Origin of the sequence: Vibrio sp. TH_r3 (genome assembly GCF_033101115.1) — a bacterium.
Classification (GTDB): domain Bacteria; phylum Pseudomonadota; class Gammaproteobacteria; order Enterobacterales; family Vibrionaceae; genus Vibrio.
In genome coordinates, this window is record NZ_JAWMPW010000006.1 from 115,343 (window position 1) to 173,013 (window position 57,671).

Consider the following 57,671-nt stretch of genomic DNA (forward strand, 5'->3'; position numbering starts at 1 on the left):
TAGCCGCGGTGAATTATTTGGCGAAGGATACCCACAACTTCCAGCACCAAATATGCTAATGATGGATAGGGTCACATTAATGACCGAAGATGGCGGAGAATTTGGCAAAGGTTATGTTGAAGCTGAACTCGATATCTCTCCTGATTTATGGTTTTTTGATTGTCATTTTCCAGGCGACCCTGTTATGCCAGGGTGTTTAGGTCTAGACGCGATGTGGCAACTAGTAGGATTTTTCCTTGGATGGGTTGGCGGCGAAGGTAAAGGTCGCGCGTTAGGTGTCGGAGAAGTAAAGTTTACAGGACAAATATTACCGACTGCTAAAAAAGTAACGTATCAAGTAAATATGAAACGTGTGATTAATCGTAAACTTGTTATGGGTTTGGCAGATGCACGAGTTCTTGTTGATGGAAAAGAAATTTACGTTGCGAAAGATTTAAAAGTAGGACTTTTTAAAGATACATCGACCTTTTAAGATTTTAGGTTGGATGTCTTCGCTTAGCTTTATAAGCAGCTTACGGGCTGTTTATTTTGTCACAAAATATTTAGTTATAGTGCGTTATAGTTTATATATTAGGCCTCTTAATTCGAGGCCTGATATTACTAAATACTGTTCAGATTATTTATAGAGACCTGAATTTTTATCATCTCTTGCTTCTCGCCATCCGCCTAGCCAAAATGACTTAGCATCGGTTTGCTGATACGGGCATTCATCCATCGACTTTCCATTAAGTCCCGCTTTATAACCTTGAGATTGTGCTCTTTCATGGCGATCGCGCTTTTGTCTCTTCATATTGTCGTCCTTTAGCTATTATCAATTTGAACGTGTATGGAGTCAGCAACTCCACAATTAATATTGGTTCAACATTGGCTATTTCTCAAGGGTAAAAAAAAACGGATTCAAAAATTTGAACCCGTTTCATTTATTTGCACAATTTATCGATAACGTCTGAAACTAAACAAAGCTAACAGTGTCAAAGCAAGAAATCCGATACTTCCACCTTGTCTAGAAATCGTACTACTTTCTAACTTACGCTCTTCAATATCATCACTTATCGCTCCAGAAATAGGCACTAATTTAACAGCAATAATCTCTTCATCAGCCGAACCTTCGCCACAATACGCGTTGTGGGCGGTAGAATCATACTCGCCAACAGAACATTTAAGCGCTGTAGCAGATATAACGCCAGCATCATTAATATCAGATGCGTTGATGATACGATACTGATTGTTACTAGAGCTATACTCACCACCGTTGGTCAGATCATCAATCCACCAAGCTTGATTATTAAAAATAGCGCGTCGTTCAGTAACTGAACCAGTCCCTGAATATGGGTATATGAAGGCACGTTTTCTGCGCGCTTTACCATTCACTTCCCGATGAGTTTCAGCATCTATTTGGCCAACAATTTCATTGTAATTATTGATAGCGTTGGCTTCACCACCTGACCCAGTGAAAAATATGCCTCCACTGAAGAAGTTCGCACTAGGGCTACCGTTACTCGCATCCGCAATGAATAGACGATTATTAGCAGAACCCAATTCCGGCTTGTTTCCGTAGCGCTTCGCCTCACCAATAACCAATAAATTATTATTGATATCTTTAGCAACGGAATTACTGTGAATGTACTCACCACCAATTCGAACAGTAGCGTTGGTAATAAAGGTATTTGACCACCCATTTTCTTGAACAGAAAAATTAGATTTAGGATAAAAAACCGCGGCTTGCATTAATAATACATCGTTATATTCATCTGTATTAAAGCCAACAAGAACAGGTTCATCTTTATAGTCTCCTGAATCTGGAACGACCGCAGCTCGCACACTTCCCTGAGCAGAATAGTCGCCTACATTAGCATCATTAGGTGAGTCATGTTGCCACGATGCGACGCTCATACCACCCTCAGGATCCGTCACATCCCATACATAAGGTTTCATGGCAAATGCAAAATTCTGACATTCTTCTAAAAGTTCCGGATCATCAACTAAGCAGTTAGCTAAATCGCCGGAGTAATCTTTATCGCTATCAGAGTAGTTAAATGGGGCAATAGCGGCGGAACCGACTACATATTTAGCACCACCATATTCAAACCAATCGAACGACAGGGTTCTACCCATTTTGGCAACAATTGCAGCACTAGCATCTTGTTTTGGAAGTAACAAAGTATCGTCGTAAAATCCACGTTGGCGATAAACAATAGCAGCATTCGTTCCATTAGAAAAATAGCCACTACTTGTGATACCGATGGCTTTAGAATCATCATCTAACGCAGTTATTACGACATTTTTACTGTCGTTAATTGCGCTAAAACTGGTTGGTGTAACGCTAGAATCAGGCGCACCAACACTGGTCGAATCAATAAATCCAGATGCATTAGATTTATAGGTTCCTAGATCCCAAGCTTCGCGCTCGCGGTACAAGCCTCCTACTTGGTTATCGACATCGCCAAACCACTGATTTTCCGCCCATGCATCACAAGTTGCATAACCTAGTTCGTCTTCACAATAGTTTTCTAGGTCATTTTGATCAAGATAGAAAAACCGATTATCTATCCCAAAAGGCACTTCTTGCTTGTAGGAAAATCCAACATAAGATTCAAAACTATCACCCGCTAAGGTGAAATCAGATCCATCATTACAATCTTCGCTTGAACTAAAACACCCAAGTTCGTCACTACCAACATCACCAGATTCAATCGCTGTACCATAGGCTTCTGTACCGTCTGAAGATACCGGTACGACACGGTATAGTGCAGCGTTCGCCTGTGTTGACCCTAATACCAACAAAGCTAGTGCCGTTAATTTGAATTTATTACTACTCATTTAGTTATCAAGTTCCTGTTGCATAGCCTCTAACTCTTCCCATCTCTCAAAGGCTATTTCCAATTGTTGTTCTTGTGCTGCCAATTTATCTAATATAGGTTGCGTTTGCTCAACAGATTGAGCAAAAAACTCTGGCGTATTGACTTCTTGTTGAAGTTTTTCTATCGCCATTTCAAATTGTTCTAATTTTGCTGGCAGCTCTTCTAGTTCACGTACAAGTTTATACGATAATTTTTTTGTCTTAACGCTTTGCTTGGTTACTTTTGTCGGTGACTTAACAACATTTTGCTTTTTTTCAACGATTGGTGCTCTAGTTTTGAGTGCTTGTAATCGTTGTTGTTGCGCATCATGGTATCCACCAACAAATTCTTCTATTACACCATCGCCTTCAAAAATCCAACTTGTCATTACTGTATTATCAACAAACTGTCTGTCATGACTGACTAAAAGCAATGTACCCTGATAGTTGGCAAGCAAATCCTCTAAAAGTTCCAATGTTTCGATATCTAAATCATTCGTCGGTTCATCAAGAATCAATAGGTTATTAGGTTTAGTGAATAACCTAGCCAATAATAAGCGATTTTTTTCACCGCCAGACAAGGCTTTTACTGGTGTACGTGCTCTCTTAGGTGAGAACAAAAAGTCCTGCAAATAACTAAGCGCATGACGCTCTTTACCACCTATAGTGACTTCTTGTTTGCCATCAGCCAGATTATCAATAACGGTCTTTTCTGGATCTAATGTTTCTCTATATTGATCAAAATACGCAACCTCTAATTTGGTACCACAGCGTAATTTTCCAGACTGAGGTTCGAGTTGGTCGAGCAGCAATTTTAACAGTGTACTTTTACCACAGCCGTTTGGACCAATAAGACCTATTCTGTCACCACGCATAATATTAAAACTAAAATTAGATACGATTGGTTTGTTATCATATTCAAAACTAATATTATCAGCTTCAAAAACGATTTTTCCAGAACGATTAGAAGTATCAATTTGAATATTTGCCTTACCCTGCACTTCTAAGCGATCCGATCGTTCTTGCCTAAGTTTTTTAAGAGCACGAACTCGACCTTCATTACGAGTACGGCGAGCTTTAATACCTTGACGAATCCAAACTTCTTCTTGAGCTAATTTTTTGTCGAATTCAGCATTTTGCATTTCTTCAACTCGCAAAGCCTCTTCTTTATCGACTAAAAACTGCTCGTAGTTGCCAGGAAATGAAGACAATTTACCTCTGTCGAGGTCTACAATTCGAGTCGCCATTGATTTAATGAATGCTCTATCATGCGAAACAAAGATAATTGAACCACGGAAATCTTTTAAAAACCCTTCTAACCATTCAATCGTAGTGACATCTAAATGGTTAGTAGGTTCATCCAGTAACAACACATCCGGATCACATACCAGTGCTTTTGCTAACGCAGCTTTTCTCTGCCAGCCACCTGATAAATCGGTTAGCTTGGTATGTCCGTCTAATTTTAGTGCGGCTAAAACGTTTTTAATTCTATCTTCAAACCGCCATGCTCCAGTATGATCGAGCTCTTCTTGTACTTTTGCCAGCCGGTTAATGTTTTTCTCTGATGGGTCTTCAGCAATAAGATCTAAAAGATCTTGGTAGATCTTGAGTGTTTTACCTACCTCTGCTAAACCACTCGCGACATATTCTAAAACCGTACCTTGTTCATTTCTTGGTGGATCTTGCTCTAAACGAGAGACTACTACGTCCTGTGTTATCTGGTACTTACCGTCATCCATGATAACGTCTCCAGATAGAATTTTCATAAGAGTAGATTTACCTGCCCCGTTTCGTCCAACCAAACAAACTCGTTCATTTTCTTGTAAGGCAAAGTCTGAACCATCTAAAAGTGGAACATCGCCAAATGCTAAGTGACCATTATTTATGGTAAGTAATGCCATTTTGTTCTAACCAATATTTAAGTTGTTCATCATCAAACGGCCAATTTAACTCATTACCAGAACAATTAAGTACTGGAATAGTGACCGCGTAACGTAAAAATAGTTCATCATCGAATGCAATATCAATGATCTGAGGTGTTAATCCTACAACGTTTAGCATTGCTACCACTTGTTCACACAAATGGCAGCCGTCAGTGCTATAGAGTATAAGATTAGGCGTTATTATCATGAGTAATCAGCCAACAATTATGGATTTGTTTATTACGAGCAAAATCCATAGGGAGTGTTTTAGCCGAGATATTAACAGCAGCGAGCCCGGCTTGTTTTAATCCATCTAAATCCATTTTAAAGTGGCGTCTATTATTAGAAAATATGATCGTCCCCCCATTTCTAAGGAGTAATTTCAAATCCTTTAGCAGTGTTAGATGATCTCTTTGCACGTCAAACGTTTGGTCCATACGTTTTGAATTAGAAAACGTTGGCGGATCAATGAAAATAAGATCATAATCCTGACTACACTTGCGTACCCACTGTAAACAATCAGCATGTTCAAATCGGTGCTGTTCGCCAATCTTAACATTCAGCTTTAGGTTTTCTTTCGCCCACTCAAGGTACGTTTTCGACATATCAACCGTCATCGTTGATTTTGCTCCGCCAAAGGCGGCATGAGCCGTTGCCGATCCGGTATAAGCGAACAAGTTAAGAAAATCTTTTCCTTGCGCCATTTCACCAATAATGCGACGTGTAATTTTATGATCGAGGAATAAGCCAGTGTCTAGATAATCATGTAGGTTTACCAGCAATTTTACCCCATATTCTTGTACTTCAAAATTGCGAGACCCTTCGCCTAGTTTTTGATATTGAGACGTGCCTTTTTTCTTTTCGCGAGTTTTAAGTACCACGTTGTTAGCATTGATTCCTGTTACTTGAATAGCCGCGCGAATAACATCCGTTAACCTACGTTTTGCTTTCTCTTCCGGAATATCTTTTGGTGCAGCGTATTCTTGTATAACAAGATTGTCTAAATAAAGGTCAATCGCGACGTTATACTCGGGAAGATCTGCGTCGTAAATTCGATAACAATCGAGTTGTTCTCGTTTCGCCCACTTACCAATTTTCGCCATGTTCTTTTTTAAGCGATTAGAAAAATCAGGAGCGATTGATTCATCAGATGACGCATTTTCCGTACCAATTGATGAAGTGGCTCGACGTTCACTAATTGAGTAATTTTTTTGGTGACACGGTAACGCCCCATTTTGCAGCTTATACTGTTTATCGGCTCTCATCCTCAAACAACTCAATAGTTCGTCTGAACTGGAGAAAATGGACGCTTGGCTACCCGCGAAGTTCGCTTTTAACTGTGCTCCCAAAGACGTATATAAAGCAATTAAGCCAGGTTCTGTTCCCAACCTTTCTCCATATGGAGGATTAGATACAATAACACCCGTGTCGAAACCTTCAGGGCGAGTTAACGCAGCAGCATCAGCGCAAGAAAATTCAATGACATCAGTTAAGCCAGCTCTTTTCGCATTAGCTCTTGCAATAGTTAATACACGCTTATCATTATCGAAACCAAAAAATTTGGTCTCAATATTTCTTAACCCTTTGCGCCCTTGTACATTTGCTTCAGCTTTTAATTGAGCCCATACTTCGGGTTCAAAATCGTTTAGTGCTTCAAAAGACCATGTTTTTCTCAACACACCTGGCGCCATATTGGCCGCCATCATCGCAGCCTCAATCAACAAGGTTCCTGAGCCACATAGAGGATCCAATAACGACACCCCCTTTTTCCATCCACTACGCATAACAATTGCTGCAGCAAGTGTTTCACGTAATGGAGCCTTACCAGCTTCAGTTCTATAACCACGTTGATGTAAACCTAAACCTACTAAATCTATACCTAAAATCGCTTTATCACGATGAAGCCTGACATGAATACGAAGGTCTGGTAGCTCTTTGTTAATTGACGGTCTTGTTAAGTTTTTCTTGGTAAAACTATCAACAATGGCATCCTTAACTTTCATCGCACCATATTGACTGTTTCTAATCTGATTGTTAGTTCCGTTAAAGTCGACGACAAAAGTTTTGTCACTGCTAAAATGAGACGACCAATTCACTGCCGAAGCAGTCAAATAAAGATCCATATCATCTTGGCAGTTAAATTCTGAAAGTACACGTACAAACCTAGAAGCAATTCGGCTCCACAAGCAACAGCGGTAAATTTGTTGGTTAGTTGCTTTAAATTTCACCCCTGCTTGTACAGGTTTAACATCAACTATTCCGAGTGTTTTAAGTTCTTCGGCAAGCAAATTTTCTAAGCCATTTGAAGTAATCGCTAAATATTGGTTCATATCTGTCTTAATCAGCAAAAAAATGGCCTTGATTATACCTGATTAGTAATTCAATTAAGAAATAAAACACCGATAAATCTTAGTTAAATAACTTCGTTGATTAAAAAGCCACCGCTTAATTTTCACTGACGCACAAAAAATGAATTGAAGCGCACCATAAACTAATTTCACTCAAAAAATGAAGTGAGCATTTACTTCTTAAATCATGCTTCCAATTTTTAAGGCTTACAAGCGTAGTGAATACTTATTCAATCAAAAATTGGTATAGACCAAATGGGTTTTTGTCATGAAAATTTATTACATTTAGCTTTAAAATGGGAATTTTTCTGACAATACTGTTCAAAAAAACAACTATTGTCGGGTGGGTAGGAAATAAAAAAATTTTGATTTGGCAGGCATGTCTCAGCAATGAGAGTCAAATTCTATCGAATAGAGATCATAATGAGTATTTATTAGTCATTAAAACTGACGTTGGTATAGATATTTTCATCATAAAAAACAATGCACCAATGTCGTGGAAAATAAGGCAAAAAAAATCGACCACTTAGGGTCGATGTAAATACAACAAGGGAACAGGAACGAACTAGATATTAACCAACTAGTGCGACATTTAATGAGTCAAATAGGTGATTGGCGCAAGCCATACGGTTGTGCATAACCTTTATAGCTTCACCAAATTTAAGCTCTTTACAACCATCTAACGTAAAAGGAGCATCTTCAACAAGTGCACACAAACTGGCGTTGTCACCTACTTCTATCACCATGAAGTAGCCTTCTCCATAACGATTTTTTAAATGAATGATATCGCCTTCACAAGGTACATAGTCAGTCTCTTGCAAGTCGAAAAACCAGCTCTTAGGTAGAACTGGTTTATGAAAACGTTTGGCAGCAACGCAGTTAAGCGTTAATTCAGCTTGTCTAGGCTCAGATAAATCTAATTTGGATGCTTTTTGTTTGAATTCTTGGAATGCAGAAGCATCATCAACAGTAAAGTCTGTATCAGTATAGGCGCAATCTACCAGCAACTTGTTTGGGATATTGACTCTAAACAGCATGTCATTTCCAAGGTCCAACATCAGAGCTTTCTCTTGCTCGTCGTAAAACCAATTCCATGTATCTCTTGGTTTAAGCATCGTTCCGTCTCTATTATTTTGTGTATTCCGTCTCTAGGTTGACTGTAATTTCACCTATTTCAACTAACGAAAATAATTCTACAAGTAGAAAAACAAAAAAAAAGAGGAAATAAAATTCCTCTTTTCCATAAAAACAATGATGTAAACGCTTAAAGTTAGATATTCTTTACAATGTCTTTAACTAAACCCGGCCCATGATAAATAAACCCAGAATAAACTTGAACCAGTTTAGCGCCTGCAAGCAATTTTTCTTTTGCCGCAACAAAAGAGTCAATACCACCAACGCCAATAATCGGAATATTGTCCCCTAACCTAGCATACAATAGACGCACAACCTCAGTACTTCTTTGTTGGACAGGGCGACCACTTAAGCCACCCGCTTCGTTAGCGTGTTTCATCCCTTTTACCAAATTTCTATCAAGCGTCGTATTAGTCGCAATCACTCCATCGATTTGATGGCGAAGTAATGAATCACATATCTGTTCAATCTCTTCGTCATTTAAGTCTGGGGCGATTTTAAGTGCCAGCGGAACATATTTCCCATGCAGTTTTTCAAGTTCAGATTGTTTAGCTTTTAACTCAGCTAACAATTGATCGAGTGCTTCACCATATTGGAGTGTTCTCAACCCCGGTGTATTAGGCGAAGATATATTAACGGCGATATAACCTGCATACTGGTAAGTTTTTTCCATGCAAATTATATAGTCTTCCGTACCTTTCTCGATTGGGGTATCTTTATTCTTTCCAATATTAATTCCTAAAACACCATCGTAAGATGCTTTTTGAACATTGTCGACAAGGTTATCTACCCCATCATTATTGAACCCCATTCGATTGATCAAACCCTCTGCTTCTGTCAATCGAAACAACCTTGGCTTATCATTACCCGGTTGTGGTTTAGGCGTTACAGTTCCTACTTCAATAAAACCAAACCCCATTGCACCAAACGCATCGATACATTCACCGTTTTTGTCTAACCCTGCTGCAAGGCCGACAGGATTTTTGAATGTTAATCCCATACATTCGACCGGTCGTTCTGGTAAATGCTGACGGTAAAATAGATCTAATGGTGTACCTTGAATCCGTTTAAAATTTTCGATGGCGAGATCGTGTGCTTTCTCGGCATCAAGTTGAAAAAAGCCAGTCCTGGCTAGACGGTAGAGCATGTACGCCTCCGATAAAAAAAGCCCCGTATAAACGGGGCTGTATTATTTACTTATTTTTAGAACAATTCAAATTTAATAACATCAGTTCTCGCAATGCGACCGAAAATTTTGCAAATTCATGCACCGAACCGACCTTGAATTCATTGAGAATACTTTCCCAACGCTGTAGTGCTGTCTCGTTACTTGTCATCCATTCCTCTAATGCTGTTAATGGATCCAATGAGTCACCTTCCGCACAATTACAACTCAGCACTAATGCTGTTAGTTGTCGCTGTTGCCAATCCAGATCTTCGCGGAACGCTGCTCTGGCCAAGGCTTGCCAGTTATTATCAACCGCTTGAGTATTAATCTGTTTCAAGAACCAATGTAACGAAAGTCTGTCACCTAAATTGAAGTATAATTTGGCCGCATCTTCAACACTGTAGCCAGTCTCTTTCGCGACAGCAGAGATATCTAAAGCTGAATTTAAACTGGATAAACGCGATACATGTTGAGCTAATTCTGACTCAACCCCCTGCTCAATCCAAGATTGAGCAAGCTGATTATGTTCTTCAACTTCCTCTGTCACTAAGCATTGGTCAAGAACTCGACGAACAGCATTCACATCGCTCTTATAAGTTTCAATCAATTGGCTAACATTAAACTGACCGGGATTATTTCTAATCATCCAGCGCGATAAACGACGTAAGGTTCGTCTTACATGAAAAATAAGTTCATATTGCGCTTCAGCAGTAGCAATGTTATCTAGTTTACCAATTCGTTTTAATATTTCTTCAAAATTAAATATCTCACGCGCCGCAGCATAAGAGTTGGCAATTTTAACAATGTCTGCGCCAGTCTCTTCCTCCAATCGAGTGACAAAATTACACCCCATTTCGTTTACCATTTGGTTGGCTAACGAGGTCGCTATAATCTCACTTTTTAGCGGATGATTGTCGGCATGAGCAATATAGTTACAACGTAACTCTTCTGGGAAATATCTAACTAATGATTGCTTATGGTATTCATCAGATGAAATAGCATCAACAACCAATTGTTCTTTTAGCACCATTTTGCCATAGGCAATCAACACTGAAAGTTCGGGTCTAGTCAATGCTAAACCTTTTTTCTCACGTTCTAATAAAGTTTCATCGTCGGGAATATATTCTAGCGCTCGGTCTAAATAACCGGCTTTTTCTAAAGTATGAATAAAGCGCACTAATTCTTTTACTAACCCTGTGCCTTGATATTCAGTGACAGAAATGGATTCGGATTGACGATACGCATCATCAAGTACAATTTCTCCTACCTCATCTTCCATCTTAACTAGAATTTCGTTGCGTTGTTTGGTAGTCAAATCGCCAAGTGCAACGAGTCCATTGAGAAATATTTTTATATTTACTTCATTATCTGAGCAATCTACACCACCCACATTATCAACGAAATCAGTATTTACCCGACCTCCATTCAATGCATATTCTATCCGGCCACGCTGAGTAAACCCTAAATTACCTCCTTCACCAATAATTTTAGTTTTTAATTCTGAGCCATCAATACGTAGTGCATCATTTGCTCTATCACCAACGTCGGTATGCGTTTCGGTCGATGCTTTAACATAAGTCCCAATGCCACCATTCCATAAAAGATCCACGTCCATTTTTAAAAGCATCTTAATAAGATCATTAGGTGCTAACGATGCTTTACGTGTTCCGAGCATTTTTTGGATTTCAGGGGTTAACTTGATCGACTTAGATCGACGAGAGAAAACACCGCCCCCTTTAGAGATCAATTTAGGATCGTAATCTTCCCAACTTGATCGACCTTTATGAAATAAACGATCTCTTTCTGTCCACGATTTGGCGGCATCTGGATTGGGATCGATAAAAATATGCAAATGGTTAAACGCAGCTTGCAACTTAATATGTTTAGACAATAGCATGCCATTACCAAACACATCCCCTGCCATGTCGCCGATACCTACACAGGTAAAGTCCGTCGTTTGGCAGTTAACCCCCATTTCTCTAAAATGGCGTTTAACCGACTCCCAAGCACCTTTTGCTGTTATTCCCATCGCTTTGTGGTCGTAACCATTTGAGCCACCAGACGCAAATGCATCACCCAACCAGAAATTATATTCATCCGACACTTGGTTGGCTAAATCTGAAAATGTAGCAGTTCCTTTGTCGGCAGCAACAACCAAGTAAGGGTCGTTTTCATCATGGCAAATGACATGAGTTGGATGAACGGTTTCCCCTTCAATAATATTATCGGAAACATCTAACAATGCACGGATAAATTGCATGTAGCAACGCTTACCCTCTGAAAATATCTCATCTCGAGACGACAAGTTGGCTTGCTTTTTACACACAAAGCCACCTTTTGCTCCTACTGGCACAATAACTGTATTTTTAACTTGTTGTGCTTTAACTAAGCCTAAAATTTCAGTACGGAAATCTTCTTGTCTATCTGACCAACGAAGTCCACCACGAGCAACTTTACCTCCGCGTAAGTGAACCCCTTCGATATCTGGAGAATAAACGAAGATTTCGAAAGCTGGTACGGGCTGCGGTATATCAGGAATTTCACTTGGTCTGAGTTTTAATGATAACCATGGTTTAGGTTTTTTATCTTGATCGGTCTGAAAATAGTTTGTTCTTAACGTTGCACAGATCATTTCCATATAACGACGAATGATCCGATCATCATCTAGACTCTCAACTTGATCTAATTGTTCGGTGATATGATTAATCAGATCAGATTGACCTTTATTGGTACCTTTATGTTTAGGATCAAAACGTTTGATAAATAGTTGCACCAAACTTTTTGCCAATTCAGGATGATTAGATAGCGTATCCTCGATATAGTTTTGACTGAACGGAAAACCGACTTGTCGCATGTAACGAGCATAACTTCTAACAATGGTAATTTCTCTGCCCGTTAGACCAGCACCAAGTAATAAACGGTTGAAACCATCACTTTCAAGTTCGCCAGCCCAAATAGAGGCAAAAGCTTGTTGAAATCTCTGTTGTGACTCTCTCAAATCAATTTGAGCTTCACTCTTATGCAACATAGAAAAATCCAAGATCCAGTACACGGTTCCATTGGTTTTTCTAATTTCATACGGCGATTCTCCCACCACACGTAGACCTAAATTTTCTAGCATAGGCATTACGTCAGACAAGTGGATCGGATTATCTCTATGATACAGTTTTAAGTGGACAACTTTTGAATTCATGCCCTCTTCTTGAGGTCGATAAAACAACATGCCTAGTTTGTTACTGTCACTTAAACTTTCCAGCTTTTCAATATCCGCAACCGCAACACCTGGCATCACGTCTGATTTATATGAACTTGGAAATGCATTTTTAAATTCTTTGGCAAACGGCAACCCTCTACTTTCTCCAAGGTTAGCGATAATTGCGTCAGTTAGTCTGTCATCCCAAGTTGAAAAAGCTTCCATTAAGTTATGCTCTATAGTTTTTACGTCTACATTGAAATTATTGTTTTCCACTCGAACGATATAGTGTGTTCTGGCTATTGGACTTTCTGAAAAGTAAGTAGTGAAGTCTACTTCTTGGTCAGAATTCAAATGCTGTTTCAAAATCTTTTGCGTTTGTTTTCTTATTTCAGTGCTGTATCGCTCTTTTGAAACATAAACCATACAACTAAAAAATCGACCAAACGGGTCTTTTCGTACAAATAAACGTACTAGGTCTCTATCTTGCATCTGTACCACGCCCAAGCCAATTTTTAACAATTGATCTTCATCGGCTTGCAATAACTCATCACGTGGATAATTTTCTAATATATTGTGTAATGCTTTATACGAATGCGAACCTGCTCGATAGCCACTTGAATTAAGAATACGTTCAACTTTCTGACCAATAAGTGGAATATTAAATACACTTTGGTTGTAAACGGCCGACGTATATAAACCAGTGAATCGATGCTCACCAATTACTTTGCCTTCTTTATCGAATTTTTTTATGCCAATGTAATCGGTGTAAGCTGGTCGATGAATGCGTGATGGAGCATGGCCTTTTGTTAAAATAAGCAAATACGGTTTGATTGCTTCAACCTGTGCAGATTCTGCGAACTGAGTTAGTTTGACAGTACGGAGACGTTTTTTATTAGCAAAAAGCCCTAACCCTTGTTCTGCAGTAGGTTCTAATTGAAGACCTTCTTTATTTTCAACTAAGTCATATTCTTTATATCCCATAAAGGTAAAGTTATGTTTAGCTAGCCACTTCATAAACTGTAGGCTTTCTTGTAAGCGTTGTTTTTCTAGTGGAATATTATGAGCATTCTGTTCAGATTCTTGGATAACTTGTTGCAACTTATCTGACATAAGTTGCCATTGAGAAACGACCAATCCAGTATCAGTAAGGACAGCAATCAGTTCTTGTTTTAGTTTCTTCATTTCATCTGGATCATTTAAACGATCCACTTCAATATGGAATAACGATTGATATTCACCCTCACCATCGTTGACTGACACCACATCGCCACTTTTATTTCTCTGAATTTGCGTTGGCCCACTAAGCATAAAATGGCAAGTTAAACCTAATCTGGTTAATGCCATTTTTGTAGATTCAACTAAAAATGAACTGTCAGGCACGACAATTTCAACAATGGTGTGAGTGGACTGCCATCCATGGCGGCTAAAACTGGGGTTGAAAACTCGAACTGAAACGTCGCTCCGACTCGTCTCTGAAATATGATGCCACAAGCTTACTATTGCACCGTAAAGGTCAGAATCGTTACGATGAATTAAATCGTCTTGTGAAATATTGTTATATAGATGTTTCGCCAGTTGAGTAACCAAAGGTTTTTGAGCAAGTTCAAGTTTATCTTGAATAAGTTGATACACTTTTTCAAGAAGAACGGGTACAACCGTTTCTCGTGCGGCCATAATGCACTCCAAATTGTATTTTTGTTAAGGGCAAGAAATTGTGAATTCATGGAACAAGATACATGTTTCATTGTAAAATACTTATTGTATTTTGGTTAATGAATTGAGCATATAAGTGTCGATAAACATCAAAATTTGTGAGAGATAGCAGATTTAAGCTACTGAAATTTAACACTTCTACAAAGCTTCTAGTTGGATGAATTTGTTATCAGTATCGGTGGTTAAGCGAAATCGTCCTCTAATCCCTATTTGAGTTAGAAAAGGTCTCATTCTTGCGGCAGGAATTTGTAAATTTAAGCCTTGCTCCGTATAAACCATAACGCTACTTGCACTACCAGAATAATGTTGTAAAAACACGTGATAAGGAATATCTAAGCGAAAGGTATAATGATTCATTTGATTCTGGTCAAATCCTTAATCTTTACTATCAATGTATAAAATATCTAGCCAAGATACTCTGAAAACGATGGTTTACAGAGTACCTTATATAGGCTGATATTGTCTTATTAAGACTCTAATGCTTTAGTTACTTTTTCAAATAAATCTTTAGCCAGATTGTCCATTTTAGATAGCTGTTCTAACTCTGCATGCATTAAGACCTGACGCGCTTGATCGTAATTACGATACTTTAAAAGTGGGTCAATAAGCCGTGATGCTACTTGTGGATTACTACTGTTTAATTCAGTTAAAATTTCACCAATAAACCGATAACCTGAACCATCCTTTGCATGGAAATGAACTGGATTCGCATTGAAAAAAGCGCCTAATAAACTACGAATTCTATTCGGGTTTTTCAAGCTAAAAGCAACATGATTCATTGTTTGTTTTATCATATCCAATGCATTATCTGCCGGATTAGTACCTTGTAATGTAAACCATTTATCCATTACTAAGCCATCATCACTCCATTTATTACTGAAATCAGTCATGAGATTCGCACGGCAGTTAAGTTGTGCCAAATTAGCAGCAGTTAATGCGGCCACTGTATCGGTCATATTATTAGCAGCGAGGTAATGTTTAGAGACAAGCTCATTTCCTTCTGCTAAATAAGCTAAGTAACCTAAGCAAATATTTCTAAGCGCACGTTTAGCAATAGCAGGATGTTCGATTGAATATTCATTTTGATGTAACGTGGCGTATAGTGCATTAAATTCATCTTGCAAACTTTCAGCCAGCAACACCTTAGTTGAATGTAAAACTGAGGCGATTGCATCGACGTCTATCGGTTTGAACCAGCCAGCTACTTCATTCTGACTCGGCAACGACAGCATTTCAGCGATAAATGCAGGATCAAGATCTGAATTTAACAATACCCCTCTAAATGCGTCGATGACCGCTTCTGGAAGTAAAAATGGTTGTCCTTTTTGTTGGTTTTCGACGTTAGCTTTGATGTACTTAGCAAGCAACATCTGTCCTGCATCCCAACGAGCAAAGTCATTCGATGCATGTACCATCAAAAACATTAATTCATCATCGGAATAGCCATAGACCAATTTTACGGGAGCGGAAAACTCTCTAAGTAATGAAATTACTGGCTTTTCTGTAACATTTTCAAATACAAAATTTTGCTTGGCTTGTTTAATGTCTAACACATTACCAATTTGGTTACCGCCACATTGAAGTGGAATAATCTCACCTTGCTGCGAATACAACTCAATATTCAAAGGAATATGTAGTGGCAACTTTTCCGGTTGTTCTTGACTTGAAGGAGTAGATTGAATCACAGTGAGGCTAAAAGTTTGTCGCTCTGGATCAAACTCTGTATCAACATTTATTGTTGGAGTTCCCGATTGACTGTACCAACGTTTAAATTGAGACAAGTCTACCGACGTTGCGTCTTGCATTGATGCAACAAAATCATCACAAGTAGCTGCGGTACCGTCATGGCGTTCAAAGTACAGTTTCATTCCTTTTTGGAAACCTTGTTCGCCTAATAACGTATGCATCATTCGTATAACTTCACTGCCCTTTTCATATACAGTTAAAGTATAAAAATTATTCATTTCAATGACTTTGTCAGGTCTTATTGGATGCGACATTGGGCTAGCATCTTCGGCAAACTGAGGCCCGCGGATAATTCTTACATTGTTAATTCGATTGACTGCTCGGGATCCAAGATCAGATGAAAATTCTTGATCTCTAAACACCGTTAACCCTTCTTTCAAACTCAATTGAAACCAATCTCGACAGGTTACTCTGTTGCCTGTCCAATTATGGAAGTATTCGTGACCAATAACCGCTTCAATACCTAAATAATCGCTATCAGTCGCCGTCTGATCATTGGCTAATACATACTTTGAATTAAAGACATTTAAGCCTTTATTCTCCATTGCACCCATGTTAAAAAAGTCTACCGCCACAATCATATAAATATCTAAATCATATTCTAAACCGAAACGTTTCTCGTCCCACTCCATCGAACGCTTTAAAGAAAGCATGGCATGATTCGCACGGTCAAGATTGCCTTTATCGACATATATTTCAAGCGTCACATCTCGACCAGACTTAGTTGTGTATTTGTCTGATAGAACATCAAAGTCACCTGCTACAAGAGCAAAAAGATAGGCAGGTTTTGGGTGAGGGTCATGCCATTCAACCCAGTGCTTCCCGTTCGCAAGATCACCTTGTGCCACTTTATTACCATTGCTCAATAAAAATGGATACAAAGATTTGTCCGCAATAACTTTGGTCGTGAATACTGCCAATACATCAGGACGATCCATATAATAGGTAATACGACGAAATCCTTCCGCCTCACATTGTGTACAAAAGGCACCATCGGATTTGTACAATCCTTCAAGCGCACTGTTTCCTTCGGGATCAAGTTGTGTTTTAACAGTAAGAACAAATTGGTTCGGTAAATCATTAATGACCAATTTCCCTTCCATTTGTTGATATTGATTCCAATCCACGCCATCAACTTGCAGTTCGAGTAGCGTCAGTTGCTCGCCATCTAAACTAAGCGAATGGCTGTCTCCCATTTGCTTAATGGTGGAAACAGCCGTAACAATGGTTTCATTGTCGGCAAGGTCAAATTCAAGATTAACTTTAGAGATACTGTGGCTAGGTAATTGATAATCTTTACGATATTTTGCTACTGGCTGGGCTTGGTTTTGTGACGACATCATATTTCCTTAACTTTAACTTGCTAGTTTATCTGTTCTAACAAGGTATAAACCAAATCTTATATTTCATTCAATTCCAGTTAACCGAAAAAAACGAGCATTGCGCTCGTTTTTTCGGTGACCAATTGGTTAACTGGTTTTCAGCGTGTTAATCATATCGACCATAATGTCGACGGATTCATCTAGATAGGCATCAGGCGCTTGATAATCTTTGTCTACTTCATCCAAAGATTTATATAGTTCTTTACCCATCGCTTCTTGACGCTGATTAATACGTTCGAGACGTTTTACTTCTCTGTCTTCTATTTGTTGAACGCGTACTTTTTCATTCAAAGACAACATATTATCGTCTTGTTCTGCTTTGTATTTGGCAATATCTTCAGCAATAAAGCCAAATTCTCTATCGGTACTAATTCTAGCTTGGTGTAATTTGTCCAACTGAGCGATTTGATCTTGGCGCTGTTTAATAACATTGTATGCAGCTTTATCTATGCTATCCCATGGAAGCGCATTATCTTCTACACTTTCACCAGTATCTTCAGGATCAATAGCGGTTGGATAAGCGATATCAGGCACTACACCTTTATTCTGAGTACTACCACCATTAATACGATAGAACTTCTGAATAGTATATTGAACATACCCTAATTCTTTATCAAACAGATCATAAATATGATTCAAAGAACGGTGTTGCTGAACCGTACCCTTACCGAAAGTCTGTTCTCCTAAGATGATCGCTCTACCGTAGTCTTGCATAGCTGCAGCAAATATCTCCGATGCAGACGCACTATATCGGTTGATCAATACTGTCATAGGACCATCATAACTTGATACATTGTCAGTATCGCTGTTTACATTGACACGGCCATAGCTATCTCTCACTTGAACCACTGGACCTTTATTAATAAATAGACCAGAAAGCGCCGTCGCTTCAGTTAACGCGCCACCACCATTGTTTCGTAAATCGACGATAATGCCATCAACCGATTGTTGTTCAAGTTGCTTGATTAATTTATCGGTATCTTTAGATAAGCCAACATAAAAACTCGGTACTTCAAGTACACCAATTTTTTTGCCATCTTTTTCTACAACTTCCGATTTAACCGCCCTATCTTCCAAGCGTACTTTATCTCGAACAATAGTGACATTGTAACTTTTACTAGTTTTTCCATCAGGAAGAATATTAAGAGTAACTTTGGTGCCTTTCGGTCCTTTAATTAGCTGCACAACGTCATCTAGGCGCCAACCAATTACATCCACCATTTCTGCATTTTCTTGCCCAACGCCGATAATTCTATCGCCATCATTCAGCTCTTTACTTTTTGAAGCCGGACCACCCGCAACTAAAGAACGAATAACCGTATAATCGTCAGTCATTTGGAGCACTGCACCTATTCCTTCCAACGACAAACTCATTTCAGATTGAAATTGCTCTGCATTGCGTGGCGATAAGTAACTAGTGTGAGGATCAACTTGACGAGCAAAAGCATTCATATAAACCTGAAACGCATCTTCACTCTTAGATTGAGTAAGACGTTTGATTGCATTGTTATAACGCTTTTCAAGCATCTCTTTAATTTCAGGCCATTCTTTGTCTGTTAACTTCAAACTCAGCGCATCATATTTTACTCGCTTACGCCAAAGTTCATTCAGTTCACTGGTATTTTTAGCCCAAGGTGCTTCAGAACGGTCTAATTGAATAGACTCATCAGTATCAAAACTAATTTCTTTATCAAGGAGCGACAAGGCATAAACGTAACGTTCATATCTCCGAACTAGAGATAGGTTATAGACATCAAAAGCAATTTGATTGTCGCCTATTTTTAGCTGGTCATCGAGTAAAATAGACCAATCAGAAAAAGACTCAATATCAGCTTGTGTGAAAATATTACGATTATAATCGAGCATTTCTAAATAGCGTTCAAACATCGCTTTAGAAAAATCATCATCTAAACTGAAATGTTTATAATGAGATCGAGTAAACCGAGAGGTTACTCGTTTACTTGCGGTTTGATGCTGAACTTCAGCCGCAAGAGTTGGAAGTTGATCTTTAGATATTTTTGATTCTAAAGCTTGAGCAGAAGCCGCGATGCTAATGCATGCGGCAACCAAAGTCAGTTTTAAACGGCATTTCATGCGTAGGATAATCTCCTCTATGCGCGCAAGTGCTCCACTTTTACAACCATTTGAAGGCCATTGGTCAGGCGAACACGTACATCATCCTTGTTGATTTCGACTATTGTTGCAGCCATATTTCCTTTACCCATATTTACATTCACGTCTTTTCCAACCGCCATTTCATCGGAGTTTAGAGAACGAGTTTCTGCAATTACGGGCTTGCTTTTTTGTTTCTGCTGTTGTGGTTTAGCAGGTTTAGCACTGCGTTTCTGTGCTGCTGCTTTAGCCTTAGTTTTGCCTTCTTCACGAGCTTTATTAGCTTGCTCTTTACGGCGCTCTTGCACTCGAGCTTTACTCTCTGCAAGTGCTTGTTTTGCATGTTCAACATGCTCTTCTTCTAGCTCACCACAAGCATTACCATCTAAATCAACACGTACTGCTCCTGGTTTTATCCCATGAAGATAACGCCATGAAGACGTGTACTGTCTTAGTGCTGCACGTAACTGAGTTTTACTCACTTTACCGTCGTCTTTCAATCGTTCTGCTAGATCTTGAAAGATACCAATTTTAAGTGGTTTAGCTTCACCTTCTAAAGTAAAGCATTTAGGGAAACATTCAGCAACATAAGCGATAACTTCTTTGCTGTTTTTCAACTTTTCAGTGTTTTCCATGAGGTTTCCTGGTTGGAGCGGCCTTCCCGCGAACTAAATTTGATAAATATTTGGGCTATTATAAAGACATGCTTATGAAAAACCACAGGCAATTAGCTTTTTATACCTCAATAGCCTGCGAATTAAGCACCTTTTCTACTTTATTCATCAAATCAACCAAGCCTTTCTCATCAATTTCGCTGAATCTCGACAATTTAGGGCTATCGATATCTAAAACACCGGCAATTTTGCCTTCAATAGAAAACGGAATAACAATTTCAGAATTCGTCTGCCCATCGCAAGCTATGTGACCAACAAACTCATGCACATCTTGTATTCTTTGTACTTGATTAGTTGCAACCGCAGTACCACACACTCCTCTGCCTAGAGGGATACGGATACAAGCTGGTTTACCTTGAAACGGGCCTAATACCAGCTCGTCACCATCCATTAGATAAAAACCGACCCAATTAACGTCTTTCAACTCTACATTTATTAACGCACTAAGATTCGATAAATTGGCGATTAGGTTCTTCTCTGTTTCGATTAAGGCGATAGCTTGCTTAGTCAAAGATTGGTAATCTTTTAATTCCATACTTATATTTACCACTTAAAGATCGTTATATTGCAACTTAAACAATATGTTGATGTTAATTTTTGTCTATGATTACTCGTAATCGTTTAATTTACTATGTAATGTTTGCACAGTGCAAACTTTAAAGTACTTTTACTGTACATTCGTACGGTTAACTTGATTTACTTACAACAGTTAAGTTTTGAAATAGATAGATTTAAAAATATCACAGTTTAGGGTAGAACAACGGTCAAACAAGCAATGAAAGAAATAATAAGCAGTAAATTGTTCTGCTTCGGACAATAACAATGCAATACACTAGAGCAGACAATACAACCAATAAACTGACTCCCTCACAATTATGTAAAGGGTGTGAATTACCTGTGGCGGTTGAAACGTTACCAGCAGGAAAAACAGCCTATTGTCCTCGCTGTAATACAAAATTGTATCGTGGTGGTAAAAACAATTTGACCGGCAACATTGCTATCGCAATAACTTGTCTACTGCTCTTTGTCCCTTCACACTTTTTCCCGTTTATTAGCATTCGTTTAATTGGAATGATGATTCCGGCTACCCTTCCCTCAGGTACATTGACCTTAATGGAAGAAGGATTTATTGCTCTGGGACTACTAATTTTATTTTGTAGCTCAATTGCACCTTTATTAGTGAGTGTATGCGTTCTTATTATTCATGCTGCATTAAGAAAGCGTTGGTTTTTTGCATTTAAACAGGCTCTTTCCACTGTTCATTTTTTAAAACAGTGGATGATGTTGGATGTGTTTTTGGTTAGTGTGGCAATTTCTTGCTTTAAACTACAAGATTATTCGGACATCTATGTTGGAGTCGGTTTATACGGCATCATTTTATTACAGCTTTTTTCATTATTACTCATATCGAGAGTGAGCGTAAAACGTTATTGGCAAGCCTGGAAAAGCGATACAAGTTTCCATGTATCTGACAAAGTGGTGCATTGTAGTCACTGCCATTTATCTCAGCCTGAAGCACAAAAATGTCTTCGTTGCCATTCTGTACTTTATCACCGTAAACCTTATTCGATACAGAAAACATGGGCATTACTGATTGCTGCAGCGGTGTTTACTATTCCTGCTAATGTTATCCCCATTTCTATCTTTTTTAATAATGGTCAACGAGTTGAAGATACCATTTTTTCCGGTGTAGCCTCATTAATTGTGAGAGATATGCATGGAATTGCTTTGATTATATTTGTCGCCAGTATCATTGTTCCTGCCGCTAAAATTATCGGATTAGGTTATATATTAATCAGCATTCAGTGTAAGCAGCGTATTTTAAAGAAACAGCGAATGTTCATATACTTTGTTGTTAAATGGATAGGAAAATGGTCTGTAATGGATCTGTTTGTAATTTCTATTATGATGACCTTAGTCGATAGAGGACAAATCCTTAATTTTGCACCTGGTTTTGGCGCGGTTGCTTTTGGTGCTGTTGTCGTTTTAACTATGTTAGCAACAGAAAGTTTTGATCCACGACTAATATGGGACAACCCAACAGCGACGCATACATCTTTAACTAAAAGCCTAAAACGCTCGCTAGCCAATAAACAGAAACAAACTATTTCGGTTGGCATTAATAACAAGGAACTTGATACATTAGATGAGTAATACTGAATCAACATCACAAACATACAAACCAAATGTAAAAAGAGAGTTTGGCATATCACCGCTGTGGATATTGCCCATCATTACCTTGGCGTTAGCAGGATGGCTTGTCATTAAAGCAATAAATGACGCGGGACAGCGTGTACAAATCTACTTCTCAGATGCTCAAGGGCTCATTGCAGGACGCACCACTATTCAATATCAGGGCTTGGAAGTTGGTATGGTTCGAGATATCTCTTTATCTTCTAATTTAGATAATATCTATGTCGATGCCGATATTTACCCTCAAGCAACCCAACTACTGGGTAAAAACACCCGTTTTTGGTTGGTTAAACCTAAAGCTAGTATCTCTGGGATTTCTGGATTAGATGCGTTAGTTTCTGGTAATTACATTGCTATTCAACCAGGCGAAGAGTTAAACCAAGATGACGACGACGAACTACAAACTAAATATATTGCACTAGAAAGTCGACCTGCCGATTTAGAAGCTAATCAAGGATTAAACATTACACTTAGATCAAATGATCTTGGTTCTATTTCAATTGGGTCACAAATTGTTTATCGAAAAATTCCAATTGGCGAGGTGTATAATTATAAACTTGAACCAGATGGTAAAACCGTTCTTATCGACGCTTATATAAACAACGAATACGCAAATATCATAACTAATAAAAGTCGCTTTTGGAATGTAAGTGGTGCAGGTGCGCAAATTGGCTTTCATGGTGTTGATGTGCAATTCGAAAGTTTAAGTGCTCTTTTAACCGGAGCAATTGCAGTAGACTCTCCGGATGGTGGTGAACCAGTCGAAGAAAAAGCCCAATTTCGACTTTACCCTGATTTAAAGACCGCAGGTCGTGGTATCCCAATTCACATTACTTTGCCAGATGGAAACAACATTTCCGCGGGCGGTGCTCCGATAATGTATCGCGGCATAGAAATTGGCCAAATCACTCACTTAACCTTGAATAAAGAGCGTGAAGATATTGTTGCATTAGCCGCAATTCAGCCAGCATTTAGTGACACTTTGAATAGTGGCACGCGCTTTATGTTAGAAGAGGCCAATTTATCCTTAACCGAATTTGATAATTTATCTAATTTGGTCACGGGTAATTTTCTAACCCTGATTCCAGGCCAAGGCGAACAAGCACGAAACTTTACCGCCATTACGAAAGACGAATTACTAAAAGAGAAACAACATTCTACTTCTATATCCCTTACATCAGATGACTCCTATGGATTGAGTGTGGGTACAGAAATTCTTTACCGTGGTTTCTCTGTAGGCTCTATAAGTGCAATCAATCTAGTCAAAGACCAAGTTACTTTTGAAGCACTGATCGACAATGAATATCAGCATCTTATTAAATCTAACAATCGATTTTTTGTCTCAAGCGCTGCTAACGCTCAATTAACTCAATCTGGTGTGAGTATTTCACTGCCAACAGCGAAACAGTTACTTGCGGGATCAATAAGTTTTATTAGTAAAGGTGACAATAACGCTAATAGCGATTATCGTTTATTTGCCAATCAATCTCTTGCTGAACTCGCCGATTATGAGCAATCAGGCATATACAAAATAACACTATTTGCTAGCCAACTACCCTCAGTATCTAAAGGGAGTCCACTGTTATACCGCAACCTTGAAGTGGGTAAAGTACAAGACTACTCTCTCACCACAAATGGTGTCGAGATTACCGTCGCTATAGATAATAAATACAAACACTTGCTCTCTGAACAAACCGTATTTTGGAACCGTTCTGGTGTAGAAGTGCAAGCAGACTTAAGTGGAGTAAGCATCAAAGCGGCACCACTCAAAAGTTTACTTCAAGGTGGGATCGCCTTTGATAATCTATCAGGTGTCGAAAATAAATCTGGTGCGTACTGGCGTCTCTATGATGACTATGAGCAAGCGGCAAAGTACGGAAGCACTATTTCGTTACTCTCTTCTGATACGGTCACAGTAAAAGCTGGCTCTGCGATCAAATTTCAAGGCGTAACCGTGGGTGAAGTACTTCTACTTACTCCTGATTTTACTAACAGTACAACCAATATCAGTGCTCGTATTTTTCCTGAATACGCTGATAAATTAGCGGTAACAGGTAGCTACTTTTGGACTGTTTCACCACAAATCAGTTTCGATGGTGTGAAAAATTTAGATTCTATTATTGCTAGCTATATCAACGTTCAACCAGGAAATGGCGAACATGCCACTCAATTTCCGTTACACTCTTCAGCCATTGAAACGTCAGGAGTGTCGTTTACTCTACAAAGCCAACATCGTCGGTCAGTCACGGTTGGTGCGCCAGTATTCTATCGCGATATAGAGGTCGGAAAAGTTACCAATGTGCAGCTAGGAACGTTTGCCGATAGAGTAGTGACAAGTATTGAAATAAAAGCTGAATATGCCTATTTAGTACGAGAAAACAGTGTATTTTGGAATGTGTCAGGACTGGATATTTCGATAGGTTTATCTGGTGCGCAGATAAAATCGAGTACAGTTGATAACCTGCTTCGCGGTGGAATTGCCTTTGCTACCCCACAAGAAAAGCAACTATTACCACCAGCCCAACCAGAACAAGCTTTTATTTTACACCCAGAGTTACAACCAGAATGGCGGGAATGGCGAACGGCTATTCCAAAACCATAACTTACTTTGTTATTAGTGAGTTATCTTCCGCCCCACTGACGAAATGCAGTATAAAAGCTGCATTTCGTTTTTATATACGCACAATTTTAGTTAGAATTAACCTCCACTACCTTACCGAGATACCTTTGTGCACGCCAATATTGAACTTCCGCAACAGTTTTTAGAGCAAATCGAATCCATCATGCCGTCTCACTTGGACATGAATGACTTCATCGAAGCTTGTCAAAAACCTTTGCGCAGAAGCATCCGAGTAAATACGTTAAAGATATCTGTACAAGATTTTATCTATAGAGCAGAGAGAAAAGGATGGAAGCTTACCTCTATACCTTGGTGTGATACGGGCTTTTGGTTACAACGACCCGATACAGAACACGGTAGATTAGGCAATACAGCAGAACATATGGCAGGGCTATTTTATATTCAAGAAGCCAGTTCAATGTTGCCGGTTAGTGCTCTATTTAAAGGGCAGCAAGGTGGGTTTATTACTGTGCTAGACATGGCAGCTGCACCCGGTTCAAAGACTACCCAACTTTCTGCGGCCATGGACAATAACGGGACAGTGGTAGCTAATGAGTTCTCAGCGAGTCGAGTTAAAATACTGCATTCAAATATTCAACGTTGTGGCGTACGAAATGCGGCGTTAACTAATTTTGACGGTCGAGTATTCGGTGGTTGGCTGCCAGAACAATTTGACGCGATATTGTTAGATGCGCCCTGCTCTGGTGAAGGTACAATTCGTAAAGATCCGGATGCAATGAAAAACTGGAGTAAAATCTCGACTCTGGAAATAGCACACACTCAAAAAGAGTTAATCGAAAGCGCTTTTTTTGCTTTAAAACCTGGTGGGATTTTGGTTTACTCAACCTGTACGCTCAATCACGAAGAAAATGAACAAGTTTGTCATCACTTAGCAGAAACGTTTGCCGATAATGTTGTATTTGAGCCGCTGGATAACTTATTCGATAATGCGAGCCAAGCCATTACTCAAGATGGTTTTTTACATGTTTACCCCCAAATCTATGATAGTGAGGGTTTCTTTGTTGCCAAAATACGAAAAATCGGGTCGGTCGACACACCAAAAGTGAAAAAGCGCTTAGGCAAGTTTCCTTTTACTAAAGCAAACCAAAAAGAAAGTGACGGCGTAACTAAATCGCTATTTGATACACTGGAATTGAGACTACCAGATTCTAGTAGCATTTGGGTTCGTGAAAAAGAAATCTGGTTATTTCCTAATTCATTAGAAAACATGTTAGGAGAAATTCGATTTTCTCGCATGGGAATAAAACTCGCCGAGCGTCATAAAAAGGGTTATCGATGGCAGCACGAAGCGGTAATCGCACTTGCTACTGGTCAAGAAAAAAATACCGTCAGTCTTGAAATCAATGACGCCAGAGAATGGTACATGGGACGAGATGTACGCCCCGACAACTTGTCAGGTACCGGCGAAGTGATTGTTAAATATGGTGACGATATTATTGGTATAGGCAAATGGGTAGGAAATCGAATCAAAAATGGCTTACCAAGAGAACTAGTCAGAGATAATAACTTATTTTAACTAGTGGTTAATTAATAAGTTATTAGTACTTATAATCCAATTTATACTACCGCCTAATATCTAAACAAAAAGCCCCAAACTAACTATAATTTGGGGCTTTTTTGACAGATTGTGTCTGTTAGATGCATAATTTAATCAACTAAGCGGATGCCTTCTTTTTCGATAACAATAATGCCCTTTTTATATAAACCGCCAATACTTTTCTTAAACGTACCTTTACTGGTTCTAAATACAGAAAATATAGCGTCTGGTGTCGACTTATCGTTTAAAGGCAAATAACCCTCTTTCTTCCGCAGTAGATCGACAATTTTTTCACTTAAATCATCCATTTTCGCAACACCAACTTTTTGCAATGACAAATCGATTTTGCCATCATCTCTGATATTTTTTATAAAACCTTTTACTCGTTTACCAATAAACAGCTTTCCGAATACGTCGGAAGGAAAAATCATTCCCCAGTGTAGGCCGTTAATAATAGCTTTATAGCCAAGTTCACTTCGCTCAGCAATAATTAAATCAACCGCTTGGTTAAGCGAATATTGTGCAGGAACTTTATCGAGTATCTTATTGAACTTGGTGGTACCAACAATCCGACCGGATGCTTTGTCAGTGTACACATAAACTAAGATTTTTTGCCCTTCGTTAAAACGAGATCGTTGCTCACTAAAAGGAACCAAAAGATCTTTTTTATCAATACCCCAATCAACGAACGCACCGGTATTATTTACCCCAACCACATTCATTAAACCAAATTCTCCGACTTGTGCAATCGGTGTATCGCAAGTGGCAGTTAACTGGCGTTCTGAATCGAAATATAAAAATACCTTAATCTGCTGGCCAATAATCTCTGGGCCAAAGTTTAACCCTTCTGGAACTTCACGCTTTGGTAGCATGACACTTCCGTAATCTTCTGCATCCAGAAAAAGACCAAAATCTTCTATTTTTACTATTTCTAGCTCGTTTATCTGACCAACTTTAATCATCAATTTGTTCCTATATCTAACCAACCGCGGATTATACGCTAGATAAGTTCACGTTGTTATTAGTTTCTTGTCACATTCGGCCATCAATGGGGTCTATTTAACGTGATGGTGTCTTTTATGACTCGGTGTTATGTCTATTGATCACTTTTATCGATAACGTCAACTTAAACCAAGCCATTAACTCATGTTCATTAATAGATGGACAAGTTACCTTTATTTTAACCGTTTTATTGACTCGTTCACCTGATTTAATCGCTTCTTCTAACATCTCATCAACCCGTTTTCCATCGTCACAACTAAATAGTACATCTCCTTCAGGTCTCTTAATAAACTGAGCTTCCACATCTTTAAACGCTAGTGAAATAGTATAGCCGCTTTGCTGAGCCTTACTCATCGCTAAAAAACCACCCGCCACATCTGCTCCAATCGCAAGTGCACCAAAGTACATACTATTTAAATGGTTTTTAGTCCTTCTTTTTAAAGGTATTTTGACAATCACTTTTTCATCATTCATTACTATTATTTTTGGTCTGCATAACCAGATCAGAGGGACTTTAGTAAATGAAAATATATTGAGATAAAGATTTGCTTTTGAGAGAGGTGATAACATAAAAGGCGCCACTATAACAACTGATTAGACCAGTTAAGCGGCACCAACAAACATTGTCAAATTTATGTTACAAAATTGCTACTGAAATAGCACTCTATGCAGTAATGGCGACTTTCATGTTCTTAAGTTCGGTCATTGTTTCTTGTAATAACGGTAACTGAGACAAGTAAGGACATAACACTAAGTACGGTTTATTCGCTTTATTAACTAATTTCACCATTTGCACCAATAACAATGAAATAGCTTCACTCTGCATATCAAATGCGTACTCTAGTGATTCATTTTTATTATCAAGTCCTAATGTAAACTGAGCAATATTTTCTAGGTTAATCACTACCCCATCAAAATACTGAATGATTTTATCGGCAAGAAGAATAGAAGAAGGAACATCACAAGAATAAAGCAGGCGGAAACCATTTAACCCTCTAGGCAAGCCTTGTTCTGCTAGCTTATCGATTATCGTTGCCGCATCACTCAACTTTCTAACAAACGGAACCACAACTTCAATATTATAGCCTTCAGCACGTAACTGTTTCACCACATCACACTCTAAAGCAAACGCCTCGCTATAAAGTTCTGAAGCATAACGAGCAACACCTCGTAAACCCATTGTCGGGTTCACTTCGCTATTTTCACATTCACCACCTAAAAGAGACGCAAAGGTGTAGCTATCCATATGACTCAAACAAACACGGATAATCTGATGCTTGGGTGTAATAGAATCTTTTATCTTAGAACAAAGCGTAGAAACAAAATGCTCTTTGAGCGGTTGCCCATCAAGTATCGCTTTTAACGTTTCGCTATCCTTTTCCGACAATGAGTCAACTTTAATTGCAGGATGATAAAACACATGCTCCATTATCAAGTCACCCAAAGAAACGTACAACTGATCAGAATCGACCAAGTCAGCGTAAGAAGGAAGCGCATTAACAACTTCGATATCTGAAAGAATGGCACCTTGACCTGCGTTACTCATTACTGCTCCATTAGTTAAACAATTACTATTGTCACGAAAATACAATTCAACACAATTTAACTCAAGTTAAAACTGCAAATTACACCAATAAATATCAATAAACGCTTCAATTGCAATATTTTTCAACACAAGTTTTCGATTGGCAGTTTATTCCTACCTTCATTTCCGCTATCTTTAGCGCTCGATATAATACTGATTATAGGCGCAAAGATGCCATTAAAAACCGACGAATTGAGAACTCAAGCTATAGGTCCAATGCCAACTCCTGCTGAACTTGTAAATTCATATCCTCTTACCGATGATGTGGCAGAGCGGATTGCACATTCTCGCAGACAAATTGAAAATATTCTCAGTGGACAAGATCACCGTCTACTCGTCATTGTTGGACCGTGTTCCATTCACGATACTGATGCAGCACTAGATTATGCAGAGCGTTTAACTCGCCTTCAGAGCCAATATGACAATGAGCTATTCATCGTCATGCGGACTTATTTTGAAAAACCTCGAACCATTGTAGGTTGGAAAGGCTTAATTACCGATCCCAACCTCGATGGATCTTATGCTTTAGAAGCCGGATTGGCAAAAGCACGTAAACTATTGTTAGATATCAACAAGCTCGGCCTCGCCACTGCTACTGAGTTTTTAGATATGATTACCGGTCAGTATATTGCTGATCTTATTACTTGGGGTGCAATTGGCGCACGTACAACCGAATCTCAAATCCACAGAGAAATGGCATCAGCATTGTCTTGCCCTGTCGGTTTTAAAAATGGCACCAATGGTAATGTAAAAATCGCGATTGATGCAATTAGAGCATCGAAAGCAAGTCATTATTTTTATTCACCAGATAAAAATGGTCGAATGACCGTCTACCGCACCAGTGGCAACCCATTTGGACATGTTATTCTTCGTGGTGGCGATCAAGGACCGAACTTCGATGCTACTTCAGTCAAACAAGCTTGTGATAAACTACAACAAGTTGGTTTACCAGAAAAACTCGTGGTCGACTTTAGCCATGCAAACTGTCAAAAACAACATAAAAAACAACTAGATGTAGCAGAAGACATCTGCCAACAGATTCTGTCAGGAAGTACAGCGATTGCGGGTATTATGGCCGAAAGCTTTATTTTAGAGGGAAACCAATCGATGACAGACCTAAATAATCTGGTTTATGGTCAATCGATTACCGACCCATGTTTAAGCTGGAGTGACACCGAAACAATGTTGGACATGCTTGCTAACGCGATTAAAAATAAACCACAAGGAGCCTAACTTATGCCTTCGTTTGATATTATCTCCGAAGTCGACAGCGTTGAACTGCGTAATTCAGTTGACAATGCAAATAGAGAACTTTCAACTCGATTTGATTTTCGGAACGTTGACGCTAGTTTTGATATAAAAGACGACACAGTAAAACTCACCGCCCAAGATGATTTTCAACTTAGGCAAATGATGGACATTTTGCGTGGTAACTTAGCTAAACGAGGGGTTGATGCAGAATCGATGGAAACCAAACCTTCAGTCCACTCTGGGAAAAATTGGTATCAAGACGTTGCATTTAAGCAAGGAATTGAAACATCAGTCGCCAAAAAAGTGGTTAAAACCATTAAAGATGCAAAAATCAAAGTTCAAGCATCTATTCAAGGTGATAAAGTCCGAGTTACTGGTAAAAAAAGAGATGACTTACAAAGTGTCATGGCGTTGATCAAAAGTTCTGAACTAGGTCAACCATTTCAATTCGAAAATTTTAGAGATTAACTTTATTGCATAAGCCACATATCATCTATTGATGTGGCTTTTGCTTTTCTTTCTAGACCGTTAATCAACAATTCTCAACAACGTGTCTGCCAATGCCATTTTTGCCATGGTCTGACTTTCACTTAGTTTGTTTTTTGGAATAAATATGCAAACTTTCTTCAGATCTGAATCAACGTGTTTATCCAATATCTGACCTAAATGATCGTTATCACTATAGGTAAATCGTTCGGCATCTCTACGACAAAGGTCAATAAACGGATATGGGCACGTCTCAGGATATAAGACTAATTCGCTTTGCTGCATGATACGTAACGTTCTAATAGAAAGTAGCTCTACATTTTCACCAAACTCAACCCAAAAACGTGACACTGTCATGTTGTAACAATTTTGCAAGTATGCGGTATAAATTGCTTCTAAATCTTCTATATTTTCAGTTAGTTCGACTTCCGGGTTAGCAAAAAAATCCTCCCAAAAACGACGCCTTTCATCGACTGTTTGATAGGTTTTTTTTATGTCAGTCCGTTTACTCGAGGCAAAGTCAGTGAGTAAGCCGGTATTCTGAGGTAAAACGCTTTCTATTTTTTCTCTAAGGTTACGGATCAGTACTGGAGATGCACCTCCACTCGAAATAGCAATTTGTACTTTTCCACGATTAATCATGGAAGGCGTAATGAAATCACAATACGGTTTGTCGTCGACCACATTAACTAAAATTCCTCGTTTTTTTGCATCTTTATGCACTTTGTAATTCAAATCAGGATTATTGGTCGTAGCCCACACTTGAATGTAATCTTCAGTGTAATCATCTCTGTATTGAGACTGAACCCAAACTAACAATTGTTTATCTGCGCAATCTTTCAAATAACTTGAAACTTCTGGTGAGACGACCGTGACACGAGCGTTAGCGCGTAACAAGGCGTCCACCTTGCGACTAGCGACATCCCCGCCCCCTACAACAAGAACTGGCTTATTGTTTAAATCGAGAAAAAGTGGAAAGTACTGCATATAGATCCTTTTTTAATAGATATCACTAAATTGGCACAGGTATCCAAGTTGGTGCTTCAAAGTAACATATTGTGCACAAAAATAACTATTTACTGTCAAATTTATACATCATACCAGTTGAATGCTCTAATTATTAGCACAATAAAAACACTTTAAACCAGTAGCACATCTTTTTTACTACAAATCACTCTAAATCACCATAGTTGTGCACTGTTGCACTATTTACAAACACGTAACATTTCGTCATTCTAAACATCGTACGGTTAATTAAATTTTTTGAGCTATACTTTTTAAATCATTAATTAATGGAATTTTTGACCTACAAACGGATGTAAATAATGTTCTAACTGCATTAGCAAATAAAGCTAGGCATATAACATAACATATAAAGAACTGTATCAGGTGTCACCTGGTTCAATATGGATTATACAGGAAGGATACAAATGGCGAATAAACTTACAATTATTGCTTCAGTCGTAGCGGCTTCTACTGCTTTAATGGCTAATTCAGCATCAGCTGCAGAAAGTACTTTAGAGAAAGTCAAAGCTCAAGGCTTTGTTACTTGTGGTGTATCAACCGGTCTACCAGGATTTTCTAACCCTAACTCAAAAGGTGAATGGGAAGGTATTGATGTAGAATACTGTCAAGCCATCGCAGCTGCTGTGTTAGGTGATAAAACTAAAGTTAAATACGTACCTTTAACTGCTAAAGAGCGCTTTACTGCTCTTCAATCTGGTGAAATTGACGTTCTAAGTCGTAATACAACTTGGACTCTTCATCGTGATACTGCTCTTGGTTTGAACTTCGCTGGCGTAAACTATTACGACGGTCAAGGTTTCATGGTTAAGAAAGAACTTGGCCTAACCAGTGTTAAAGAATTAGACGGAGCTTCTGTTTGTGTACAATCTGGTACTACAACAGAGCTTAACTTAGCTGACTACTTCCGTAACAACAGCATGTCTTATAGCCCAGTGGTATTTGATACTGCAGCTCAAACTTCTTCAGGTTTCGACTCTGGCCGTTGTGATGTTCTAACAACTGACCAATCTGGTCTGTACGCGCTTCGCTTGAACCTTGCTGAACCTTCTTCTGCTGTAGTTTTACCAGAAATCATCTCTAAAGAGCCTCTAGGCCCTGTTGTTCGTCAAGGCGACGACCAATGGCTAAACATTGCAAAATGGACTCTAAATGCAATGATTAATGCTGAAGAGTACGGCATCACGTCAACTAACGCTGACGAAATGCTTAAGTCATCTGATCCAAACGTTAAACGTATTCTTGGTGTAGATGGCCCTAAAGGTAAAGGTCTAGGTATTGCAGACGATTGGGGTTATCAAATCATCAAACAAGTTGGTAACTACGGTGAAAGTTTCGAACGTACTGTAGGTACGGGCTCTCCTCTGCAAATCTCTCGTGGTGTTAACGCACTATGGAATGCAGGCGGCTTTATGTATGCTCCACCAATTCGTTAATTCACTGTTTAAGAATTAATAGTTGAATAAGGGCGGTTTAGGCCGCCCTTTGTTATATGGATTTAGAGGTTAATAGCTGTATGAAGCCTAACACTACAATAGCGCAGGATTCGGACGCTCCGACACCAAAAAGCGCAAACCTGCTGTATAATCCCACTTTCCGATCTGTCGTTTTCCAGATCGTCGCAATCGCTGCTCTCGTATATTTCTTTTATACTATCGTAAATAATGCCTTAACCAACCTCGACGCTCGAGGCATAGCAACTGGTTTTGGTTTCCTAGATCAAGAAGCAGGCTTTGGGATTGGCTTGACACTTGTGGAATATGACGAAACCTTTTCTTATGGCCGTACGTTTCTCGTCGGGCTTTTGAATACGGCATTAGTTTCCGTTCTTGGTATCGCTTTCGCAACGATACTTGGATTTACGGTTGGTATTGCTCGTCTATCGTCAAACTGGTTAGTCAGTCGATTAGCCGCAGTATATATAGAAACATTTCGAAATATCCCACTATTGTTACAGATATTCTTTTGGTATTTCGCTGTATTGCAAGCACTGCCGTCTCCTAGACAAAGTATCAGTTTAGGTGAAGCAATATTCTTAAATGTTCGTGGACTTTATTTCCCGGCACCTGTATTTGAAGCCGGTAGTAACTTCGTAATCGCATCAATAATTTTTGGTATTGTATTCACTGTTATTATTAACATTTGGGGTAAAAACCGACAAAAAATCACTGGGCAACAAACACCTATGTGGCGTATTGGTATTACCCTATGCGTTGTTATTCCAATGGTTGTCTACTTCCTAACTGGCTCTCCTATTTCTGGAGATTACCCTGTACTAAAAGGTTTCAATTTCAGAGGTGGAGTTAGTATCCTTCCAGAACTTGGGGCACTGCTTTTCGCCCTAAGTATTTACACCGCGTCTTTTATAGCGGAAATTGTTCGTTCAGGTATAAATGCAGTTAACCACGGACAATCTGAAGCGGCGATGTCGCTTGGTTTGCCACGCAACAAAACACTTAAACTTGTTGTTATACCACAAGCATTACGAATAATTATTCCACCACTTACCAGCCAATATTTGAACCTAACTAAAAACTCATCATTAGCAATGGCTATCGGTTATCCGGATTTAGTGTCGGTTTTTGCAGGAACAACATTGAATCAAACCGGTCAAGCGATAGAAATTATTGCCATGACAATGGGGGTTTATTTAACGCTAAGTTTATTAACGTCAGCCTTAATGAATATATACAACCGTAAAGTAGCATTGGTGGAGAGGTAATATGAAAGTACATCAATTTCAAGAAAGTCTGCCGCCACCGGCAAATACTGTTGGTATTGTTGGTTGGGTAAGAAAGAACTTATTTAATGGGCCAATTAATACAGTTTTAACCTTTGTATTGGCTTACTTAATTTTCAACCTGCTTTCAGGCATTATTCAATGGGCATTTATTAATGCTGATTGGGTAGGTACAACACGAGAAGCCTGTTCTAAAGATGGCGCATGTTGGGTATTTATTAGTGTACGTTGGGATCAATTCATGTATGGATTTTACCCAAGTGATCAACTATGGCGCCCTCGCCTATTCTATGCAACGCTAGCAATTTTTATTGGGCTACTTGTCTACGAAAAAACGCCAAAACGCACATGGATATGGATGTTTTTCGTCAGTATTTATCCGTTTATCATCGCTGGTTTACTTTATGGCGGAATGTTTGGATTAGAGGTTGTTGATACTCATAAATGGGGTGGCTTGCTTGTTACACTAATCATCGCGCTAGTAGGTATTGTTGTATCGCTGCCAATTGGTATTGTGCTTGCACTTGGACGTCGTTCAGACATGCCAATCATTCGCAGTATTTGTACTGTTTATATCGAGATATGGCGTGGTGTCCCACTGATTACCGTTCTCTTTATGGCATCGGTAATGCTGCCACTGTTTCTTGCTCAAGGTTCAGAGACAGATAAATTAATCCGTGCCCTCATCGGTGTGGTACTCTTTAGCTCAGCTTATATGGCGGAAGTTATTCGTGGTGGTTTGCAAGCTATTCCGAAAGGACAATATGAAGCCGCAGACGCTTTAGGCTTGGGTTACTGGAAGAAAGTGGGTTTGATTGTGCTTCCACAAGCACTTAAAATCACCATTCCTTCAATTGTGAACACATTTATCGGCTTATTCAAAGATACTAGCCTAGTGTTAATTATCGGTATGTTTGATGTTCTCGGTATTGGTCAATCAGCCAACAATGACCCTGAATGGCTTGGTTTTTCTAAAGAAAGTTATGTATTTGTCGCGTTAGTGTTCTGGGTATTTTGCTTCAGTATGTCGAGATATTCGATATATCTTGAAAACAAACTACATACCGGCCACAAACGATAGCTAAAGATTCAAGGACGTATTATGACGCAGCAAGAAGATTATGTAATCAAACTAAAAAAAATGAACAAATGGTACGGCGATTTTCACGTACTGAAAGACATTAACCTAAAAGTTAAAAAAGGTGAGAAAATTGTTATCTGTGGCCCATCTGGCTCAGGAAAATCAACGATGATTCGTTGTATTAACCGTCTAGAGGAGCATCAGCAAGGTAAAATAATTGTTGCAGGTAACGAACTGACTGAAGATTTAAAAAATATCGAAGCGGTTCGTCGAGAAGTAGGAATGTGTTTTCAACACTTTAACCTATTCCCACATCTTACTGTGTTAGAAAACTGTACTCTAGCGCCTATTTGGGTGAAGAAAATGCCTAAAGAGGAAGCAGAAGAAATTGCAATGAAATACCTTGAACGCGTAAAAATCCCCGATCAAGCTGACAAATATCCAGGGCAATTATCAGGCGGCCAACAGCAACGTGTAGCCATTGCTCGTTCACTTTGTATGAACCCGCAAATCATGTTGTTTGATGAGCCAACATCTGCACTCGACCCAGAAATGGTAAGAGAAGTACTCGATGTTATGGTAGAGCTAGCAGACGAAGGTATGACCATGCTTTGTGTGACTCATGAAATGGGATTTGCTAAAGAAGTAGCTGATAGAGTTATTTTCATGGATGCAGGAGAGATCATAGAAGAAAACAACCCAATTGAATTCTTTGATAATCCGCAGTCAGACCGCACACAAAACTTCTTAAGTCAGATTTTAAGCCACTAGATCAAGAGTAAATAAAATCTAACGATAAAAGAGGCGACCATGGTCGCCTCTTTTATTTGGACGTATAAATAATTATCCCTACCGCAAAAATTCACTACAAGCTAATGAGAGTGATGGACTAAGCCTGCAGATATCATTGCTGTTGTTGCTATGGCTTGGCAGCGTACAGAATCGATGCAACCTTTAGCCTCAGTGGTATTTAACTTTTCGTCGTATCTATAGACAGTTTTACCTTCCTTGATCGTCTCTAATATTATTATATCTGCCAACGTTTCTGGCACGACTTTTAATGGATTGTCAGACAAAATTGCAAAATCGGCTAGTTTACCCACTTCAAGAGAACCCTTATTTTTTTCTTCTTTATATTGATAAGCCGCCCACAACGTTTGAGCTTTAAGACCATCCATGGCTGACACTTTTTGCTTTGGCCCCAAAACTCTTCCTGTGCGACTAATGCGATTAACTGTTGCAGAGTAAACACGCATAGAGTTGGGTAATGCGACCGGAGAATCATGATGGGAAGTGTAGATCATTTCCAGATCACGAGCCCATCCAGTTGGTGAAATGTTTTGAGCACGCTTACTTCCTAGGACTGAATCCATGTGCCAATCCCCCCAATAAAAAGTATGCATAGGAAAAAAAGACGGGAAGACACCTAAACGCTTAAACGACTCTACTTGGTCTTTACGTGCTGTTTGAGCATGAATAGCAATAAATCCTCTATCTGGCTTCCCATGCCTGCTTTCACTTGCTTCAATTCCCTTAAGTAGTTGATCAATGGCTGCATCTCCGTTAACGTGAGTTAATAGTTGCCAACCTTGAGTATGGGCTAACTCGATATACTCAGCTGCCTTTTCATCACTCATGCTTGGATAGCCCCTGTAATCTGGAGTTTGCCCTATAGGTGGGATTGCGTAGGGTTTGGTTAACCAAGCTGTTTTTCCTTGTGGCGAACCATCAAGGTTAAGTTTCGCCCCTGCTACTCTAAACCCTTTATTATATTGACTTGAAAGGTAAGGTGGTTTAATCACCTCTTGTGCAATTTGAATATCAGGATAAGCCGCTACATCAATTAAAAGCTTACGTTGTTGAGCTAGGTTAAACATCGTTTTTACCGCAGAAACCGAAGCTCGCCCTTCCTGAGCTGTTGTATAACCAAAGCTTGAATATAGCTTTATACCTGCCTCTAAAATTATTTCATTTTGTTTTTTATCAAGCTTTGCTAACAGTGGCAACAGTGTAGAAAAAAAAGCGGTTTCTTCTAACACACCATTTGGTGTTTTTCCGTCTGGTTCACGACGTATTTTTCCTCCATCTGGATCTTTGCTCTCTTCTGTGAACCCCGCGAGTTGCAGTGCTCTTGTATTTAAAGTAGCCAAGTGCCCTGATTGATGAATGATAAGAACGGGTATCTCTTTTGAAACCATATCTAATTCTTGGCGAGTTGGATGTCTTTGCTCTATTAATTGAGAATTATCATAACCAAAACCTAGGATAATCCCATGGTGACTATTTTCCTGCTCAGATCCCCAAGACTTTAACTCGTCTTGTAATGCTGGAATACTGTTCACCTTACCATCTGGAGCGGCTAATAAGTTAGCAGAAAGCGCTTGAATCCCAGTGTTAAAAACATGACCATGTCCATCGATGAAACCAGGAATGAGGGTATTTCCTTTTAGGTCAATCAATCTGGTGTCGTCATTACGAAGCTTCAATATTTCGGACGCTTTTCCAACAGCTAGAATACGGCCATTAATTTCAGCTAATGCTTCCGCCATTGGAACTTCATCATTCACGGTAATAATATCACCACCGATATAAATAGTATGTGCATATGGTTGTTTTGGGCTTGAGGCATAAGAAAAGAAACTTACACATAAAGAGAACAAAGCCAGTTGTATGAATTTCATACATTTGCTCCTGTCGTTATATATTCACAACTTGATTTAACTACAGTGTAGCAAATGAAATGAAGTGCCTAACGATATATAAGCTACTCCTATGGCACGGAACTCAAATGTTTAATTTGGACATGTACATTGTCACTATATATTAACCACACTCAAGTTCTTACAATTTGCTCTTGTGATCAAACGATCAGATAGCGACTTAGCATGCAATTCATGTTTTGTTATTATTCGCAACAAAGATTAGTTAATAAAAACTAACCAGATAAGAGGCATAATTTACAATTTGTTACATCTAGAATAAGACTATCTTTATAATTTAACGCGTTTTTTTATATACTTAATTATGCCAAGGGTTGAAAGTTGAAACTTTTATCCCAAGATATAGACTAAATAACTAATTAGTCAGTTACCTTTGAGGAAGATTATGAACAGTCCATTAGCGTCGCGTTCGTCTACAACGCAACAAAGTGTTATTCAAACAAACAAAGTATTACGTAATACCTATTTTCTACTGTCTCTGACATTAGTGTGGTCAGCGATTGTTGCCGCAACCTCAATGGCACTCGCATTACCGCGTCCAGGTTTAATTATAATGCTAGTTGGTTTCTATGGCCTACTTTTTCTAACAGAAAAGAACCGTAATAATAGTATGGGGCTTGTGTTTACCTTTCTGTTTACCGGTTTCTTAGGTTATACCATCGGTCCAATCTTAAGTGCCTATATTGGCGCAGGTATGGGTGATGTAGTAGTCACCGCTCTTGGGGGCACTGCACTTGCCTTTATGGGTGCTTCTGCTTACGCATTAACAACTAAACGTGACTTATCATTCTTGAATGGCATGATGATGGCCGGTTTCGTTGTTATTCTTATTGCTATGGTTGCCAACATATTCCTACAAATGCCGGCTCTTTATTTGGCAATGAGCGGTATGTTTATCCTGTTCTCAACCGGTGCAATTTTGTTGACGACCCAACAAATTATACGTGGTGGCGAAACTAATTATATTTCTGCAACCGTTACCTTATACGTATCTATATATAACTTGTTTATTAGTCTTCTAAGCATTCTAGGCTTTATGAACGACGACTAAATGCAAATCAACTAAATAAATTTGCTTTTACTAAGCCCAGATAATTGTCTGGGCTTTTTTATTGGTAAGAAAAACGGTATCTTAGGCCCAATTAAATGCAACTTGATTCCACAAAAATAAGTCTAAAAAATAATGTTTGAATATAACGGAAAACAAATCCAGACCGATAATGAAGGTTACTTACTTAATTTTTCTGAATGGGAAAGCGGTATGGTGGCCACTTTAGCCGAACAAGAAGGTATAGAATTAACTGAAGCTCACTTAGAAGTGATCTATTTTGTACGAAAATTTTATGAAGAGTTTAATACTTCTCCAGCGATAAGAATGCTTGTTAAAGCGATGGCAAAAGAACATGGTCCAGAAAAAGGTAATAGCAAATATTTATTTACTTTGTTTAGAAAAGGACCTGCCAAACAAGCAACTAAACTAGCTGGTTTACCTAAGCCTGCAAAATGTTTGTAAACTCATCTGATGGTTAAATCATTGCACAATGATATTACTATCAATATAAAATTTGAAAGCTCTGATATGCTTTAAATTCTATCGGCTGTGAGGCCACATGTTGTACACTGGATGTTCTAGGCCCTAGCCTCAACCATTGTTCTAGTGAGTCTATAGCCCCCTGCGCTCCACAAGCGACTACTTCAACATCACCGTTCTCCAAGTTTCGTGCATAGCCTGTTAACCCTCTTTTATTACCTTCATGGCATGTATGAAACCTAAACCCAACTCCTTGAACAAGGCCTGAAACAATAAACTTAACGCAAATTTTAGCCATGACGATAACTCCTGAAAGATACTCTGGTAAAAAACAGTTTGCTTTGGTTAAACATGCCAGTGTTATAGAATTCGTTAGTCTAGATAAACGAGTAGCACCGATAACCCAACAATATCGTTAAACCAACCATATATATTATCTAGTTGACTATAGATTTTGATATCAATAAATATTAATTATGTGATCAAACTAAGTTAACGATGCTCATACCGCCAGAATAGATTTATAGATACGCCTTTATTTCGTGGTTGATTTTAAGCATACAATTCCCCACAATATCGCACCCTCACCATTACTAGGCAAAACCATGACTGCAGCAATCTACCTTGAAAAAGGCCGAGACAAATCACTACGACGTAAACATCCCTGGGTCTTTTCCCGTGGAGTAATGAGAGTAGAGGGCGATCCACAACCGGGAGAAACCGTCAATGTACACGCACACAACGGAGAATGGTTAGCCAAAGCAGCCTACTCACCTGTATCTCAGATCCGTGCTCGAGTGTGGAGCTTTGAAAAACAGCAAATAGATACGCAATTTTTTGTTGGACGCATACAACAAGCATTATTGATTAGACAAGATGTTATCGCTCGCGAGGGGCTAACAGGATTCCGACTTATCGCCGCAGAGTCAGATGGTTTACCAGGCATCACTATCGACAAATACCAAAACTACCTCGTTTGCCAACTACTCAGTGCTGGAGCCGAATTTAATAAATCACAGCTAGTCGATGCTTTAGTATCATGTTTCCCTGATTGTCATATTTACGAACGTTCAGATGTCGCCGTGCGTGATAAAGAAGGCTTATCTCAAGTTACTGGAGTCTTGCATGGCGAAACACCACCCGCAGTGGTTGAAATTGAAGAAAATGGTGTAAAAATCAATGTTGATATCGTTAATGGACATAAAACTGGCTTTTATTTGGATCAACGTGATAGCCGCCAACGTTCAATGAAATACGTTAATGATAAAGACGTACTCAATTGCTTTTCTTACACTGGTGGATTTGGCTTATACGCACTAAAAGGCGGTGCGAAACGCGTAATTAACGCTGACGTTTCTCAACCTGCTCTTGATACCGCAAAACAGAATGCTTTGTTGAATAATTTCGACATAAGTAAAAAGCGCGCTGTTTTTCTGAACGCGGATGTATTCAAATTACTGCGAGAATATCGTGACCAAGGAACTAAATTTGATGTTGTAATTATGGACCCGCCCAAATTTATCAGCAGTCGAAAAAATATTACTTCGGGTGCCAAAGGCTATAAAGACATTAATATGTTAGCAATGCAGATACTCAAACCAGGTGGTGTGCTACTCACTTACTCATGTTCAGGCTTAATGACCACTGAACTGTTCCAAAAAATAATTGCTGATGCAGCGATCGACTCAGGCAGACAGGTAAAATTTATAGAGCGGTTTGAACAAGCAGCCGATCACTTAGTTGATACTGCCTATCCAGAAGGGTTTTACCTGAAAGGATTTGCTTGTAAAGTTTTGTAACAAGTAAAAACTGTTGTTACCGATAAAAAGTGCTGTAATCGGTAACCATTTTATAACCGAACCATCATGCTGCAGTTAGTCAATATCCTGATTAAAATGGAAAATTTTACTGACCTAAAGCACAATAAAGGTAAGTGTAATAACTGAACATACAACATGGCTACTTTTTGCTTAAATTTACATTAATTCAAAATGTTACTAAGAATTGATAAATTATGTTAACATTGTCGAATATAGCAAATTTTTGTATGTTTAAAATGCACGTATTCAAATTTAGGAGACGTAGATTTTGAAAAGACTTCGTTTGGCAACTCTGTCATCCTGCATAGCGTTAAGTTTACCCGTTCATAGCCAATCATTAGAACAAGCGATAGCGACAACTCTTACTTCCAACCCTGAAATAAAGAGCGCATTTAACGAGTATAAGAGCTATGTTGAAACGCGTCGTTCTTCTGGTGGTAACTATCTACCAACGGTCGATCTAGACGCTGGCATTGGTTATGAGAAGATAAATCCAACAGCGGGTGATACTACTGAGTTAACTCGCAAAGATGCAACGATTAGCATCACTCAATTGTTATGGGACGGTTCCACGACACTTAATGACATGGATCGGACTGCAGCAGAAGCTGAATCTATGCGTTATCAACTAAATTCTGACGCCCAAGACAAGGCATTAGAAGTGGTCAATGTTTATCTAGAAGTGGTTAAAGCAAAGGAAGTATTAAGTCTTTCAGAAGCGAATCTAGAAATTCACAAAAGTATTTATAACGATATAAAGCGTCGAGTAGATTCTGGAATTGGTTCAACAGCCGATTTATCACAAGTTGAAGCACGTTTAGCAAATGCACACAGTAATTTACTCGCTGCGCAAAATAACATTTTCGACACTCAAACCCAATTTACTCGCATTGTAGGTGAATCACCTCAAGACTTGGTCTTTCCACGAGCAGATCAAGATGCCCTACCACTGTCTTTGGCTCAAGCGAAAGAAATTGCAGAGAAAAACCACCCGGTGATTAAAATTGCCGCGGCGGATGTTGAAGCGGCAAGATATCAATACGATCAGTCTAAAGGGACCAACTACCCTACTTTTACTATTGAGGCATCCCAATCATGGTATGACGATGCAGATGGTGATGAAGGACAACGAGACGAACTGTCTGCTATGTTGAGAATGCGATATAACCTTTATAATGGTGGCTCAGATTCGGCTCAACAAGACAATATGGCCTATCAACTTAATAAAGCCAAAGATTTGCGTGATAGCTCTTATCGACAGCTATCAGAGAGCTTGCGATTGGCTTGGAGTGCATTGGATTTAACATTACAGCAAAAAGAATTTCTCGCGGACCACGTTGATTCGGCTTCAGATACTGCTATCGCTTACGAAAAACAGTACCGAATAGGTCAACGTACTTTGTTGGATGTATTAAATACAGAAAACGAACTCTTTGAAGCACGTAAAGAGTATTTGACTGCTCATTATGAAGAGCAGTATTCAAAATACCGTGTGCTTAATGCATGTGGAATTTTATTAGATTCATTATTGGTAGACACTCCTGATGAGTGGAACCAACAAGCGGACTATTAAGGAGAGTTCAAATGAAATACTCAACAACTTTGCTATCTCTGCTAGCCGCTAGTTTAGCCTTTACCGTACAAGCAGATGACGAATACCAATATATTCCCACTCCCAATGCAGATCAAATTGCTGATTTAAGAGACGATGACAGTGACGGCGTCATTAATGCTAGAGATAAATGCCCAGAAACAGCTACTGGATCAGAAATCAATAACTACGGATGCGGTGAAACCGTGCATGCCGCTAGTGAGTTTGACCTTAAAATACTGTTTGAAAATGATTCAGATAGCGTAAGCCCTGCTTATATGTCGGAAATCCAACGGTTGGCCGATTTTCTTAGCCGTTACTCAACAACATCTATTGAGCTGCAAGGCTATGCGAGTAAAGTGGGTAACTCAAGTTATAATCTAGACCTATCCGAACGTCGTGCAAATAATGTTATGGCAAGTTTGGTCAGTGCCGGAGTGAGTGCCGATAAAGTAAAGATAGTGGGCTTTGGCGACACAGTATTAATTGATGAAAGTGACACAGAGTTAGCACATTCATTAAATCGACGTGTAGTCGCGACGGTGGTCGGTTATACCAGCGAAATTCTTAAAGAATGGACTATTTTTTCAAGGAAAAAAGATTAATCCAAATTCATTCGCATCCTACAAATGAACATTACGCGCACTTTGCTTTTTAAATGACTAATTTTTAAAAGCAAAGTGCGCTTTTCTTTACTCTTTATTCCCCGGTGACAACGCCAACATTCCTAATACAAAAAACTTATTTGTCTTCTGGCTATTTGATTACCTTGTTCATTTATTTCACTTAAGTTCAAATTAACATTTTTAGTAGCAAGCTCTTGTTCATCGGTGGCTATAGACACTCGTTCAAGCTTATTATTGATCGATAAAAACTTGAGTAACTTTTTTATTCGATTCGCTAGCATGATTCATCTCTGCTCGCCTATGTAACACTGACTTTTGAGACACTTCTACAGATTGAACCAATTCAGACATCATTTTTCTAATATTCTCGGTTTCAACATTTGTTTCCGTCGCCAATGGTGGTGTTATGTAATTCATCAAGTGAATGAGTATTCAACCTAGCATTCAGTGTTTTTAATTTGTTCTAGCACATTCTGAAAAATTTGGGCATTATTGGTGGATAGAGGCTAAGCTTGTTTGGATAACTTGTTAAATTCTTTACCTATATCGTCCATAGCTAATTTGTTGCTGTACGACTGGACCATGACTAATATAAAAAATGAAATAAAGATAGTAACCATTGTTTGAATAAGGGAAACCGAACCGAGTTTTTTAACAAACTTAACCATGAGTTATCCAATGAGCTCAATTATAATTTGCTAGGCATACTATATGCTCATTATGACAATTACATTACTAACATTTCCACCCATAAACTCTAGCTGACTTGGCGAAAAAAATGAAAAAAACATTAAAAATCAGCACTTTAATATCGGCAATGTTATTATTATCAGCTTGCACCAGTAACAAAGCGATTAATACTTCGCCTAAACAGAACGATTCAAAATCAGCTCATTCCATACTTCATCAATCCGATAACATCGTATTCGTGGACCCTTTTAAGACTTGGCAAGGTACTCCATACAAATATGGCGGCGCAAGTACAGATGGGGTGGATTGTTCGGCATTCGTTCAAGCGGTAATGTTGGAATCTCATAATAAATCACTGCCGAGAACAACTTATCAACAAAGTTTATTGGGCAAGGAAGTTGCTTATTCTCAAGCTCAAAGTGGTGATTTAGTGTTTTTTAAAACCGGAAGAAAACAACGACATGTAGGGATTTATTTGGGCGATAATGCCTTCATGCATGCGTCCACTTCCAAAGGTGTTATTATTTCTAGGCTAGATAACCCGTATTGGGCATCAGTGTTTTGGCAAATAAGAACCATCGATTAGTCGTATTGACCAATAGCACTATCGAATAGGTTTTTTAATAACGCGACATACTCATCCAAAAAAACAATTTGTTGATTGGTCGCTTTTTTTTTCCATGCTCCTTCAAGTGCTTCTCCTAAATCAGCTAAAACAAAATCGGCTTCTTTAAGTAATTTAAAACGCACACTAGAATGTAATTCAGGATTTTGGTCAAATATTGCCATAATATTTGATGCCATCATATCGGTGACCACATCTTCAACGGTTTGATCTCCTACGTCGTGACCACGTGAAGAAAATAGGTCTAAATTAAACGTTAAGTGTTCAATTAGTGCTAAATATCCATCGGTATCTATAACCACTTACTTACTCCAATTTATCGGTTCACAACATCGCAAAATGGCTTGTGTAAACAATACTAATTGATTCGCTAGAAAGCAAAATTTATCTCGATGTTTGAGCACGTAACTCGACAAAATTAAGTAATCAACACACGACCAAATTTCAATAGTTTGCACTTGATCAACAAGTAACCCTCTTAAAAACAAGGTGATTTCTGCTATTTACGTTACACTATTCTAAACCGTTGTAATCTATACTCAGCATGAGGAGATTTATATGTGGCAGGCAATAGCTAAACAACTTTCAGATACCCTACTGTTTGATTTTAAAATCATAGAAAAAGAGAAAGTGAATGGTGGCGATATTAATGACTGCTATATGATCAGTGATGGAGACCAACGCTACTTTATCAAATGTAACTCGCGCGATTTTTTGACTATCTATGAGAGCGAACAAGATAATCTCTGCGCATTAAGAGCAACAAATACTATCTATATCCCCGAACTTGTGCATGTTGGCCATAGTAAAAACAAAGCATTCATTATTTTGAATTACCTGCCAACGAAACCTTTGACCGATGAAAAATCGAGCTACCAACTTGGCGTTCAATTAGCCAAGTTGCATCAATGGGGAGAACAAAAAGAGTATGGGTTCGATGACGACAATTATATTGGTGCTATCGTTCAACCAAACGCATGGAATAAGAAATGGTGCCGATTTTTCTCTGAACAGAGAATTGGTTGGCAGCTACAATTGCTAGCAGAAAAAGGCATCAGTTTTGGAGATATTGACGATATAGTCGCTTTAGTTAACCAAAAACTGTCCAAGCATAACCCTAAACCGGCATTACTGCATGGCAACTTAGCACTTGGCAATGTTGCAAACTCACCTTTTGGCCCACTGTGCTACGATCCAGCGTGCTATTGGGGAGACCGAGAGTGCGATCTTGCCATGACGGAATTATTTGCTCACTTCCAACCCGAATTTTATCGAGGTTATAATAATATACTTCCTATCGACACTGACTATGCTGAAAGGAAGCCAATTTATAACCTCTACCATGTCCTTAACCACTGCAATTTATTTGGTGGACATTTTCTTGCACAAGCTGAGCAAATACTAAACTCACTAACTGAGTAACCGCGTTAGTTTACAGGTTGTTGTCGGTTCGTTGAGCCAATACCCGCTCCACCGTATCCACTATAGCCTGAGTTTGCGGGTCGAATTCAATATTCACTCTATCACCAATCACTCTTTGTCCAAATAATGTTCGTGTTAGCGTTTCTGGGATTAAATGTACACAAAACTGATTACCTGTTACTTTACCTATCGTTAATGAACAACCATCAATACCAATATAGCCTTTATCTAAAACATATTTTATTTTATCTTCAGGTAGTTGAAACCAAATCGTTTTATTATTAGTCGTGGTTTCTATATCTGTAATTTTTGCGGTTAGTGTTATGTGACCCGACATATTATGCCCGCCAATTTCATCGCCAAACTTAGCTGCTCGTTCAATATTAACTTGGTCGCCTTGTTGCAGTAACCCAAGGTTAGTGTTTTGTAAGGTCGCTTGCATCAAATCAAATGAAATTAACTGTCCATTAATCTTTGTAACAGTTAGGCAACAGCCATTGTGAGCAACCGATGCACCTATCGATAACCCCAGCAACATTTCTTCTGTCAACTGCAAAACATGAGTTTGAAATGCTTGTTTTTTGTTTATTTCTATCACTTGAGCAGTACCGGCTACGATTCCTGTAAACATTAAGATCCTTAAATAAGAGTAAATGATGATATATATGGTGCTAATGATGACATTTCTTTATCATGTCAGCCAGTTAGTTGACGTTATAAATGTAATTTGGAGAAAAACACTTGCACAGTTACAAAAACGAAGCAAAAAAATTAGTCTCATTAGCGACGCCTGTGCTACTCGCTTCGATAGCCCAGACAGGTATGGGTTTCGTCGATACCGTAATGGCTGGTGGTGTGAGTGCGACAGATATGGCCGCTGTCGCCGTCGCTTCTAGTATTTGGTTTCCAACCATTTTATTTGGTATGGGTTTATTAATGGCTCTCGTCCCAATCGTTGCTCAACTCAACGGAGCCAACAAAACTCAGCAAGTGCCTATGGAAATTTTTCAAGGGTTTTGGATGGCGCTATTTTTGGTTGCACCAACCCTGTTGGTGCTATTTCAAACCGAATCAATTTTAACAGCCATGGAAGTGGAGCCAATTTTAGCGGAAAAAACAATTGGTTATATTCATGCTATGATGTGGGCCATACCTGCATTCTTACTTTATCAAGCGTTAAGATCGTTTACTGATGGGATGGCAGTAACAAAACCGGCTATGATTATCGGGTTTATAGGTTTGTCGGCTAATATTCCCCTAAACTGGGCATTTGTTTACGGCAAACTTGGCATGCCTGCATTAGGCGGTGTTGGTTGTGGTGTGGCAACAGCGATTGTCTATTGGCTTATGTTTTTCTCTATGCTGGTTTATATATTAGTCTCCTCTAGACTCAAACAAGTCAAGCTGTTTGCAACTGCTTATATGGCTGATTGGTCCGCACAAATTCGATTGTTCAAATTGGGTTTACCTGTCGCTTTAGCGCTATTTTTTGAAGTAACATTATTTGCCGTTATTGCCCTTCTAGTTGCTCCGCTTGGTGCGACGGTGGTTGCTGCGCACCAAGTTGCAATTAACTTTTCATCACTAGTATTCATGATACCGTTAAGTATTAGTGTTGCCGCAAGCATTCAAGTTGGCCATCGCTTGGGACAAGAAAATACCGATGGTGCAAAAGTAACCTCTCACGTTGCTTTAATCTTGGGTATTGCCTGTTCTGTCGTGACCGGTATTCTAACGATCGTACTAAGAGACCAAATATCAGCCCTTTATACTTCTGATCCTTCGGTTATTATTATCGCTACTCAATTACTAATTATCGCCGCGATATATCAAATCACAGATTCAATACAAGTTATTGGTGGAGGAATTTTACGTGGATATAAAGACATGCAAGCCATATTTATATGTACCTTTGTTGCTTACTGGATACTTGGCTTACCTACTGGCTACATTTTAGCAAGTACAGACCTAATCGTGGATAAAATGGGTGTATATGGCTACTGGCTGGGGGTTATTGTTGGTTTAACCAGTGCAGCAATAATGTTGAGTTTACGTCTACGTTGGATGCACAAGCAAGCTCCTTCAACTCAATTACAGTTTGCATCACGCTAATTGAGGCATTGATATAACAGCTTAATAAGTAAAACCACGTGGTAATGACACACTAGCGAGTCGCACAAACTCAGTAATAAATAGGACGTAGGCATAAAGTCGACGTCCTACAAACCGACAAAGGTTACTCTGCTTGCCTAACCCGAACAAAACGGACAAATCTCGGTAGTCCTGTACTAGTAAATCCATTGTGACGATAGGTAATCCGCTCACCTAAAGCAGGAGGTTCAGAACGCAATAAATCGGTAAGCCCTGACCCTACAGATAAAATTCGTCCATCGTCTAATTTAACAATCAATGCACCAACTTTACCTTGGTACTTCCCATTACCTTGTTTATAACCAATTATCGTAGCTTCGCTGTCCATATGTTTTTTAATTTTAATCGGCTTAACTAGTGAACTAGATTGTTGGTGAATATTACGTAACATTAATCCCTCTCCACCAGTGTTATTGGTGCGTTCTAGTCTCTGCATTAAAGCCTTATGGGATGTTACCGGAGATTGTGCAATCAGACCTACATGGTTTATTTGCAATTTTTCAACGAGAGCAAACAGCTTTTCATAACGTGACCTAAAATCTACATCGCCATTAGGAAGATCAAACAACATATAGCGAATGTTAGCCCACTGCTGTTCATTGGGGTTATGATCCAGGACGGTATTTTGCACCATATCAAAGTTACCCTTTCCAGCCCACAACTCACCTTCTAATTGAATATTGGGTAAGCTTTGAATAAACCATTGTGGAGCATGAATTTTGTTTCCTTTGCGAGTGAGTAACTCTTTTCCTGTCCACAAAGCTCGAATTCCATCTAATTTTTCACTTACCCAATAATGGCCAAGCTCAAATTCTGTTTCAGCCAAAGGTTCAAGTACAGATAATGACATTTTTACGTCTGCTACCGCAGGAAGCGGATACCAAAGGGCAGAAAGGAAACACGCCATCAATGATAAGGAGTTTTTTGTTTGCATCAACTGAATCACTCTTAATTAAAATAGATGAATTACAGTAAACAGAAAACACACAAAAAACTTGAATAGAACAACAAGGTGCGACAAGCCATACTATTCATCACACTTATATCGTCATTCTTAACTAGAAATCTGATGTTAACACACCTAAATAGTTAACCATTTGATGCATATTTAGTCATAGTGGTGATATTGCAACCATACAGTTCAAGTATATGAAAAATATACTTGAACTACGCAGCGTGAATCGTTAATATTCATCTCGTTCAAACAAGAAGCTCGCTTAGCTCAGTTGGTTAGAGTACTTGCATGACATGCAAGGTGTCACTGGTTCGAGTCCAGTAGCGAGCACCAATTTTGTGAAAAGCCCATACTACGGTATGGGCTTTTTCGTATTATAAGCAAGCTATTGAGTATAAAATTGGTCGGTTGTCAAAACTAACCAAATTTAATCGCTTAAAAACCTCTAGTCTTCCAAAATTGTCCTTCATCTTTTGCATACAAATTAAAGGTTTTTTCTGCCACTACTTGGCCTTCTAGCTCCACCACCATCCGCCAAGAGCCCAGTTTATTTTCAATCGGCAACCAAATAGTATCGCCTAAATAAAAATCCCAGTCGTTATTATTAATATGTTCCAGACCAGAAAAAGGCGCCATCACCTCTCCCTCATCCGAACTAATTCCTGGATGGTAAATACAGAAATGAATTTTTTTACCTTTCGCTTTTTTGATATTGAGTATAAAACCAAATTCAACATCTACCTCAGCCGGAACCTCAGTGGTGAAATCTAATATTTTAGGTAATTGTTTAGATTTAGAATCCCATGTTGAATAAATTCCATAGGAAGTCATAGTAATTATTGCAGAGCGTTTGGCCATAATCGGAAACTATATAATTAAAATTAAAGTTATAAAAATCGACTAAGGATTATATCAGCTTAGGTTTTTATAGATACTACCTACCCCACTTCGCTTAAAAATCGGACCGACCTATCACGCTATATTATTCATTCCTGCCATTATTTAGAAACAAATCATTCATTAAAGTTAAATTCGAGCGAAACATAAATGTCATGTTTTGACTCGATTATAGACCCCAAGCGAAACACCAACACGTTCGCTCGAAACCTACAACATATAATATTGGGTTTTACGGACGATTTTTCATAAACAAGGGAAATAAAAATGAAAAAAATATGGCTAGCTGGACTACTTTCGGCAACGGTAACCGGTAGCGCATTTGCAGCAACTGAAATCACTTGGTGGCATGCAATGGGTGGACAACTTGGAGACACTGTCAATAAGATTGCAACAGATTTTAATGCGTCACAATCGGATTATAAATTAGTACCGGTTTACAAAGGTACTTATACCGAAACGTTAACAGCAGGCATCGCCGCCTATCGTGCCAATGAAGCGCCAAACATCTTACAAGTATTTGATGCTGGTGCAGCGACCATAATGAATGCGAAAGGTGTCGCAAAGCCAGTACAAGACGTAATGATTGAATCTGGTTACCAGTTTGACTCTGCATCTTACTTGTCTGGTGTAAGAAATTTCTACGCTGATAGTGCAGGAAAAATGGTAGGAATGCCATTTAACAGCTCAACTCCTGTGCTTTATTACAACAAAGATATGTTAAATGAAGCGGGTGTTGACGTTCCAAAAACTTATGAAGACATGGAAGTAGTCGCAGAAAAGTTAAAACAAAAAGGCCATGCGGCATTCTCTCAATCGCACACCCCTTGGATCTTTTTTGAAAACTTTAAATCGCGCCATAACCAACAGTTAGCCGATAAAAATAACGGTTTTGATGGCCCAGCAACAAAAATAATGTACAACACCAAAAACCTTAAGATGCACTTCTCTAAAATGAAAGAGTGGGCAGATAAAGGTTACTACAAATACTACGGTAAAGATTGGGCTGCGAACCAAACGCCATTTGAACAAAAAGACGTAGCAATGTGGATTGGTTCTTCGGGTTCTTTTGGTGGATTAAAAGAACGTGTTGATTTCAATCTAGGCACAACTTTCCTTCCTTATTGGAAGTCGGTAAACGACAAACCGGGAGTAACCTTCATCGGTGGAGCGGCGTTGTTTGCTCTCTCAGGCCACGAAAAAGACCAAGATAAAGCGGTTGCCTCATTCTTCAATTACTTGACCAGCCCTGAAGTACAAATGTACTGGCATAAAACAACTGGCTATGTACCTGTTACTAACGCTGCATACGAACTTACTAAGCAATCGGGTTACTACCAACAAAGCCCTGATGCAGAAGTTGGTGTACAGCAGCTTAGTTTGTCGGGTGGAGAATGGACTAAAGGTTATCGTTTAGGCTTTTACCCACAGATTCGTGAAGTGATATATCGCGAAACCGACAAAATGTTTTCTGGTGAGTCTGAAGTAGACGATAGCCTCGAGAAAATCAATGTCGAAGCGCAACAATTGCTTAAACGTTTTGCTCGTACAGTTAAGTAATTAAGCCCGGCCCCAACAGCGGCTGCTGTTGGGGTTTTTTAATATTTTCAATTTAATATCAATAGGTATTCTTGTGGAACGTCGCCAACATTTTCGACACTCTCCTTTGCCATATCTTCTTTTGGCGCCGCAAATAGTCATTATCGCTATTTTCTTTGTTTATCCTGCCGCCAAAGCGGTCTACCTTTCATTTATGCTCGAAGACCCTTGGGGAATGTCGTCTGAATTTGTTTGGTTTGAAAACTACCAGATGATTTTTTCATCTACTGAGTATTTAAAGTCGGTAGGCTTTACCTTGTTTTTCTCGATTATTGTCTCATTTTGTTCGTTAGCTTTAGCGCTGCTATTAGCAGTTAAAGCCGACAAAATCATTCATGGACAAAGCATTTATCGCGTAACGTTAACGTGGGTTTATGCAGTGGCACCTGCCGTTGCAGGGATTATGGGCTACTTTATTTTCAATCCAAACATTGGTCTGTTTGTCGATTTTTTCCAACGAATTGGATACGACTTCAGTTATCAAACCAATTCAACTCAAGCCACTTTTATCTTAATTATAGTGTCAGTATGGAAGCAGATTTCGGTGAACTTTGTCTACTTTCTTGCCGGTTTACAGTCTATCTCTTACGCAGTGAGAGAAGCCGCCACACTCGATTGTGAAAGTGATATTAGACGCTTTTGGACGATCACTTTTCCTCTTTTAGCCCCTACAGGCTTCTTCTTGCTGGTAATTAATATGACTTACGCCTTTTTTGATACGTTCGGCGTTATTGACACTATGACAGCAGGTGGGCCAGGAGGCTCAACGACATCTCTCGTTTATAAAGTATTCTCAGATGGCTTCGTTGGCGCTGATCTAGGCGGTAGTTCTGCTCAATCAGTCATTCTTCTGCTGTTGGTATTATTTTTGACATTTTTGCAGTTCAGATTCGTTGAAAAACGCGTTCACTACTAAATTGGTGCGAGTTAACGTCTGTACCGCTTCTCATCTGTACTCATTAACACCGACACCAATTAATATCTGAGTTATTAAAGGAAAAACACATGAAATCAAATCACTGGAGTGATCACCTTATCTTACTATTGGGCGCATTAATTATGCTGTTGCCGATATGGTTGATATTTGCCAGTTCCACCCACGAATCAGCCAGTATATTAACGGACGGTCTACAATTCTGGCCTGGTGATAAAATGGTCGATGTATACCAACAAGCATGGACAAAAAGTCAGGGCTTTTCAAACAGTGTCACGGCTAAATCGATGATTATCAATTCATTTATTATGGGTTTTGGCTTTGCTGCCGGCAAAATTGTTATCTCAATGTTTGCTGCCTATGCATTAGTTTATTTTAGATTACCTTGCGCATCCGCGTGGTTCTGGCTAATTTTCATCACCTTACTTTTACCACTTGAAGTGCGCATTATCCCATCTTACGAAGTGGTATCGAGCTTGGGTATGTTAAATAGTTTTTCTGGCTTGATAATTCCACTTATCGCTTCTGCAACGGCTACCTTTTTCTTTCGCCAATTTTTCAAAACCATTCCTGATGAGTTACTTGAAGCCGCCCAACTGGATAATGCAGGGCCGGTACGCTTCTTCATTGATATTTTACTACCACTATCTAAAACCATGATGGCTGCAATTTTTATCATTATGTTTATTGTTGGCTGGAATCAGTATTTATGGCCAATCATGATGACGACTGATGAAAGCTACAGCACTATCGTTATGGGAATAAAACAGATTCTTAGCAACATTAACGAAACACCAAAACCTCAATATAACTATGCCTTTGCCATGGTAATACTCGCCATGCTTCCTCCTGTACTGGTGGTCATAGTTTTCCAACACTGGTTTGTTAAAGGCTTGGTAGAAAGCGAGAAATAACCTCAATTTAACTTGTTCTACACAGAACAAAGGAATCACAATGTTAAACATACAAAAATTAGTAAAAACCTATGAAAACGGTCATCAAGCCATCAAAGGAATTGACCTTAGCATCGAAAAAGGTGAATTTATCGTCTTGGTGGGACCATCGGGGTGTGGTAAATCTTCTATTCTACGTTCAATCGCGGGGCTAGAAGCGATTACCGGTGGCGAACTTCACTTAAATGGCCGACGTGTTGATACCATAAAACCAGCTGAACGTGATATAGCTATGGTATTCCAAAACTATGCACTTTATCCACATATGAGCGTTTATAATAACCTTGCTTATGGGTTAAAGAACCGTGGCGTAGATAAAGCTACGATTGAACAGAAAATTAAACAAGTAGCTAAGACTCTAAAAATTGATGCCTATTTGGATAGAAAGCCATCTAAATTGTCTGGCGGGCAAAGACAGCGTGTAGCGATGGGTAGAGCGATAGTGCGAGATCCGCAACTGTTTTTGTTTGATGAGCCTTTATCAAATTTAGACGCATCGCTTAGAGCTCATATGCGTTTACAGATTAAAAAATTACAACGTGAACTGGCGGTAACTAGTGTTTACGTCACTCACGATCAAGTTGAAGCCATGACGTTAGCCGATCGAATCGTGGTACTTAATCTAGGTGAAATTGAGCAGATTGGTACGCCTTCAGAAGTCTATCACCAACCTGCCAGTAAATTTGTCGCAAGCTTTATGGGCAGTCCGGCTATGAACTTTTTTACCGCTAAAATACGCAGAGGTAAACTTGTTATTGGCAATCAAGAATTAACATTATTTGATTACGCTCATCTAACAGACCAAGATATAACATTGGGAGTAAGGCCTGAACACATAGAAACTAGCGCATTTTCTGAAGGGTTAGCCCTCTCTATACAAATCAGTGTCATTGAGCCATTAGGCCCGAATCAGTTAGTACATGGTCATTTTCAAGGCCAACCCGTGATTGCAGTGACACCTGAGTATCCATTCGATCTAAAACAAGCATTATCTCTTGGTGTTGCAGCTAAAAATTTACATTTGTTTGATAGCCAAGGCAAACGCATTGCTAACCACTCCCCTTTACAACGTGCTGGGTAAATAACGTTTAATGGTCAATCTAGTCACTTTATCAGTAAGACAAAAGCAGATATTGAGTTATGTACAACAGACGAACGGTGTGTTGTCTAGCTCTCTATTGTCAGATAAATTTAACGTGTCGGTGCAAACCATTCGCAAAGATATGAACGAATTAAGTGATAAAGGTTTAGTGCGCCGAGTACATGGTGGTATTTCACTGCCTAGTGACAATGACAACCTGTCATTTAGCAAACGTGAATTGGTTAACGTTGCAGCGAAGCAAGGTATCGCACAAAGTGTGGCACGGGAAATCCCTAAAGGATGCAGTATTTTCTTAGGCATTGGTACGACGCCTAAACAAGTCGCTCATGCTTTGTTAGATCACCCTGGACTGACCGTCGTGACCAATAATATCAATGCTGCCCTCACCTTAAGCCGTAATCCTAATATTGAGGTTTATTTAGCGGGCGGTATTGTCAGACCCTCAGATGAGGACACGGTAGGCGAAACAGCTACGGATTTTTATCGTCAATTCAATATAAAAATAGGCATCGTTGGCGTAGGTGGCTTAAATACCGATCAACAAGGTCAATTGCTAGATTTCACGCCACACGAGGCGTCACTGACTCGGGCAATCATCACCCAAAGTAGCCAATGCTGGTTAGTGGTTGATCAAAGTAAACTAACTCGCTATGCGCCTATCGTCAGTGCCCAACTGAGTGAGATCGACCGCATATTTACTGACCAAATAGACCAAAAACTTACTACTTTATGCTATGACAACAAGGTCGATATAGTGATTGCCAACTAGGAAATTGCTTGGAGTACGTTGTTTAAGTGACGACCCATTACCCGATTAATAACCAATGGACATTATTATGCAAACAAACATTGTTGGTCATCGAGGACTGTCTGGACATTACCCTGAAAATACCAAAGCCAGTATATTGGCTGCGATCGAGTCGGGACTAAAATGGATAGAAATTGATATACAACCCACTAAGGATGATCAATTAGTGGTCATTCACGACCATACTATAGACCGATGCAGCAATGGTTCTGGTAGAGTCGACAGTTTCACTCTAGCAGAATTACAGCAGTTTGATTTTGGCGCGTGGTATCACGATGACTTTGCAGGAGAACCCATCCTGACTTTTTCAGAGTTACTGGATCTGGCTAAATATTATGACTTGTCGCTAAACATCGAAGTAAAACTCGACACAGACTGCGCTGTTTCAGTGGTCAATACTATGCAGCAACAGCTAGAACTCGCGAATATAGATAAGCATAAACTGCTTCTATCAAGTTTTTCTGATGCGGTTATTCGCCAGTTATCGGTGCAATGTCCCGACTATTGCTTAGGTGTGATTGGCGACAAGTTAACGGAGAAAAACTTACGCCTATTACAAGAGGCCAACGCATTCAGTTGCCATCTTAATTATAAGCATATTACAGCTAAGGATATTGAGACTCTGAAACGTCTAGGTTATCAAGTATGGTGTTTTACCGTTAATCAAGCAGAGCAATTTCCATTACTAGCAAAAGTGGATGCTATTTTTTCTGATTTTCCGCTAAAATTTATAAAATGAAAGCTTATAAGATCATGAAATTAAGACAAATTCGCAACCATACAATTAGCCTGAGATTCAACTTAACAGCTCTTACATTTCAATTAAAAACCATCACATGATCAACCAAGGGTGATACCACCGTCAATAAAGGGCAAAGACACGCCCTTTTTTGTTCTCTATTTGAGTGCATACTTGTTAAGTTTGATTGTTCTGTTAGCGCGAACTGTTTTCTAATTCTTTTACTATCATAAATAACCTCGCGTCAAACTCAAGTTGGTGATAGTCGGGTTCCATATGACAACACAGCGAATAGAAGGCTTTATTGTGTTGTTTTTCTTTAAGGTGCGCTAATTCATGTACCACCAACATTCTTAACAAAGGCTCAGGCGCATGTTTAAAAACACTGGCGATACGAATTTCATTTTTTGATTTGTACTTTCCACCATGCGCTCTTGAAACAAATGTATGTAAACCTAGCGCATTATTAATGAGGTGGATATTTGAATCGTAGATCACTTTACTTAACGGTGACGATTTTTTTAAGTAGCGATTTTTGATCCGGATAGCATAGTCAAACAACGCCTTTTCACTCTTAATTTGATGGTCATCAGGGTACCGTTGGGTAAACCAATTGATAAACTGATCGGAGACAATCAGACTCTCAATTTGCTGAACAAGATTTTCCGGATAGCCGTGGATATAACGTAGAGACGAATGCATAATAGAAATTAAAGTAATAAAAGCGTTATTATA

General features: G+C 39.1%; 50 protein-coding genes and 1 tRNA gene (1 of these 51 cut by a window edge). 25 read left to right on the forward strand and 26 right to left on the reverse strand.

Translation table 11 applies throughout. The features are described from left to right. Positions 1–472: the 3' portion of a bifunctional 3-hydroxydecanoyl-ACP dehydratase/trans-2-decenoyl-ACP isomerase gene (fabA, locus tag R3X26_RS08085; RefSeq protein WP_317716737.1), read on the forward strand. Its footprint begins 47 nt before the window's first position; the window shows 472 of its 519 coding nt (coding positions 48–519); the start codon falls outside the window, past its left edge; its stop codon occupies positions 470–472. Between the two features lie 144 nt (positions 473–616). Here the strand turns inward: fabA and rmf are convergent, their stop codons facing one another. The 13 genes from rmf to R3X26_RS08150 all read right to left on the reverse strand — a co-directional run bounded on the left by rmf (position 617) and on the right by R3X26_RS08150 (position 20,769). Further along, entirely contained in the window at positions 617–790 is a 174-nt protein-coding gene (gene rmf / locus R3X26_RS08090; protein ID WP_317716738.1) for a ribosome modulation factor, read from the reverse strand. Between the two features lie 143 nt (positions 791–933). Continuing rightward, the gene (locus R3X26_RS08095) at positions 934–2,820 is read right to left on the reverse strand and encodes a DUF3466 family protein (RefSeq protein WP_317716739.1); all 1,887 of its coding nucleotides are present in this window, start codon (positions 2,818–2,820) and stop codon (positions 934–936) included. Then, the gene (locus R3X26_RS08100) at positions 2,821–4,740 is read right to left on the reverse strand and encodes an ABC transporter ATP-binding protein (protein ID WP_317716741.1); all 1,920 of its coding nucleotides are present in this window, start codon (positions 4,738–4,740) and stop codon (positions 2,821–2,823) included. Then, entirely contained in the window at positions 4,718–4,969 is a 252-nt protein-coding gene (locus tag R3X26_RS08105; protein WP_317716743.1) for a glutaredoxin family protein, read from the reverse strand. The genes R3X26_RS08100 and R3X26_RS08105 overlap by 23 nt, the downstream gene beginning before the upstream one ends. After that, positions 4,953–7,091: a bifunctional 23S rRNA (guanine(2069)-N(7))-methyltransferase RlmK/23S rRNA (guanine(2445)-N(2))-methyltransferase RlmL gene (gene rlmKL / locus R3X26_RS08110; protein ID WP_317716745.1), complete on the reverse strand. Its 2,139-nt coding sequence runs from the start codon at positions 7,089–7,091 to the stop codon at positions 4,953–4,955. The genes R3X26_RS08105 and rlmKL overlap by 17 nt, the downstream gene beginning before the upstream one ends. A 590-nt stretch (positions 7,092–7,681) precedes the next feature. Then, positions 7,682–8,224: a cell division protein ZapC gene (locus R3X26_RS08115; RefSeq protein WP_317716747.1), complete on the reverse strand. Its 543-nt coding sequence runs from the start codon at positions 8,222–8,224 to the stop codon at positions 7,682–7,684. Positions 8,225–8,379: 155 nt separating this feature from the next. Beyond that, positions 8,380–9,390 (reverse strand): quinone-dependent dihydroorotate dehydrogenase, encoded by a 1,011-nt coding sequence (gene pyrD / locus R3X26_RS08120; protein WP_317716749.1) that lies wholly within the window; start codon positions 9,388–9,390, stop codon positions 8,380–8,382. A gap of 46 nt (positions 9,391–9,436) precedes the next feature. Further along, entirely contained in the window at positions 9,437–14,281 is a 4,845-nt protein-coding gene (locus tag R3X26_RS08125; protein WP_317716751.1) for an NAD-glutamate dehydrogenase, read from the reverse strand. A gap of 177 nt (positions 14,282–14,458) precedes the next feature. Beyond that, entirely contained in the window at positions 14,459–14,677 is a 219-nt protein-coding gene (locus R3X26_RS08130; protein WP_317716752.1) for a DUF2835 domain-containing protein, read from the reverse strand. A 110-nt stretch (positions 14,678–14,787) separates the two neighbouring features. Further along, a complete protein-coding gene (gene pepN, locus R3X26_RS08135) occupies positions 14,788–17,406 on the reverse strand; it encodes an aminopeptidase N (protein ID WP_411572405.1) in 2,619 nt (872 codons plus the stop codon). Positions 17,407–17,535: 129 nt separating this feature from the next. Next, positions 17,536–19,542, reverse strand: a complete 2,007-nt coding sequence (prc, locus tag R3X26_RS08140; RefSeq protein WP_317716755.1) for a carboxy terminal-processing peptidase — start codon at positions 19,540–19,542, stop codon at positions 17,536–17,538. 17 nt (positions 19,543–19,559) lie between these two features. After that, a complete protein-coding gene (gene proQ, locus R3X26_RS08145; RefSeq protein ID WP_317716757.1) occupies positions 19,560–20,195 on the reverse strand; it encodes an RNA chaperone ProQ in 636 nt (211 codons plus the stop codon). 100 nt (positions 20,196–20,295) lie between these two features. Beyond that, positions 20,296–20,769 carry a GAF domain-containing protein gene (locus R3X26_RS08150; RefSeq protein WP_317716759.1) on the reverse strand — a complete coding sequence of 158 codons (474 nt, stop codon included), beginning with the start codon at positions 20,767–20,769 and terminating at the stop codon, positions 20,296–20,298. A 287-nt stretch (positions 20,770–21,056) separates the two neighbouring features. Between R3X26_RS08150 and R3X26_RS08155 the strand changes: the two genes are divergently transcribed. The 3 genes from R3X26_RS08155 (at position 21,057) to rsmF (ending at position 26,584) form a co-directional block, all read left to right on the forward strand. Next, complete coding sequence (locus R3X26_RS08155) at positions 21,057–22,388, forward strand: paraquat-inducible protein A (RefSeq protein ID WP_317716760.1); 1,332 nt, start codon at positions 21,057–21,059, stop codon at positions 22,386–22,388. After that, the gene (locus R3X26_RS08160; protein ID WP_317716762.1) at positions 22,381–25,029 is read left to right on the forward strand and encodes an MlaD family protein; all 2,649 of its coding nucleotides are present in this window, start codon (positions 22,381–22,383) and stop codon (positions 25,027–25,029) included. Before R3X26_RS08155 ends, R3X26_RS08160 begins: the two co-directional genes overlap by 8 nt. Positions 25,030–25,156: 127 nt before the next feature. After that, entirely contained in the window at positions 25,157–26,584 is a 1,428-nt protein-coding gene (gene rsmF, locus R3X26_RS08165) for a 16S rRNA (cytosine(1407)-C(5))-methyltransferase RsmF (protein ID WP_317716764.1), read from the forward strand. Positions 26,585–26,715: 131 nt separating this feature from the next. On the opposite strand, the gene R3X26_RS08170 is transcribed toward rsmF, so the two are convergent. The 3 genes from R3X26_RS08170 to R3X26_RS08180 all read right to left on the reverse strand — a co-directional run bounded on the left by R3X26_RS08170 (position 26,716) and on the right by R3X26_RS08180 (position 29,153). Then, positions 26,716–27,567, reverse strand: a complete 852-nt coding sequence (locus tag R3X26_RS08170) for a S1 RNA-binding domain-containing protein (protein ID WP_317716765.1) — start codon at positions 27,565–27,567, stop codon at positions 26,716–26,718. A gap of 115 nt (positions 27,568–27,682) precedes the next feature. Next, entirely contained in the window at positions 27,683–28,177 is a 495-nt protein-coding gene (locus tag R3X26_RS08175; RefSeq protein ID WP_317716766.1) for a PaaI family thioesterase, read from the reverse strand. Between the two features lie 94 nt (positions 28,178–28,271). Then, positions 28,272–29,153 carry a putative PEP-binding protein gene (locus R3X26_RS08180; protein ID WP_317716768.1) on the reverse strand — a complete coding sequence of 294 codons (882 nt, stop codon included), beginning with the start codon at positions 29,151–29,153 and terminating at the stop codon, positions 28,272–28,274. 210 nt (positions 29,154–29,363) lie between these two features. Here R3X26_RS08180 and R3X26_RS08185 point away from each other — a divergent pair, with 210 nt between their 5' ends. Both R3X26_RS08185 and R3X26_RS08190 read left to right on the forward strand, forming a co-directional pair. Continuing rightward, on the forward strand, positions 29,364–30,425 hold the full coding sequence (locus R3X26_RS08185; RefSeq protein WP_317716770.1) for a 3-deoxy-7-phosphoheptulonate synthase: 1,062 nt from the start codon (positions 29,364–29,366) through the stop codon (positions 30,423–30,425). A gap of 3 nt (positions 30,426–30,428) precedes the next feature. Beyond that, the gene (locus R3X26_RS08190; RefSeq protein ID WP_317716771.1) at positions 30,429–30,911 is read left to right on the forward strand and encodes a YajQ family cyclic di-GMP-binding protein; all 483 of its coding nucleotides are present in this window, start codon (positions 30,429–30,431) and stop codon (positions 30,909–30,911) included. A 60-nt stretch (positions 30,912–30,971) separates the two neighbouring features. Here R3X26_RS08190 and R3X26_RS08195 read toward each other — a convergent pair whose 3' ends face one another. Further along, positions 30,972–31,916: a bifunctional precorrin-2 dehydrogenase/sirohydrochlorin ferrochelatase gene (locus R3X26_RS08195; RefSeq protein WP_317716772.1), complete on the reverse strand. Its 945-nt coding sequence runs from the start codon at positions 31,914–31,916 to the stop codon at positions 30,972–30,974. Positions 31,917–32,359: 443 nt separating this feature from the next. Here R3X26_RS08195 and R3X26_RS08200 point away from each other — a divergent pair, with 443 nt between their 5' ends. The 4 genes from R3X26_RS08200 (at position 32,360) to R3X26_RS08215 (ending at position 36,544) form a co-directional block, all read left to right on the forward strand. Then, positions 32,360–33,388 carry an amino acid ABC transporter substrate-binding protein gene (locus tag R3X26_RS08200; RefSeq protein WP_317716774.1) on the forward strand — a complete coding sequence of 343 codons (1,029 nt, stop codon included), beginning with the start codon at positions 32,360–32,362 and terminating at the stop codon, positions 33,386–33,388. 80 nt (positions 33,389–33,468) lie between these two features. After that, the gene (locus R3X26_RS08205) at positions 33,469–34,674 is read left to right on the forward strand and encodes an amino acid ABC transporter permease (RefSeq protein WP_317716776.1); all 1,206 of its coding nucleotides are present in this window, start codon (positions 33,469–33,471) and stop codon (positions 34,672–34,674) included. 1 nt (position 34,675) lies between these two features. After that, positions 34,676–35,773 carry an amino acid ABC transporter permease gene (locus R3X26_RS08210; protein ID WP_317716777.1) on the forward strand — a complete coding sequence of 366 codons (1,098 nt, stop codon included), beginning with the start codon at positions 34,676–34,678 and terminating at the stop codon, positions 35,771–35,773. 21 nt (positions 35,774–35,794) lie between these two features. Continuing rightward, positions 35,795–36,544: an amino acid ABC transporter ATP-binding protein gene (locus R3X26_RS08215; protein ID WP_317716779.1), complete on the forward strand. Its 750-nt coding sequence runs from the start codon at positions 35,795–35,797 to the stop codon at positions 36,542–36,544. Between the two features lie 101 nt (positions 36,545–36,645). On the opposite strand, the gene R3X26_RS08220 is transcribed toward R3X26_RS08215, so the two are convergent. Next, positions 36,646–38,454: an amidohydrolase gene (locus R3X26_RS08220; RefSeq protein ID WP_317716781.1), complete on the reverse strand. Its 1,809-nt coding sequence runs from the start codon at positions 38,452–38,454 to the stop codon at positions 36,646–36,648. A gap of 424 nt (positions 38,455–38,878) precedes the next feature. Here R3X26_RS08220 and R3X26_RS08225 point away from each other — a divergent pair, with 424 nt between their 5' ends. Continuing rightward, on the forward strand, positions 38,879–39,544 hold the full coding sequence (locus R3X26_RS08225) for a Bax inhibitor-1 family protein (protein WP_317716783.1): 666 nt from the start codon (positions 38,879–38,881) through the stop codon (positions 39,542–39,544). Positions 39,545–39,676: 132 nt separating this feature from the next. Continuing rightward, the gene (locus tag R3X26_RS08230) at positions 39,677–40,006 is read left to right on the forward strand and encodes a TusE/DsrC/DsvC family sulfur relay protein (protein WP_317716785.1); all 330 of its coding nucleotides are present in this window, start codon (positions 39,677–39,679) and stop codon (positions 40,004–40,006) included. Between the two features lie 40 nt (positions 40,007–40,046). On the opposite strand, the gene yccX is transcribed toward R3X26_RS08230, so the two are convergent. After that, on the reverse strand, positions 40,047–40,322 hold the full coding sequence (gene yccX / locus R3X26_RS08235) for an acylphosphatase (protein WP_317716786.1): 276 nt from the start codon (positions 40,320–40,322) through the stop codon (positions 40,047–40,049). Positions 40,323–40,629: 307 nt separating this feature from the next. On the opposite strand from yccX, the gene R3X26_RS08240 reads away from it, so the two are divergent. The 3 genes from R3X26_RS08240 to R3X26_RS08250 all read left to right on the forward strand — a co-directional run bounded on the left by R3X26_RS08240 (position 40,630) and on the right by R3X26_RS08250 (position 44,040). Then, positions 40,630–41,823, forward strand: a complete 1,194-nt coding sequence (locus tag R3X26_RS08240; protein ID WP_317716788.1) for a class I SAM-dependent methyltransferase — start codon at positions 40,630–40,632, stop codon at positions 41,821–41,823. 289 nt (positions 41,824–42,112) lie between these two features. Continuing rightward, positions 42,113–43,417: a TolC family outer membrane protein gene (locus R3X26_RS08245; RefSeq protein WP_317716789.1), complete on the forward strand. Its 1,305-nt coding sequence runs from the start codon at positions 42,113–42,115 to the stop codon at positions 43,415–43,417. A gap of 11 nt (positions 43,418–43,428) precedes the next feature. Next, positions 43,429–44,040: an OmpA family protein gene (locus tag R3X26_RS08250; protein WP_317716790.1), complete on the forward strand. Its 612-nt coding sequence runs from the start codon at positions 43,429–43,431 to the stop codon at positions 44,038–44,040. A 252-nt stretch (positions 44,041–44,292) separates the two neighbouring features. Here R3X26_RS08250 and R3X26_RS08255 read toward each other — a convergent pair whose 3' ends face one another. Continuing rightward, positions 44,293–44,478, reverse strand: a complete 186-nt coding sequence (locus R3X26_RS08255; protein WP_317716792.1) for a hypothetical protein — start codon at positions 44,476–44,478, stop codon at positions 44,293–44,295. Positions 44,479–44,567: 89 nt separating this feature from the next. Then, the gene (locus R3X26_RS08260) at positions 44,568–44,729 is read right to left on the reverse strand and encodes a hypothetical protein (RefSeq protein ID WP_317716794.1); all 162 of its coding nucleotides are present in this window, start codon (positions 44,727–44,729) and stop codon (positions 44,568–44,570) included. 110 nt (positions 44,730–44,839) lie between these two features. On the opposite strand from R3X26_RS08260, the gene R3X26_RS08265 reads away from it, so the two are divergent. Further along, positions 44,840–45,337 carry a C40 family peptidase gene (locus tag R3X26_RS08265; RefSeq protein ID WP_317716796.1) on the forward strand — a complete coding sequence of 166 codons (498 nt, stop codon included), beginning with the start codon at positions 44,840–44,842 and terminating at the stop codon, positions 45,335–45,337. On the opposite strand, the gene R3X26_RS08270 is transcribed toward R3X26_RS08265, so the two are convergent. Then, entirely contained in the window at positions 45,334–45,678 is a 345-nt protein-coding gene (locus R3X26_RS08270) for a DUF3802 family protein (RefSeq protein ID WP_317716797.1), read from the reverse strand. The two genes, R3X26_RS08265 and R3X26_RS08270, sit on opposite strands and share 4 nt — an antisense overlap. A gap of 256 nt (positions 45,679–45,934) precedes the next feature. On the opposite strand from R3X26_RS08270, the gene R3X26_RS08275 reads away from it, so the two are divergent. Then, the gene (locus R3X26_RS08275; RefSeq protein WP_317716798.1) at positions 45,935–46,798 is read left to right on the forward strand and encodes a fructosamine kinase family protein; all 864 of its coding nucleotides are present in this window, start codon (positions 45,935–45,937) and stop codon (positions 46,796–46,798) included. Positions 46,799–46,808: 10 nt separating this feature from the next. On the opposite strand, the gene R3X26_RS08280 is transcribed toward R3X26_RS08275, so the two are convergent. Then, positions 46,809–47,429: a riboflavin synthase subunit alpha gene (locus R3X26_RS08280; protein WP_317716800.1), complete on the reverse strand. Its 621-nt coding sequence runs from the start codon at positions 47,427–47,429 to the stop codon at positions 46,809–46,811. Positions 47,430–47,539: 110 nt separating this feature from the next. On the opposite strand from R3X26_RS08280, the gene R3X26_RS08285 reads away from it, so the two are divergent. Beyond that, positions 47,540–48,910, forward strand: coding sequence for an MATE family efflux transporter (locus R3X26_RS08285; RefSeq protein WP_317716801.1), 1,371 nt, complete (start codon positions 47,540–47,542; stop codon positions 48,908–48,910). A gap of 124 nt (positions 48,911–49,034) precedes the next feature. Here R3X26_RS08285 and R3X26_RS08290 read toward each other — a convergent pair whose 3' ends face one another. After that, entirely contained in the window at positions 49,035–49,883 is an 849-nt protein-coding gene (locus tag R3X26_RS08290) for a DNA ligase (RefSeq protein ID WP_317716802.1), read from the reverse strand. A 277-nt stretch (positions 49,884–50,160) separates the two neighbouring features. On the opposite strand from R3X26_RS08290, the gene R3X26_RS08295 reads away from it, so the two are divergent. Then, positions 50,161–50,237, forward strand: a tRNA-Val gene (locus R3X26_RS08295). A 102-nt stretch (positions 50,238–50,339) separates the two neighbouring features. Here R3X26_RS08295 and R3X26_RS08300 read toward each other — a convergent pair. Further along, positions 50,340–50,762, reverse strand: a complete 423-nt coding sequence (locus R3X26_RS08300) for a DUF3859 domain-containing protein (RefSeq protein WP_317716804.1) — start codon at positions 50,760–50,762, stop codon at positions 50,340–50,342. Positions 50,763–51,068: 306 nt separating this feature from the next. On the opposite strand from R3X26_RS08300, the gene R3X26_RS08305 reads away from it, so the two are divergent. From R3X26_RS08305 to R3X26_RS08330, 6 genes are all read left to right on the forward strand, one after another. Further along, positions 51,069–52,361 carry an extracellular solute-binding protein gene (locus R3X26_RS08305; protein WP_317716805.1) on the forward strand — a complete coding sequence of 431 codons (1,293 nt, stop codon included), beginning with the start codon at positions 51,069–51,071 and terminating at the stop codon, positions 52,359–52,361. A gap of 73 nt (positions 52,362–52,434) precedes the next feature. Continuing rightward, a complete protein-coding gene (locus R3X26_RS08310; protein ID WP_317716806.1) occupies positions 52,435–53,316 on the forward strand; it encodes an ABC transporter permease subunit in 882 nt (293 codons plus the stop codon). Between the two features lie 89 nt (positions 53,317–53,405). Then, complete coding sequence (gene ugpE / locus R3X26_RS08315; protein ID WP_317716807.1) at positions 53,406–54,248, forward strand: sn-glycerol-3-phosphate ABC transporter permease UgpE; 843 nt, start codon at positions 53,406–53,408, stop codon at positions 54,246–54,248. A gap of 40 nt (positions 54,249–54,288) precedes the next feature. Beyond that, entirely contained in the window at positions 54,289–55,368 is a 1,080-nt protein-coding gene (gene ugpC, locus R3X26_RS08320; RefSeq protein WP_317716809.1) for a sn-glycerol-3-phosphate ABC transporter ATP-binding protein UgpC, read from the forward strand. 10 nt (positions 55,369–55,378) lie between these two features. Continuing rightward, a complete protein-coding gene (locus R3X26_RS08325) occupies positions 55,379–56,158 on the forward strand; it encodes a DeoR/GlpR family DNA-binding transcription regulator (RefSeq protein ID WP_317716811.1) in 780 nt (259 codons plus the stop codon). Positions 56,159–56,225: 67 nt separating this feature from the next. Then, positions 56,226–56,936, forward strand: a complete 711-nt coding sequence (locus tag R3X26_RS08330; protein ID WP_317716812.1) for a glycerophosphodiester phosphodiesterase family protein — start codon at positions 56,226–56,228, stop codon at positions 56,934–56,936. 195 nt (positions 56,937–57,131) lie between these two features. Here R3X26_RS08330 and R3X26_RS08335 read toward each other — a convergent pair whose 3' ends face one another. Further along, a complete protein-coding gene (locus R3X26_RS08335; protein ID WP_317716814.1) occupies positions 57,132–57,638 on the reverse strand; it encodes a M48 family metallopeptidase in 507 nt (168 codons plus the stop codon). Positions 57,639–57,671 lie beyond the last annotated feature (33 nt).

Bases quoted from the DNA above. Each gene is read 5' to 3' on its own strand.
- pyrD (WP_317716749.1), bottom strand. From the start codon at position 9,390: ATGCTCTACCGTCTAGCCAGGACTGGCTTTTTTCAACTTGATGCCGAG.
- R3X26_RS08175 (WP_317716766.1), bottom strand. From the start codon at position 28,177: ATGTTATCACCTCTCTCAAAAGCAAATCTTTATCTCAATATATTTTCA.
- R3X26_RS08190 (WP_317716771.1), top strand. From the start codon at position 30,429: ATGCCTTCGTTTGATATTATCTCCGAAGTCGACAGCGTTGAACTGCGT.
- R3X26_RS08215 (WP_317716779.1), top strand. From the start codon at position 35,795: ATGACGCAGCAAGAAGATTATGTAATCAAACTAAAAAAAATGAACAAA.
- R3X26_RS08180 (WP_317716768.1), bottom strand. From the start codon at position 29,153: ATGAGTAACGCAGGTCAAGGTGCCATTCTTTCAGATATCGAAGTTGTT.
- R3X26_RS08335 (WP_317716814.1), bottom strand. From the start codon at position 57,638: ATGCATTCGTCTCTACGTTATATCCACGGCTATCCGGAAAATCTTGTT.
- R3X26_RS08125 (WP_317716751.1), bottom strand. From the start codon at position 14,281: ATGGCCGCACGAGAAACGGTTGTACCCGTTCTTCTTGAAAAAGTGTAT.
- R3X26_RS08240 (WP_317716788.1), top strand. From the start codon at position 40,630: ATGACTGCAGCAATCTACCTTGAAAAAGGCCGAGACAAATCACTACGA.
- R3X26_RS08260 (WP_317716794.1), bottom strand. From the start codon at position 44,729: ATGGTTAAGTTTGTTAAAAAACTCGGTTCGGTTTCCCTTATTCAAACA.
- R3X26_RS08300 (WP_317716804.1), bottom strand. From the start codon at position 50,762: ATGGCCAAACGCTCTGCAATAATTACTATGACTTCCTATGGAATTTAT.
- R3X26_RS08290 (WP_317716802.1), bottom strand. From the start codon at position 49,883: ATGCAAACAAAAAACTCCTTATCATTGATGGCGTGTTTCCTTTCTGCC.
- rmf (WP_317716738.1), bottom strand. From the start codon at position 790: ATGAAGAGACAAAAGCGCGATCGCCATGAAAGAGCACAATCTCAAGGT.
- R3X26_RS08230 (WP_317716785.1), top strand. From the start codon at position 39,677: ATGTTTGAATATAACGGAAAACAAATCCAGACCGATAATGAAGGTTAC.
- ugpE (WP_317716807.1), top strand. From the start codon at position 53,406: ATGAAATCAAATCACTGGAGTGATCACCTTATCTTACTATTGGGCGCA.
- pepN (WP_411572405.1), bottom strand. From the start codon at position 17,406: ATGTCGTCACAAAACCAAGCCCAGCCAGTAGCAAAATATCGTAAAGAT.
- R3X26_RS08210 (WP_317716777.1), top strand. From the start codon at position 34,676: ATGAAAGTACATCAATTTCAAGAAAGTCTGCCGCCACCGGCAAATACT.
- R3X26_RS08195 (WP_317716772.1), bottom strand. From the start codon at position 31,916: ATGCAGTACTTTCCACTTTTTCTCGATTTAAACAATAAGCCAGTTCTT.
- proQ (WP_317716757.1), bottom strand. From the start codon at position 20,195: ATGGAAAACACTGAAAAGTTGAAAAACAGCAAAGAAGTTATCGCTTAT.
- R3X26_RS08115 (WP_317716747.1), bottom strand. From the start codon at position 8,224: ATGCTTAAACCAAGAGATACATGGAATTGGTTTTACGACGAGCAAGAG.
- R3X26_RS08200 (WP_317716774.1), top strand. From the start codon at position 32,360: ATGGCGAATAAACTTACAATTATTGCTTCAGTCGTAGCGGCTTCTACT.
- R3X26_RS08325 (WP_317716811.1), top strand. From the start codon at position 55,379: ATGGTCAATCTAGTCACTTTATCAGTAAGACAAAAGCAGATATTGAGT.
- R3X26_RS08130 (WP_317716752.1), bottom strand. From the start codon at position 14,677: ATGAATCATTATACCTTTCGCTTAGATATTCCTTATCACGTGTTTTTA.
- rlmKL (WP_317716745.1), bottom strand. From the start codon at position 7,091: ATGAACCAATATTTAGCGATTACTTCAAATGGCTTAGAAAATTTGCTT.
- R3X26_RS08265 (WP_317716796.1), top strand. From the start codon at position 44,840: ATGAAAAAAACATTAAAAATCAGCACTTTAATATCGGCAATGTTATTA.
- R3X26_RS08280 (WP_317716800.1), bottom strand. From the start codon at position 47,429: ATGTTTACAGGAATCGTAGCCGGTACTGCTCAAGTGATAGAAATAAAC.
- R3X26_RS08155 (WP_317716760.1), top strand. From the start codon at position 21,057: ATGCAATACACTAGAGCAGACAATACAACCAATAAACTGACTCCCTCA.
- R3X26_RS08225 (WP_317716783.1), top strand. From the start codon at position 38,879: ATGAACAGTCCATTAGCGTCGCGTTCGTCTACAACGCAACAAAGTGTT.
- R3X26_RS08100 (WP_317716741.1), bottom strand. From the start codon at position 4,740: ATGGCATTACTTACCATAAATAATGGTCACTTAGCATTTGGCGATGTT.
- yccX (WP_317716786.1), bottom strand. From the start codon at position 40,322: ATGGCTAAAATTTGCGTTAAGTTTATTGTTTCAGGCCTTGTTCAAGGA.
- ugpC (WP_317716809.1), top strand. From the start codon at position 54,289: ATGTTAAACATACAAAAATTAGTAAAAACCTATGAAAACGGTCATCAA.
- R3X26_RS08160 (WP_317716762.1), top strand. From the start codon at position 22,381: ATGAGTAATACTGAATCAACATCACAAACATACAAACCAAATGTAAAA.
- R3X26_RS08105 (WP_317716743.1), bottom strand. From the start codon at position 4,969: ATGATAATAACGCCTAATCTTATACTCTATAGCACTGACGGCTGCCAT.
- R3X26_RS08330 (WP_317716812.1), top strand. From the start codon at position 56,226: ATGCAAACAAACATTGTTGGTCATCGAGGACTGTCTGGACATTACCCT.
- prc (WP_317716755.1), bottom strand. From the start codon at position 19,542: ATGAAATGCCGTTTAAAACTGACTTTGGTTGCCGCATGCATTAGCATC.
- R3X26_RS08275 (WP_317716798.1), top strand. From the start codon at position 45,935: ATGTGGCAGGCAATAGCTAAACAACTTTCAGATACCCTACTGTTTGAT.
- R3X26_RS08255 (WP_317716792.1), bottom strand. From the start codon at position 44,478: ATGAATTACATAACACCACCATTGGCGACGGAAACAAATGTTGAAACC.
- R3X26_RS08250 (WP_317716790.1), top strand. From the start codon at position 43,429: ATGAAATACTCAACAACTTTGCTATCTCTGCTAGCCGCTAGTTTAGCC.
- R3X26_RS08150 (WP_317716759.1), bottom strand. From the start codon at position 20,769: ATGGAATTAAAAGATTACCAATCTTTGACTAAGCAAGCTATCGCCTTA.
- R3X26_RS08170 (WP_317716765.1), bottom strand. From the start codon at position 27,567: ATGATTAAAGTTGGTCAGATAAACGAGCTAGAAATAGTAAAAATAGAA.
- R3X26_RS08220 (WP_317716781.1), bottom strand. From the start codon at position 38,454: ATGAAATTCATACAACTGGCTTTGTTCTCTTTATGTGTAAGTTTCTTT.
- R3X26_RS08305 (WP_317716805.1), top strand. From the start codon at position 51,069: ATGAAAAAAATATGGCTAGCTGGACTACTTTCGGCAACGGTAACCGGT.
- R3X26_RS08185 (WP_317716770.1), top strand. From the start codon at position 29,364: ATGCCATTAAAAACCGACGAATTGAGAACTCAAGCTATAGGTCCAATG.
- R3X26_RS08095 (WP_317716739.1), bottom strand. From the start codon at position 2,820: ATGAGTAGTAATAAATTCAAATTAACGGCACTAGCTTTGTTGGTATTA.
- R3X26_RS08205 (WP_317716776.1), top strand. From the start codon at position 33,469: ATGAAGCCTAACACTACAATAGCGCAGGATTCGGACGCTCCGACACCA.